This window comes from Nocardia flavorosea, assembly GCF_015477805.1.
GTDB classification, from domain to species: domain Bacteria; phylum Actinomycetota; class Actinomycetes; order Mycobacteriales; family Mycobacteriaceae; genus Nocardia; species Nocardia flavorosea_A.
On record NZ_JADLQL010000001.1, the window covers coordinates 1,609,210 to 1,666,469 of the forward strand.

At 68.3% G+C, this 57,260-nt stretch carries 56 protein-coding genes and 1 pseudogene (2 of these 57 only partly in view); 23 read left to right on the forward strand and 34 right to left on the reverse strand.

Features of this window, described 5'->3' with window-relative positions:
* Together IU448_RS07210 and dapA are read right to left on the reverse strand one after the other, a co-directional pair.
* On the reverse strand, positions 1-1,374 hold the 5' portion of the coding sequence (locus IU448_RS07210; RefSeq protein WP_228812055.1) for a ribonuclease J. It extends 636 nt beyond the left edge of the window; 1,374 of the gene's 2,010 nt are visible here — the first part of the coding sequence; it begins with the start codon at positions 1,372-1,374; its stop codon lies off the left edge, out of view.
* Complete coding sequence (gene dapA / locus IU448_RS07215; protein WP_195054640.1) at positions 1,371-2,279, reverse strand: 4-hydroxy-tetrahydrodipicolinate synthase; 909 nt, start codon at positions 2,277-2,279, stop codon at positions 1,371-1,373. Before dapA ends, IU448_RS07210 begins: the two co-directional genes overlap by 4 nt.
* Positions 2,280-2,426: 147 nt before the next feature.
* Here dapA and IU448_RS07220 point away from each other — a divergent pair, with 147 nt between their 5' ends.
* Positions 2,427-2,882, forward strand: a complete 456-nt coding sequence (locus IU448_RS07220) for a hypothetical protein (protein WP_195054641.1) — start codon at positions 2,427-2,429, stop codon at positions 2,880-2,882.
* On the opposite strand, the gene IU448_RS07225 is transcribed toward IU448_RS07220, so the two are convergent.
* The 7 genes from IU448_RS07225 to IU448_RS07255 all read right to left on the reverse strand — a co-directional run bounded on the left by IU448_RS07225 (position 2,883) and on the right by IU448_RS07255 (position 9,003).
* Complete coding sequence (locus IU448_RS07225; protein ID WP_195054642.1) at positions 2,883-3,908, reverse strand: hypothetical protein; 1,026 nt, start codon at positions 3,906-3,908, stop codon at positions 2,883-2,885.
* Positions 3,901-5,202 carry a sensor histidine kinase gene (locus tag IU448_RS07230; RefSeq protein WP_228812056.1) on the reverse strand — a complete coding sequence of 434 codons (1,302 nt, stop codon included), beginning with the start codon at positions 5,200-5,202 and terminating at the stop codon, positions 3,901-3,903. Before IU448_RS07230 ends, IU448_RS07225 begins: the two co-directional genes overlap by 8 nt.
* The gene (locus IU448_RS07235; protein WP_280456519.1) at positions 5,199-5,894 is read right to left on the reverse strand and encodes a response regulator transcription factor; all 696 of its coding nucleotides are present in this window, start codon (positions 5,892-5,894) and stop codon (positions 5,199-5,201) included. The genes IU448_RS07230 and IU448_RS07235 overlap by 4 nt, the downstream gene beginning before the upstream one ends.
* 112 nt (positions 5,895-6,006) lie before the next feature.
* Positions 6,007-6,417 (reverse strand): NAD(P)H-dependent oxidoreductase, encoded by a 411-nt coding sequence (locus IU448_RS07240; protein ID WP_228812440.1) that lies wholly within the window; start codon positions 6,415-6,417, stop codon positions 6,007-6,009.
* A gap of 108 nt (positions 6,418-6,525) precedes the next feature.
* Positions 6,526-6,978 carry a hypothetical protein gene (locus tag IU448_RS07245; RefSeq protein WP_195055092.1) on the reverse strand — a complete coding sequence of 151 codons (453 nt, stop codon included), beginning with the start codon at positions 6,976-6,978 and terminating at the stop codon, positions 6,526-6,528.
* A 62-nt stretch (positions 6,979-7,040) separates the two neighbouring features.
* Positions 7,041-7,793, reverse strand: a complete 753-nt coding sequence (gene dapB, locus IU448_RS07250; RefSeq protein WP_195054644.1) for a 4-hydroxy-tetrahydrodipicolinate reductase — start codon at positions 7,791-7,793, stop codon at positions 7,041-7,043.
* 109 nt (positions 7,794-7,902) lie between these two features.
* Positions 7,903-9,003, reverse strand: coding sequence for an alcohol dehydrogenase catalytic domain-containing protein (locus IU448_RS07255; RefSeq protein ID WP_195054645.1), 1,101 nt, complete (start codon positions 9,001-9,003; stop codon positions 7,903-7,905).
* 136 nt (positions 9,004-9,139) lie between these two features.
* Here IU448_RS07255 and IU448_RS07260 point away from each other — a divergent pair, with 136 nt between their 5' ends.
* Positions 9,140-9,535, forward strand: a complete 396-nt coding sequence (locus IU448_RS07260; protein ID WP_195054646.1) for a VOC family protein — start codon at positions 9,140-9,142, stop codon at positions 9,533-9,535.
* A 42-nt stretch (positions 9,536-9,577) separates the two neighbouring features.
* Here the strand turns inward: IU448_RS07260 and IU448_RS07265 are convergent, their stop codons facing one another.
* Entirely contained in the window at positions 9,578-10,792 is a 1,215-nt protein-coding gene (locus tag IU448_RS07265; protein WP_195054647.1) for an MFS transporter, read from the reverse strand.
* Positions 10,793-10,881: 89 nt separating this feature from the next.
* Between IU448_RS07265 and IU448_RS07270 the strand changes: the two genes are divergently transcribed.
* Entirely contained in the window at positions 10,882-11,202 is a 321-nt protein-coding gene (locus IU448_RS07270) for an ArsR/SmtB family transcription factor (protein ID WP_195054648.1), read from the forward strand.
* A gap of 323 nt (positions 11,203-11,525) precedes the next feature.
* Here the strand turns inward: IU448_RS07270 and IU448_RS07275 are convergent, their stop codons facing one another.
* The 4 genes from IU448_RS07275 to IU448_RS07290 form a co-directional block, all read right to left on the reverse strand.
* Complete coding sequence (locus IU448_RS07275; RefSeq protein WP_416382963.1) at positions 11,526-12,938, reverse strand: M16 family metallopeptidase; 1,413 nt, start codon at positions 12,936-12,938, stop codon at positions 11,526-11,528.
* A complete protein-coding gene (locus tag IU448_RS07280) occupies positions 12,913-15,222 on the reverse strand; it encodes a polyribonucleotide nucleotidyltransferase (protein WP_195054649.1) in 2,310 nt (769 codons plus the stop codon). The genes IU448_RS07275 and IU448_RS07280 overlap by 26 nt, the downstream gene beginning before the upstream one ends.
* Before the next feature lie 401 nt (positions 15,223-15,623).
* Complete coding sequence (rpsO, locus tag IU448_RS07285) at positions 15,624-15,893, reverse strand: 30S ribosomal protein S15 (RefSeq protein WP_195054650.1); 270 nt, start codon at positions 15,891-15,893, stop codon at positions 15,624-15,626.
* Between the two features lie 198 nt (positions 15,894-16,091).
* Positions 16,092-17,057 (reverse strand): bifunctional riboflavin kinase/FAD synthetase, encoded by a 966-nt coding sequence (locus tag IU448_RS07290; protein WP_195054651.1) that lies wholly within the window; start codon positions 17,055-17,057, stop codon positions 16,092-16,094.
* Between the two features lie 126 nt (positions 17,058-17,183).
* Here IU448_RS07290 and IU448_RS07295 point away from each other — a divergent pair, with 126 nt between their 5' ends.
* From IU448_RS07295 to IU448_RS07310, 4 genes are all read left to right on the forward strand, one after another.
* Positions 17,184-17,927, forward strand: a complete 744-nt coding sequence (locus tag IU448_RS07295) for a metal-dependent transcriptional regulator (protein WP_195054652.1) — start codon at positions 17,184-17,186, stop codon at positions 17,925-17,927.
* A 170-nt stretch (positions 17,928-18,097) separates the two neighbouring features.
* Complete coding sequence (locus IU448_RS07300) at positions 18,098-19,345, forward strand: aspartate aminotransferase family protein (RefSeq protein WP_195054653.1); 1,248 nt, start codon at positions 18,098-18,100, stop codon at positions 19,343-19,345.
* A 66-nt stretch (positions 19,346-19,411) separates the two neighbouring features.
* On the forward strand, positions 19,412-19,906 hold the full coding sequence (locus IU448_RS07305) for a DUF3830 family protein (protein WP_195054654.1): 495 nt from the start codon (positions 19,412-19,414) through the stop codon (positions 19,904-19,906).
* A gap of 305 nt (positions 19,907-20,211) precedes the next feature.
* Complete coding sequence (locus IU448_RS07310) at positions 20,212-20,859, forward strand: LysE family translocator (protein ID WP_195054655.1); 648 nt, start codon at positions 20,212-20,214, stop codon at positions 20,857-20,859.
* 360 nt (positions 20,860-21,219) lie between these two features.
* On the opposite strand, the gene IU448_RS07315 is transcribed toward IU448_RS07310, so the two are convergent.
* A complete protein-coding gene (locus tag IU448_RS07315) occupies positions 21,220-22,608 on the reverse strand; it encodes an amidase (RefSeq protein WP_228812446.1) in 1,389 nt (462 codons plus the stop codon).
* Between the two features lie 28 nt (positions 22,609-22,636).
* Positions 22,637-23,602, reverse strand: coding sequence for a D-2-hydroxyacid dehydrogenase (locus IU448_RS07320; RefSeq protein ID WP_195054657.1), 966 nt, complete (start codon positions 23,600-23,602; stop codon positions 22,637-22,639).
* A gap of 86 nt (positions 23,603-23,688) precedes the next feature.
* Here IU448_RS07320 and IU448_RS07325 point away from each other — a divergent pair, with 86 nt between their 5' ends.
* From IU448_RS07325 to IU448_RS07335, 3 genes are read left to right on the forward strand one after another with little or no spacing between them, the layout of a single operon-like run.
* Positions 23,689-24,429 (forward strand): Asp/Glu/hydantoin racemase, encoded by a 741-nt coding sequence (locus tag IU448_RS07325; RefSeq protein ID WP_195054658.1) that lies wholly within the window; start codon positions 23,689-23,691, stop codon positions 24,427-24,429.
* A 45-nt stretch (positions 24,430-24,474) separates the two neighbouring features.
* Positions 24,475-25,206 carry a maleate cis-trans isomerase gene (locus IU448_RS07330; RefSeq protein ID WP_195054659.1) on the forward strand — a complete coding sequence of 244 codons (732 nt, stop codon included), beginning with the start codon at positions 24,475-24,477 and terminating at the stop codon, positions 25,204-25,206.
* Positions 25,193-25,873 (forward strand): GntR family transcriptional regulator, encoded by a 681-nt coding sequence (locus IU448_RS07335; RefSeq protein WP_195054660.1) that lies wholly within the window; start codon positions 25,193-25,195, stop codon positions 25,871-25,873. Before IU448_RS07330 ends, IU448_RS07335 begins: the two co-directional genes overlap by 14 nt.
* Before the next feature lie 437 nt (positions 25,874-26,310).
* On the opposite strand, the gene truB is transcribed toward IU448_RS07335, so the two are convergent.
* From truB to rimP, 11 genes are all read right to left on the reverse strand, one after another.
* On the reverse strand, positions 26,311-27,210 hold the full coding sequence (truB, locus tag IU448_RS07340; protein ID WP_195054661.1) for a tRNA pseudouridine(55) synthase TruB: 900 nt from the start codon (positions 27,208-27,210) through the stop codon (positions 26,311-26,313).
* Positions 27,210-27,878, reverse strand: a complete 669-nt coding sequence (gene npt / locus IU448_RS07345) for a 4'-phosphopantetheinyl transferase Npt (protein WP_195054662.1) — start codon at positions 27,876-27,878, stop codon at positions 27,210-27,212. Before npt ends, truB begins: the two co-directional genes overlap by 1 nt.
* A gap of 36 nt (positions 27,879-27,914) precedes the next feature.
* A complete protein-coding gene (locus IU448_RS07350) occupies positions 27,915-28,874 on the reverse strand; it encodes a metallophosphoesterase family protein (RefSeq protein WP_195055094.1) in 960 nt (319 codons plus the stop codon).
* Between the two features lie 112 nt (positions 28,875-28,986).
* Positions 28,987-30,333, reverse strand: coding sequence for an MATE family efflux transporter (locus IU448_RS07355; RefSeq protein WP_195054663.1), 1,347 nt, complete (start codon positions 30,331-30,333; stop codon positions 28,987-28,989).
* Positions 30,334-30,875: 542 nt separating this feature from the next.
* Positions 30,876-31,883, reverse strand: coding sequence for a DHH family phosphoesterase (locus tag IU448_RS07360; protein ID WP_195054664.1), 1,008 nt, complete (start codon positions 31,881-31,883; stop codon positions 30,876-30,878).
* A 12-nt stretch (positions 31,884-31,895) separates the two neighbouring features.
* Positions 31,896-32,336, reverse strand: coding sequence for a 30S ribosome-binding factor RbfA (gene rbfA, locus IU448_RS07365; protein ID WP_195054665.1), 441 nt, complete (start codon positions 32,334-32,336; stop codon positions 31,896-31,898).
* A gap of 17 nt (positions 32,337-32,353) precedes the next feature.
* Entirely contained in the window at positions 32,354-32,644 is a 291-nt protein-coding gene (locus IU448_RS07370; RefSeq protein ID WP_195054666.1) for a DUF503 domain-containing protein, read from the reverse strand.
* Positions 32,645-32,766: 122 nt separating this feature from the next.
* The gene (gene infB, locus IU448_RS07375; RefSeq protein WP_195054667.1) at positions 32,767-35,715 is read right to left on the reverse strand and encodes a translation initiation factor IF-2; all 2,949 of its coding nucleotides are present in this window, start codon (positions 35,713-35,715) and stop codon (positions 32,767-32,769) included.
* 108 nt (positions 35,716-35,823) lie between these two features.
* Positions 35,824-36,126 (reverse strand): YlxR family protein, encoded by a 303-nt coding sequence (locus tag IU448_RS07380; RefSeq protein WP_280457997.1) that lies wholly within the window; start codon positions 36,124-36,126, stop codon positions 35,824-35,826.
* A 185-nt stretch (positions 36,127-36,311) separates the two neighbouring features.
* Positions 36,312-37,340: a transcription termination factor NusA gene (gene nusA, locus IU448_RS07385; RefSeq protein ID WP_195054668.1), complete on the reverse strand. Its 1,029-nt coding sequence runs from the start codon at positions 37,338-37,340 to the stop codon at positions 36,312-36,314.
* Positions 37,337-37,960, reverse strand: a complete 624-nt coding sequence (gene rimP / locus IU448_RS07390; protein WP_195054669.1) for a ribosome maturation factor RimP — start codon at positions 37,958-37,960, stop codon at positions 37,337-37,339. Before rimP ends, nusA begins: the two co-directional genes overlap by 4 nt.
* A 286-nt stretch (positions 37,961-38,246) precedes the next feature.
* On the opposite strand from rimP, the gene IU448_RS07395 reads away from it, so the two are divergent.
* Together IU448_RS07395 and IU448_RS07400 are read left to right on the forward strand one after the other, a co-directional pair.
* Positions 38,247-38,810 (forward strand): hypothetical protein, encoded by a 564-nt coding sequence (locus tag IU448_RS07395; RefSeq protein WP_280457995.1) that lies wholly within the window; start codon positions 38,247-38,249, stop codon positions 38,808-38,810.
* Positions 38,807-39,241: a ferritin-like domain-containing protein gene (locus tag IU448_RS07400; RefSeq protein ID WP_195054670.1), complete on the forward strand. Its 435-nt coding sequence runs from the start codon at positions 38,807-38,809 to the stop codon at positions 39,239-39,241. The genes IU448_RS07395 and IU448_RS07400 overlap by 4 nt, the downstream gene beginning before the upstream one ends.
* Positions 39,242-39,250: 9 nt before the next feature.
* Here the strand turns inward: IU448_RS07400 and IU448_RS07405 are convergent, their stop codons facing one another.
* The 4 genes and pseudogenes from IU448_RS07405 to IU448_RS07420 all read right to left on the reverse strand — a co-directional run bounded on the left by IU448_RS07405 (position 39,251) and on the right by IU448_RS07420 (position 42,294).
* Positions 39,251-41,143, reverse strand: a complete 1,893-nt coding sequence (locus IU448_RS07405; RefSeq protein ID WP_228812057.1) for a hypothetical protein — start codon at positions 41,141-41,143, stop codon at positions 39,251-39,253.
* 50 nt (positions 41,144-41,193) lie between these two features.
* Positions 41,194-41,397: a hypothetical protein gene (locus IU448_RS07410; RefSeq protein WP_195054671.1), complete on the reverse strand. Its 204-nt coding sequence runs from the start codon at positions 41,395-41,397 to the stop codon at positions 41,194-41,196.
* A 111-nt stretch (positions 41,398-41,508) separates the two neighbouring features.
* Positions 41,509-41,657 (reverse strand): annotated as a pseudogene (locus IU448_RS07415) (diacylglycerol kinase); the annotation flags it as partial.
* Positions 41,658-41,661: 4 nt separating this feature from the next.
* Positions 41,662-42,294 (reverse strand): TetR/AcrR family transcriptional regulator, encoded by a 633-nt coding sequence (locus IU448_RS07420; protein ID WP_195054672.1) that lies wholly within the window; start codon positions 42,292-42,294, stop codon positions 41,662-41,664.
* 135 nt (positions 42,295-42,429) lie between these two features.
* Here IU448_RS07420 and IU448_RS07425 point away from each other — a divergent pair, with 135 nt between their 5' ends.
* Positions 42,430-43,326 carry an SDR family NAD(P)-dependent oxidoreductase gene (locus tag IU448_RS07425; protein ID WP_195054673.1) on the forward strand — a complete coding sequence of 299 codons (897 nt, stop codon included), beginning with the start codon at positions 42,430-42,432 and terminating at the stop codon, positions 43,324-43,326.
* Positions 43,327-43,536: 210 nt separating this feature from the next.
* Positions 43,537-44,136: a TetR/AcrR family transcriptional regulator gene (locus tag IU448_RS07430; RefSeq protein WP_195054674.1), complete on the forward strand. Its 600-nt coding sequence runs from the start codon at positions 43,537-43,539 to the stop codon at positions 44,134-44,136.
* Positions 44,137-44,669: 533 nt separating this feature from the next.
* On the opposite strand, the gene IU448_RS07435 is transcribed toward IU448_RS07430, so the two are convergent.
* Positions 44,670-46,427 (reverse strand): proline--tRNA ligase, encoded by a 1,758-nt coding sequence (locus IU448_RS07435; RefSeq protein WP_195054675.1) that lies wholly within the window; start codon positions 46,425-46,427, stop codon positions 44,670-44,672.
* 359 nt (positions 46,428-46,786) lie between these two features.
* On the opposite strand from IU448_RS07435, the gene ehuB reads away from it, so the two are divergent.
* The 7 genes from ehuB to IU448_RS07470 all read left to right on the forward strand — a co-directional run bounded on the left by ehuB (position 46,787) and on the right by IU448_RS07470 (position 54,022).
* Positions 46,787-47,671 carry an ectoine/hydroxyectoine ABC transporter substrate-binding protein EhuB gene (gene ehuB / locus IU448_RS07440; RefSeq protein ID WP_195054676.1) on the forward strand — a complete coding sequence of 295 codons (885 nt, stop codon included), beginning with the start codon at positions 46,787-46,789 and terminating at the stop codon, positions 47,669-47,671.
* Between the two features lie 73 nt (positions 47,672-47,744).
* Complete coding sequence (ehuC, locus tag IU448_RS07445) at positions 47,745-48,491, forward strand: ectoine/hydroxyectoine ABC transporter permease subunit EhuC (protein ID WP_195054677.1); 747 nt, start codon at positions 47,745-47,747, stop codon at positions 48,489-48,491.
* A complete protein-coding gene (ehuD, locus tag IU448_RS07450) occupies positions 48,488-49,135 on the forward strand; it encodes an ectoine/hydroxyectoine ABC transporter permease subunit EhuD (RefSeq protein ID WP_195054678.1) in 648 nt (215 codons plus the stop codon). The genes ehuC and ehuD overlap by 4 nt, the downstream gene beginning before the upstream one ends.
* A gap of 34 nt (positions 49,136-49,169) precedes the next feature.
* Positions 49,170-49,925 (forward strand): ectoine/hydroxyectoine ABC transporter ATP-binding protein EhuA, encoded by a 756-nt coding sequence (gene ehuA, locus IU448_RS07455; protein WP_195055098.1) that lies wholly within the window; start codon positions 49,170-49,172, stop codon positions 49,923-49,925.
* Between the two features lie 36 nt (positions 49,926-49,961).
* Positions 49,962-50,705 carry a peroxide stress protein YaaA gene (gene yaaA / locus IU448_RS07460; protein ID WP_195054679.1) on the forward strand — a complete coding sequence of 248 codons (744 nt, stop codon included), beginning with the start codon at positions 49,962-49,964 and terminating at the stop codon, positions 50,703-50,705.
* Between the two features lie 557 nt (positions 50,706-51,262).
* A complete protein-coding gene (cobA, locus tag IU448_RS07465) occupies positions 51,263-52,534 on the forward strand; it encodes a uroporphyrinogen-III C-methyltransferase (protein ID WP_280457991.1) in 1,272 nt (423 codons plus the stop codon).
* A gap of 6 nt (positions 52,535-52,540) precedes the next feature.
* On the forward strand, positions 52,541-54,022 hold the full coding sequence (locus IU448_RS07470) for an MFS transporter (RefSeq protein WP_324188523.1): 1,482 nt from the start codon (positions 52,541-52,543) through the stop codon (positions 54,020-54,022).
* 102 nt (positions 54,023-54,124) lie between these two features.
* Here IU448_RS07470 and IU448_RS07475 read toward each other — a convergent pair whose 3' ends face one another.
* Both IU448_RS07475 and IU448_RS07480 read right to left on the reverse strand, forming a co-directional pair.
* Complete coding sequence (locus IU448_RS07475; RefSeq protein WP_195054681.1) at positions 54,125-54,535, reverse strand: PPOX class F420-dependent oxidoreductase; 411 nt, start codon at positions 54,533-54,535, stop codon at positions 54,125-54,127.
* Between the two features lie 39 nt (positions 54,536-54,574).
* On the reverse strand, positions 54,575-55,249 hold the full coding sequence (locus IU448_RS07480) for a DUF305 domain-containing protein (RefSeq protein ID WP_280457989.1): 675 nt from the start codon (positions 55,247-55,249) through the stop codon (positions 54,575-54,577).
* Positions 55,250-55,580: 331 nt separating this feature from the next.
* Between IU448_RS07480 and IU448_RS07485 the strand changes: the two genes are divergently transcribed.
* Entirely contained in the window at positions 55,581-56,714 is a 1,134-nt protein-coding gene (locus IU448_RS07485) for a phosphotransferase family protein (protein WP_228812058.1), read from the forward strand.
* Position 56,715: 1 nt separating this feature from the next.
* Positions 56,716-57,260 carry the 5' portion of a hypothetical protein gene (locus tag IU448_RS07490; RefSeq protein WP_195054683.1) on the forward strand. Its footprint extends 586 nt past the window's final position, so 545 of the gene's 1,131 nt are visible here — the first part of the coding sequence; its start codon is at positions 56,716-56,718; its stop codon lies beyond the right edge, outside the window.

Here is a 57,260-nt window from a genome sequence, read left to right on the forward strand (position 1 = left end):
CACCGAGTTCTCGTTACCCGGGATGAGCGAGGACGCGAGCACCACCAGATCGTCGGCACGGATATGGATCTGGCGGTGGTCGCCGCGCGCCATCCGCGACAGCGCTGACAGCGGTTCGCCCTGGGAGCCGGTGGAGATGAGGACCAGTTTGCCCGGCGGCAGGGTGGCGGCCTGGTCGAGATCGACGACCAGCCCGTCCGGCACCGTGAGAAAGCCCAGATCCTGGGCGATCTGCATATTGCGCACCATCGACCGGCCGACGAAACAGACGCGGCGGCCGTATTTCTGGGCGACGTCCACAACCTGCTGGATACGGTGTACATGGCTGGCGAAAGAGGCCACGATCACCCGGCTGCGTGCCTTACCGATCACGGTGTCCAGGACACCGCCGATCTCCCGCTCGGGTGTGACGAAACCGGGGACCTCGGCATTGGTGGAATCGACCAGGAACAGATCCACGCCCTCGTCGCCGAGGCGCGAGAAACCGGCGAGATCGGTGAGCCGGCCGTCCAGCGGAAGCTGATCGAGTTTGATGTCGCCGGTATGCAGAATGGTCCCGGCGGGTGTCCGGATCGCCACCGCGAGCGCGTCCGGGATGGAATGGTTGACCGCGAAGTACTCACAATCGAACGGCCCGTGCTCGCTACGTTCACCCTCGGTAACCTCGACGAGCCGCGGATGCAACCGGTGTTCCCGGCATTTCGCGGCGACCAGGGCTAGCGTGAACTTCGACCCCACCACCGGGATATCGGGGCGCAGGCGCAGCAGGAACGGCACGGCCCCGATATGGTCCTCGTGCCCGTGGGTGAGCACCACCGCGGCCACATCGTCCATCCGATCCTCGATCGGCCGGAAATCGGGCAGGATGAGGTCCACGCCCGGCTGCTGGTCCTCGGGGAACAGCACACCGCAGTCGACGATGAGCAGTTTGCCGCCGTATTCGAAGACCGTCATATTGCGGCCGATTTCGCCGATACCGCCGAGCGCGAATACTCGCAGTCCCTGACGCGGCAGCTTCGGCGGCAGTGGGAGCCGGTCCTGCGCGGCGATCTCCGGGGGCACCGAGGGTAGTGCGCGGCCGGAATCACCGCGGCCCCGGCCCGAGGAACGTCGGTTACCGCGCCGCGGCTTGTCCCGCGCGGAACGGGCTTCCGGTGCGGGATCGGATCCGGCGGCCGTAGTTGCCGTTTCGGTCACCGCGGGTGCCGGTTCCGGCGCGGCCACCGTCTTCGGTTCCGGTGCGGCCGGCGTCTCGGTTCCGCGCGCGGCCGGCGATGCCGCGGTCTGGTCGGGCTGCGGGGCCGGTGCGGGCTCGGCGGGGCCGGCGTCGCGGCGGGCGGTGCGCCGCGGACGGCGGGCGGCGGGGCCGGTCATTCGAGCACCCCGGCGGCGCGCAGGTCAGCGGCCAGATCCTCGAGCTGTTCCGGGCTCGGCATTATCTGTGGCAGCCGTGGTTCACCGACATCCACACCGAGCAACCGGAGACCACCCTTCGTCATCGCCACTCCGCCGAGCCGCGCCATGGCGGCATTGAGCCAGAGCAGGCTGGTGTTGATATCCCGGGCGCGCGCCACGTCACCGGCGGCGAACGCGTCCACCATCTCGCGCAGCCGTTCCGGAACCAGATGGCCGATCACACTGATGAACCCGACGGCGCCCATCGCCAGCCACGGCAGATTCAACATATCGTCGCCCGAGTAGAAAGCCAGATCGGTTTCGGCGATGAGCGCGGCGCCGGCGTTCAGATCGCCTTTGGCGTCCTTGACCGCGACGATCCGGGGATGTTCGGCAAGCCGGCGAATCGTATCCGAGGCAATCGGCACCACCGATCTGGGTGGAATGTCGTAGAGGGTCACCGGGAGGTCGGTGGCATCGGCGACGGCGGTGAAATGCGCGAACAGACCCTCCTGGGTCGGCCGCGAATAGTAGGGGGTCACGACCAGCAGGCCGTGGGCGCCCGCGCGCTGGGCATTGCGGGCGAGTTCGATGGAATGTGCGGTGTCATAGGTTCCGGCGCCGGCGATGACGGTGGCCCGGTTACCGACCGCGTCCACCACCGCCCGCAGCAGATCCGCCTTCTCCGATTCGGTGGTGGTCGGCGATTCGCCGGTGGTGCCGGAGATCGCGAGCAGGTCGACGCCCCGGTCGACCAGACGATGCGCAAGGGAGACGCCGGTGTCTATGTCGAGCTTGCCCTCGGCGCTGAAGGGGGTCACCATCGCGACACCTACCGTGCCGGACGCGCTCAACACCGGAGGCATCGATTCACCGTTCGTCATGGTCAGAAAGGCTACCCGGTCACGGGGCAGCCCTCGACACCCTCGTCTGTGTTCTGGGCCGCCGAAGCGAACCTTGACATCACGCACGCAGCGTCATGACGTCGAACCGGGGTTGTATGACATCATAAACGGCGTCACAATGATGTCATGGATCTGACCAGATACACCGCCCGGATTCGCGACGACCTGATCGCCGCGGCCGCCCTGGGCGACGAGAAAACACAGGCCACAGCCGAAGCGCTCGCCAAGGCAGTGGAGAACTCGGCCCGGCTGGCCCTGCTCGCGGCACTCACCGAACTCGCCGATACCGTCACGACCGAACTGGGTGACCGCGCCGTCCGTGTCTCGCTGCACGACGACGAGGTCGCGGTCGAGGTGGGCCGCACCCCGGCCGGCGACAACCCCAGCTTCGAGGAAATGACCGGCGATATCAGCCGGGTGACTCTGCGGCTGGTGGAACAGGTGAAATCCCGTGCCGAAGAGGCCGCCGCCCAGAGCGGGCAATCGCTGAACTCCTGGATGGCCGGTGTGGTGTCGGGCGCGTTGCGCGATCAGATGCGCGGCGGCCACGGCACCGCCAAACGCGACGACACCGCCCCCTGATCAGGTCGAAACCAGGATCTCACCGGTACTGCCGATTTCGGTACGCCGGTCCCCGCCGGGGGCGCTCGCCAGGATGGTCGCCAGGTTCCGCCGCCCGGCCGGAAGTACCCGGATGGTGACCGATCCGGCGTTGGCGGCATCCAGTTCCCGCACAGCGAGATCGAGCACCCGCGTCCGCAGTGTCGCCGCCACGCCGGTGAAACCGCCGTCGTCGAGCAGGAGCACCTCCACCCCGCGCGACCGCGCACCGCGGGCCGCGGCATTGAGCTGATCGGTGACCAGCTGCGGCGCCCGCAGACCGTCCCGTAATTCGGCCTCCAGCAGGCGGCATACCTCGCGATCGGCCGGCGTCAGGTCGGCACCGCGGGCGATACGCTCCAGCATCGGCCGGGCCAGCTCGTCCAACCGGCTCAGCTGGCGGTTCCGTTCGGAATGCTCGGCCGCCATGGTTGCCTCGGCGGCCGCCCGCATGGCGACGTCATCGTGCAGCAGGCGTAGCGAACGCTGTGTCGGCCGCAGGACCAGCGCGCACACCGTGGCCCCGGCCAGGCTGGCCAGCGCGAGGACGGATACGAACAGGGAGCCGACCGAAATATCCAGCACGATATCCACGAACCCGAGCACGGCCGCGACCGCCGCGGCACCGGCCCACGCCGCGAAGATCCGGCCGCGCACCGCCAGCACCGCCAGCACGAAGGACACGACAAGAGTCGCCAGCGGCTGACGCTGACGCACGGCATCCTCGGTGAAGTTCACATGCGTCGCCAGCACCGTGACCAGTCCCGCCGCGAGCACTACGGCGGTGGCAGGCCACGGCAGCGGTTCCCCGGGCAGCAGGAGCAGGATCGCGCCGGCACCCAGCATTGCGGCGAGCGCGACTACGAACTGCGCGATCGGGACCTCGGTGAACGATGGCGTGATGTACAGCGTGATGGTGACGGCGAGGCTCGCCTGGAACACCCAACCGGACCGGCCACGCATGCCGAGCAGTGCGCGCAGCTCGAAATCGTCATCCCGATCAGTCATCGCCGCCCTTCCCCGCGTTTCCCCACATCAGCGTCACTGTCGTCCCCCGCCCCGGTTCCGATTCGACAAATCCGGCGCCACCGGCCAGCTGACGCATCCGGCCCAGAATGCTCGCCGAAATTCCCAGCCGGTCGGCGGGCACCACCGACCGATCGAACCCCGCACCGTCGTCACGGAACACCACCAGCAGCCCGCCGGCGCCGACCGTCACGGTCACCTCACGATGCACCGGGCGACCGGGAATTCCGGCATGCCGCAGGCTGTTGCGAACCGCCTCGGCCAGCGCCGCGGCCATCGGGCCGGCCACCGACAACGGCATACGCAGTTCGGGCTCGTCGCCGCCCCGGTGCACGGTGAACTCGACACCGGTATTGACCTCGCGTACCGCGGCCCGCAGGAAACCGATGGCCGAGTTCGCGTTCAGCAGCCCCGGCTCGGCATCGGAGAACCGGGTGGCATCGAGCTGATCGAGCGCGCGTCGCGCCTGTTCCCGCAGCACCGCGGAGGTGTCGCCGGAACGGGAGGCATCCAGCAGCGTGGACAGCACCGCGTCATGGATCAGCACGGCGAACCGCGTACGTTCCCGCTCCCTGGCCGAAGTCCCCGCAACCGCCGCCGCCCGTTCACCCGCCAGCACCGATTCGCGGTCCACCCGCGCCCCGGCCGCCCGCGCATGCACCACACACCACAGGAACAGCAAGGACAGCCCAGCTTGGCGTGCGAAATTGTCGGCGACGGCCAGTACCGTCGTATCGTCGAACATCACATACAGCGCGATACCGGGGGTCGCGGTCGTGATCACCAGGTAGACCCCCGCCAGCCAGGGTGGCCAGGCCACCGCCGCCGCCAGCACGCCGATCATGATCAGCCGATGCGCCCAGATCAGCCCCGGTGCGGCCGCGACCTCGTAGTAGTAGGGCATCACCAGCGCCATCCCGGCGAGATAGCCCAGCGCGGCCGCCCCGCCGACCGCCCGCACCAACCGCGGCCCCGCGATCAGCGATACCACCGCGAGTACCGGCAGCATCCCGAACGCGACGGTCACGGAGAGCAGGGTCCAGACCAACGGAACCGGGCGATGCTGCACGATGACCTCGGGCAGTTCCAGCACCGCCGCGATCGTCCCGACCAGCCCGATCACCAGCCCGAACCGCCGGACCACCCGATCGGCGGCCAGTTCGGGACCGGCATTACGCGCGCGAACCAGCGATACCGACGCCGACCACAGGTCGCGCGGCCGCAGCGACCACAGCGCGGGGCGCCGCGACACCTCGACCGGCGTAGCCGCGTTCATGACCGGCGATGTTCGGGAACCGGCAACCAGCCGTCCTCGACCGCCCGCTTGTAGAGATCGGTCTTGGTGGGCGCGGGCCGGCCCGCATCGGCGTATTTCTGCCGGATCCGGCCCAGATAGTCGTTCACGGTCTGTTCGGAGAGACCGGTGAGTCGCGCCACTCGCGACGCCTTCTCACCGGATGCGTACAGCGTGAGCACCTCTTCCTGGCGCGGGCTCAATCCGACGCTGGACAACTGCGGATCACCGTCGATGGCCGCAGCCCAATCGGTGGTCACCACCTGCTCGCCGAACGCGGCGCGGCGTACGGCGCCGACCACGGTCATCACATCCTCGGATTTACGGACCACGCCCAGGACACCGGCGCGGGCAGCCGAACGCACCAGATACGGATTATCGGCCCCGGTGAATACCAGGACCTCGACACCGCGCTCCCGCAATGTCGCCACATTGTCCTCGGGCGTGGAATCGTCGGCCAGCCGCAAATCGAGGACCACCAGGTCCAATGCCGGGACACCGTCGACCTGGCAGGCCGGATCGTCCAGTAGTCCGGCGACTGTGCCCGCGGTCGCCACCAGTTCCAGGTCCGGCTCGGCTTCGAGCATCGCCACCAGGCCGATCGCCACCGATTCGTGGTCCTCGACCAGACCGATACGGCGTGGCCCGCTCCGATCCCCGACGCTGTCCGTCACAACACAACTCCCATCAGGCACGCCCCCGTCCAGAGCAGTATGGCGTGGTACGCGCGCCGAGGTGAGCCCCTGATTTCAGGGGAACCACCGGAGGCGTCGCGGCCGAATCGGCCTATCCCATCAACTGTGCTGCCACGGTCGCGCCGAGTTCCCAGCATGCTCGGAGATCGTCCTTGCCCGGCTTACCGGAGACCGCGACGTAGGCGGCGGCCTTCGCCCACCCCAGACCGGTCGTGATGGAGGTGACGCCGCGCTCGGCTCCTTCGGTGCCCTCGTTGCCGTGCAGGTAGAGGCCGAACGGCCGGCCCCGCGTCGAATCGAGGCAGGGGTAGTAGACGATGTCGAAGGCGTGCTTGAGAGCGCCGCTCATGTAGCCGAGATTGGCGGGGCTGCCGAGGAGATACCCATCGGCCGACAGCACATCCGCCGGCGATACGGCCAGCGCCGCCCGGCGCACCACCTCCACCCCCTCGATCTCCGGATCGGTGGCTCCCGACAGCACGGCCTCGAACATCGCCTGCATGAACGGCGACGGTGTGTGATGGATGATCAGCAACGTCGGCACACCGGCGAGCCTAGCCGCCGCGCCCGGTTCCGGCGGCGCGTACCCGCCCCGCGGGCGAGGCGGAGCTTATCGTCGGCCGGTGCCCGAATCTCGTTCGTGCCGTTCCAGTTCCACCGCGCGGCGCATGGTGCTGCGCGCCCGGGCCCGATCGCCGGCGTAATCGTAGGCGCGCGCCAGCCGGTAGGAGACCCGCCAGTTGTCGGGGTCGGCCTCCCATTCTTGTTTCACCGTGAGGAACAACTCGTCCGCGGCCGTCCGCTCGATCCGTCCGGAGGGACGGCGCGGGAGATCGTCGACATCCAGTTCCAGCCCCTCGTCGTGGATCCGCCGGGCCAGCCGCTGATGGTCCAGCGCGGACCGGATGGTGGAGACCACCATCCACACGCCGAGCAGCGGCAGAATGAGGACCCCGGTGCCCAGTCCGATGGCCGCGATATCACCGGAGGTCAGCAGTTCCACGGCGATCCGGCCGAGCCACAGGAAGTAGAAGGCCAGCGCCAGGACCAGGAAGGCCACCATGGCGACGACCTTCAGCACCGCGCGGTCCGGGGCCGGATCGCCGGTCGCGCCGCCGTTCTCGCTCACAGGTCGAGGAACGGATCGAGCCCGACGGTGAGTCCGGGCCGGCCGCCGATCTGCCGGACTCCGAGCAATACCCCCGGCGCGAACGACGAGCGGTCGATGGAATCGTGCCGGATGGTCAGTGTCTCCCCCTGGGTACCGAACAGCACCTCCTGGTGGGCGACGAGCCCGGCCAGCCGCACCGAATGCACGCGTACCCCGTCGACCTCGGCACCCCGCGCCCCGTCGAGTTCGGTGGTCGTCGCGTCCGGAACGGGTGCCGCACCGGCTTGTCTACGGGCTTCGGCGATGATCCCCGCGGTCCGGTAAGCGGTGCCGGACGGCGCGTCGGCCTTGTTCGGGTGGTGCAGTTCGATCACCTCGACCGATTCGAAGAACCGGGCCGCCTGTTCGGCGAACCGCATCGACAGCACCGCGCCGATGGCGAAATTCGGGGCGATCAGCACGCCCACTTCGGGACGGCCGGACAACCAGCCACGGACCTCGTCGAGCCGGGCGGCGTCGAATCCGGTGGTGCCGACGACGGCGTGGATACCGTTGTCCACCAGGAAACGCAGATTGCCCATCACCACGTCGGGATGGGTGAAATCGACCACCACCTGGGTGCCGGTCTCGGTGAACCGCGTCAGCAAATCATCCTTGTCCACGGCGGCGACCAGTTCGAGATCGCCGGCCGCTTCGACCGCGGCGCAGATGGCCTGGCCGACCTTGCCCTGCGCCCCCAGAACACCCACCCGAATCGGTGCCGTCACCTCACCACTCCTACCTGATAGTCGGACCCACCGAGTCTATGGCGCGCCGACCGCCGCAATACGGGCCCCCTCGACATTCCGCGGCGCGAAACCCCGCGCGATCCGGGCATCAGAAGATGATCACCTGACGCAGGGCATGCCCGGCGGCCAATTCGTCCATCGCGCGGTTGATATCGCCCAGCCCGATCCGTGCGGAGATCAGTTTCTCCACCGGCAGCCGGCCCGCGCGCCACATCCGGACGTATTCGGGGATATCGCGAGACGGGACCGCCGAACCCAGATAACTACCGACGATCGAGCGCCCCTGCGCGACCAGTCCCAGCGGGGAGATACTGGCTCTGGCTTCCGGCGCCGGGAGACCCACCGTCACCGTGGTACCGCCCGGCGCTGTCGCGGCTACCGCGCTCTCGAAGGCCCGGGCCGAACCCACCGCCTCCACCACCACCTCGGCCCGGATCTCCCGGTCGCCGACCTCCGCCGGCGAATAAGCGCCGGTGGCGCCCAGTTCCCGGGCCGACGCCAGTTTCTCCGCAACGGTATCGACGGCGATCACCTCGCGGACCCCGAGCGAGACCGCCACCAGCACCGCAGCCATCCCGACACCGCCGAGACCGACCACCATGACCCGGTCGGTACCCGCCGGTTTCGCGGAATTCAGCAGTGCCCCACCACCGGTCAGCACCGCACAGCCCAGAACGGCCGCGACATCCGGCGGTACGTCGTCGTCGACCGGTACCACCGACCGGCGGTCGACCACCGCATAGGTGGCGAATCCGGAAACGCCGAGATGGTGGTGGACTTCGGCGCCGTCGCGGCGCAGCCGGCGGCCGCCGGACAGGAGTTCGCCGGCATTGTTGGCCGCGCTGCCGGGGATGCACGGGGTCCGGCCGTTCGAGGCGCAGCCGGCGCATTCACCACAACGGGGCAGGAAGGTCATCACCACTCGCTGCCCGACGGGTAGCCCGGCACCCGGACCCGCCGCCTCGACCCGTCCGGCGGCCTCGTGGCCGAGCAGCATGGGTACCGGCCGGACCCGATTGCCGTCGACGACGGAGAGGTCCGAATGACAGATGCCGGCCGCTTCGATCCGCACCAGCAGCTCGCCGGGACCGGGGTCGGCGAGTTCCAGTTCGCCGACGGTGATCGGTGCCGATGCTGCGTACGGCCCGGGCGCGCCGATTCGTTCCAGGACTGCCCCACGAATTCTCATGGGACCACGGTAGGCCGCGGCAGGGATGTGCTCATGATCCGAGTCGTACTATGCTGATTCGCCGTGACGGTGCTCCCGTTGGCCGCCTTGTACCGAGCCCGGGGTCGGGACCGTCACGATCCGAGGAGATTTTCCTTTGACCGTTCAGTTCAACCACACCATTGTCGGCTGCCGTGACAACCGCGTATCCGCCGAATTCTGGGCCGATATCCTGGGCCTGGAGCCGGGTGCCCAATGGGGGCCGTTCATCCCCTTGCCCACCGGGAACGGAGTCACGTTCGATTTCGCGAACGTTGCGCCCCATATCACCGAGATCCAGGGCCAGCACTATGCATTCCTGGTATCGGAAACAGAATTCGACATCGCCTATGCCAAGATCCAGCGCTACGGTCTCGAGCACTGGGGCGATCCGCACCGGAACACCCCGGGCGAGATCAACCACAACGACGGTGGACGCGGCGTGTACTTCCTGGACCCCAGCGGGCACTACTTGGAGTTGATCACCGTCCCGTACGGGGGTTGGCCGCAGTAACGCGACGGGGCCGGGTGGCCATCGGCCACCCGGCCCCCGGGTTCAGCCCGCGACCGCCGCGGGCCGGCCGCGCCGTATCCCGATGACCGCCGCAACAAGGCAGGCCAGCGCCACCGCGGCGACGAACCACGGAAATACTGTGTCCAGTCCCCAGGCGGTGGCGGCCCAGCCGGCCAGCACCGTCGGCAGCGCCATGGCTGTATAGGCGAGCAGGTAGTACGCGGACATGGTTTCGCCGCGCTTGTGTTCGGGCACCACATCGGACAAGTGCCGCAGCGAGCCGCCGAAGCCGAGGCCGAAGGTGGCGCCGAGCACCAAACCGATGCCGACCACGGCCGTCCATTCATGGGTGCCCAGAGCCGGGACGGTCAGCAACAGGGCGATCGCCATTCCGATATCGCCGATGATCGCGGCCCGCCGCGCGGGCACCCGGGTCGCGAACAGTTGCACCAGCGCGGCCGCCAGGGCCGTCGAGGCGACCACGACCCCGCCGAAGACCAAGTTGTGGATACCGGTCCGCTCTGCGGCCAGCGACGGATACAGCGACAGCAGGACACCGAGAACCGACCATGCCGCCATCACGCCCAGTGCCGAGAACCAGAAATCGGCGCGGATCTCCTGCGGTACCGCCGGGCGCGCGATCCGGATTCGGCCCGCGACCCGCGCGGCGTGTGGTTCACGAAGAGCGAGGACCCCCGCGGCCACGATCAAGCAGATGACACTGATGACCACATACGGGGTGCGCAACGGATTGGGCGCGTACTGCGCAAGCAATGCCGACCCCATGATCGCTACCGCCATACCGACATTGAAAGCCACACCGCTGAGCTGGCCGGACCGGGCGCCGCGATGCGGCCGCAGGTCGAGCAGTGCCGCAGCACCCGCCACGACGGTCGCCCCGACCGCCAAACCGTGCAGCGCCCGCGCGAGAAGGAGCATCGCCACGGTGTCGGCGAGCACGAACACCACAAGGCCCGCGATCATGGCGCCGAAGGCGCCGAGCAGCACCGGCTTGCGGCCGACCACATCGGAGATACGCCCCGACACCAGCACCGCCACGAGAGCGGCCGCCGCGTACGCCGCGAACACGATGGTGGTGACCAATGGCGAAAGATGCCATTCCTGCTCGTAGATGCCGTACAGCGGGGCGGGTACACCCGATACTCCGAGCGCTACACCGGTGGCACCCAGTACCAGCGCGTAGGCCCAGGGCTGCACCGCTCGATCCACTGCCGGTGTTGCGATTGTCGCCGCCATCGAAACCCCGATCAGGTAAGTTTGAAGATTGTCGAACTTGATCGACAGTAACGTACGGTACGACGATCATCAAACCCCGAGGCGGACCATTGACCGACACCAGCACCGCGACAACCCCGGTCGCTCCGCTGCCCGCCGTACTCGGCGCGCTCCAGGATCCGGTACGACTCGAGATGGTCCGCAGGCTGAGCAACGCAGACACCGCACTGCGCTGCGCATCCCTCTACGAGGGAATCAACAAGTCGACCGCGACGCACCATTTCAAGATCCTGCGCGAAGCCGGCGTCATCGAACGACTCGTAATCGACGGCCATACCTACCAGCGGCTGCGCCGCAACGCCCTCGACGCCGCAGTACCCGGCCTCCTCGCCTCGATTGTCGCCGCGGCCAACCGCGCCCGGCCGGAATAGCCGGCCTTCCTCGAATTGCCGGCTTCGGTCCCCACCGCGCAACAACTACGACAGGGTGGGCGGGCACCCCACCCACACGAGCCCGGTACGCAAGACCGGCAGGTTATCGATCGGATGATCGAATCGCCACGGCCGACACCGTAGGCAGCAGCGGCTCGCACCGCCTGGAGACGCATTGCCGGCTACCGCCCTCCGTGCGAACCGCGCCCCAGGGCCGGCAGCACCTTCCCGATCGGTTGCGGACCGGGCCGGAGACCCAGCCCGCCACCATGATGCTTTCGGCTGCCCCTGACGTCCACGGCGCAGCGCGGACCCCCGGAACCTCAGCCGACGAGCCGGGTGACAGCCGTGGGCAGATCCCGCTTGCGGCGGTACGGTCCGGCCACCGCGGCGGCGTACGGGCGGGCCAGCAGCGATCGGGCGATCTCCCCGACCTCCTCGGTGGTCACGGCATCGATCCGCGCCAGCGTTTCGGAGACGGTGCGGTGATTGCCGTAGCTGAGTTCGCTGCGGCCGATCCGGTTCATCCGCGATGCCGAATCTTCCAGCCCGAGTACCAGCCCGCCGCGTAGCGACCCTTTCGCCCGAGCACATTCGGCATCGGTGATCCCATCGGCCGCGACCTCCTCGAGCACGCCGCGCGCCAACGCCGCCACTTCGTTGAGGTTCTCCGGCTGGCAGCCCAGATACACCGAAAAAGCACCGGTATCGGCGAAGGTGTCCACACTCGAGTACACCGAGTACGCCAGCCCGCGTTCCTCCCGGATCCGCTGGAAAAGCCGGGAGCTCAAACCGCCGCCGATCACAGTGTTCAGTACCGACAGCGGCCACCGCCGCGTACCCTCGTGCCTGCCGTAGGCGCGGACGCCGAACACCAGATGGGCCTGTTCGCTATCGCGATGGTTCCAGCTCAACGCCGGGGCGGACCTGGTCCGGAAATGCCCCTCGCGCCGCGGCGCCGGCGCCGCCGCCGGATCCAGCCGGCCGGCGACCGCCCGGTGCACCAACTCCACCGTGTGCTCGTGGTCGATATTGCCGGCCACCGCCACCACCATCCGGTCCGGTGTGTACCGGCGCTGGTGGAACGACCGCAACTGACTCGCCCGCATCCCCTCGATCGATTCGATGGACCCGATGACGGGCCGCCCGATCGGGTGATCGCCGAACAGCGCGGTGAGAAACGCGTCGCCGACCAGGTCCTCCGGGTCGTCGTCGCGCATGGCGATCTCTTCCAGTACGACCTGCCGTTCCAGGTCCACATCCACGGCCCGGCACAGCCCGTTGAGCACCACATCGCTGACCAGATCCACCGCCAGCGGCAGATCCTCGTCCACGACATGAGCGTAGTAGCAGGTCTGCTCCTTGGCGGTGAACGCATTGAGCTCGCCACCGACCGCGTCCATGGCCTCGGCGATATCGAGGGCCGAACGGGTCGGGGTGGCCTTGAACAGCAGATGTTCCAGGAAATGCGCGGCACCGGCGACGGTGGGCCCCTCGTCGCGGGAGCCGACCCCCACCCAGACCCCCACGGACGCCGAGCGGACTCCGGGGACATGCTCGGTCACCACCCGCAGACCACCCGGCAGGACGGTACGCCGCACTCCATTGTCGATTTCGACGGTTTCGCCGATCCGCCACGTCGATGACGAACCCCCCTGCCCACTCGGGCGCAGGGGGGCCGCTGTCTTCTGCTCCGTCACACGACCAGTACTACTCGGTCGCCGCGGCATCCGCATCGGCGGGCGCTTCGGCAGGCGCCTCGTCGGCGTTCTCGTCGACGGGAATCAGCGAGATTTTGCCGCGGTTGTCGATATCGGCGATCTCGACCCGCAGCTTGTCGCCGACGTTCACCACGTCCTCCACCTTGGCCACGCGCTTACCGTTGCCGAGCTTGGAGATGTGCACCAGACCGTCGCGGCCGGGCAGCAGTGAGACGAACGCGCCGAAGGCGGTGGTCTTGACCACGGTGCCCAGGAACCGCTCGCCGACCTTGGGCAGCTGCGGGTTCGCGATGGCGTTGATGGCGTCGATCGCTGCCTGCGCGGACGGGCCGTCGGTGGCGCCGACGAACACGGTGCCGTCGTCCTCGATCGAGATATTGGCACCGGTGTCGTCGGTGATCTGGTTGATCATCTTGCCCTTGGGCCCGATCACCTCGCCGATCTTGTCGACCGGGATCTTGATCGCGGTGACGCGCGGCGCGTAGGGGCTCATCTCGTCCGGGGTGGCGATGGCCTCGGCCATCACGTCCAGAATGGTGGTGCGGGCGTCGTGGGCCTGGCCCAGCGCACCGGCCAGCACCTGCGAGGGGATGCCGTCGAGCTTGGTGTCGAGCTGGAGGGCGGTGACGAAGTCCCGCGTGCCGGCGACCTTGAAGTCCATATCGCCGAAGGCGTCCTCGGCGCCGAGGATATCGGTCAGCGCGACATAGCGGACCTCCTGGGCCCCGGCATCGTTGGTGACCGTATCCGACACCAGGCCCATGGCGATACCCGCGACCGGCGCCTTCAGCGGTACACCGGCGTTGAGCAACGACAGGGTCGAGGCACAGACCGAACCCATCGAGGTGGAGCCGTTGGACCCCAGCGCCTCAGAGACCTGGCGGATCGCGTACGGGAACTCGTCCTGGCTGGGCAGCACCGGAATCAGCGCCCGCTCGGCCAGCGCACCGTGGCCGATCTCGCGCCGCTTGGGCGAGCCCACGCGACCGGTTTCACCGGTCGAGTACGGCGGGAAGTTGTAGTGGTGCATATAGCGCTTGGTGGTTTCCGGGCCGAGCGAATCGACCTGCTGCGCCATCTTGACCATATCGAGCGTGGTGACACCCATGATCTGGGTTTCCCCGCGCTCGAACAGCGCCGAACCGTGCGCCCGCGGCACCACCGCGACCTCCGCGGACAGCGCCCGGATATCGGCCAGACCGCGGCCGTCGATGCGGAACCCGTCGGTGAGGATGCGCTGGCGGACCAGCTTCTTGGTCACCGAGCGGAAGGCGGCGCCCAGTTCCTTCTCGCGACCCTCGAAGGACTCACCGAGACGGGACAGCACATCGAGCTTGATCTCGTCGATCTTCTCCTCGCGCTCCTGTTTACCGGCGATGCTCAGCGCCTCCGACAGCGGCGCCTTCGCGGCGTCCTCGACGGCGGCGTACGCATCGTCGGCGTACGGCGGGAACAGCGGGAAGTCCTCGGTGGGCTTGGCCGCCAGCTCGGCCATATCCTGCTGGGCCCGGCAGAGTCGGGCGATGAACGGTTTGGCGGCCTCGAGACCTTCGGCGACCACGGTTTCGGTCGGCGCCTGCGCACCGCCCGCGACCAGTTCGATCACCTTCTCGGTGGCTTCCGCCTCGACCATCATGATCGCGACATCGCCGTTGTCGGTGACCCGGCCGGCCACGACCATATCGAAAACGGCCTTCTCCAACTGTTCGTTGGTCGGGAAGGCCACCCACTGGCCGCCGGCCGGCGTGCCGGCCTCGGCATCGTTGATCAGCGCGACCCGCACGCCGCCGACCGGACCGGAGAACGGCAGGCCCGCGATCTGGGTGGACGCCGAGGCCGCGTTGATGGCGACCACATCGTAGAGATCCTTCGGATCCAGGCTCAGCACCGTCACCACGACCTGGATCTCGTTGCGCAGTCCGTCCACGAAGGAGGGCCGCAGCGGCCGGTCGATCAGCCGGCAGGTGAGGATCGCGTCGGTGGAGGGGCGGCCTTCGCGGCGGAAGAAGGAGCCGGGGATCCGGCCCGCCGCGTACATCCGCTCTTCGACGTCGACGGTCAGCGGGAAGAAATCGAACTGGTCCTTGGGGTGCTTACCGGCGGTGGTCGCCGACAGCAGCATGGTCTCGTCGTCCAGGTAGGCGACGACCGAACCGGCGGCCTGCTTGGCCAGGCGGCCGGTTTCGAAACGTACGGTGCGGGTGCCGAAGACGCCGTTGTCGATCAGCGCGACGGATTCGAAAACACCCGGTTCGACCTCGATGGCCGAAGTTGTCGAGCGTTCGGTGGTTTCTGGCATATCTCTGTTCTCAACCTCTCGTCTCGCCGGATACAGCGCCTGCGTGGCGCGATCCGGCTGTGTCAGCCGTACCAGGTTCGGACGCGGCGCGACGGCATAACCGCAGTGACCGTCGAGGTCAGCGGCCGCCGTTTTGCGTGCTGCGGCGCGTACACCCGGCCGGACCCCCTTGGATACGGCGACGCGGAGGCGGTCAACGATCGAAGCTCTCCGGCAAAATCAACCCCGGGCCGAAAAGCCACTACCGAAGACCGACGCCACGAGCGCGGGTGTGACGGCTGGTTCTGTCGTTCTCGTCCACGGGAGGTCCCCCGCACACGAAAGTGCCGACGAGGCGATTGTATGCGCCCCGCCGGCAGACGTGCCGCCCGGCTCGTGGAACCGGGCGTGTTCACGGAATATCAGCGCCGCAGACCCAGGCGTTCGATCAGGCTGCGGTACCGGTTGATGTCCTTGTCGGCCAGGTACTTCGACAGGCGCTTACGGCGACCGATCAGCGCCATCAGGCCGTGCCGGGTGTGGTGGTCGTGTTTGTGCACCTTGAGGTGCTCGGTGATCTCGGAGATCCGCTTGGACAGCAGCGCGATCTGGGCCTCCGGAGAACCGGTATCCGTTTCGTGCAGGCCGTACTCGGCGAGGATCGACTTCTTCTGCTCGGTGGTCAACGCCATGGGGCATCCACTCCTGTTTCTCAGTTCCGCGCGTAAGGAGCCCGGGACGGCCGGGAATCATCCACCTCTGCGGGTGAACAGCTCACCGGTCGTCGTATCCGGGGTGGGCGCCGCCGCGGACCGCAGCAGACCCGAGGAGCCAGCGTACCGGAGCACTTCCGGCGCCGGCTCGGTGGGTGTGGACTCCGCGCTCCGCGGTCAGTGCCCGGCGCCGAGAATCTTGCGGGCGGTGTCGACATCGCGACCCATGGCGGCGACGAGTTCGTCGACCGACTCGAACTTGCGCATCCCGCGCAGATGGTCCACGAAGTCCACGGCCACGTGCTGCCCGTAGAGATCGGCCGCACTGTCGAGCACATAGGCCTCGACGGTACGGGCACGACCGGAGAACGTGGGGTTGGTGCCCACCGAGACCGCCGCCATGGCGGGCTGTCCCGGAGTCACCGTGCCGATGGTGGGGCCGGGGCCGAGCACGGTGAACCAGCCCGCGTAGACGCCGTCGGCCGGAATAGCGGCGTGCATGGGCGGCGCGACATTGGCCGTGGGGAAGCCCAGGCTCTTACCGCGGCCGTCACCGCGTACCACCACCCCTTCGACCCGATGCGGCCGGCCCAGCGCATCCGCGGCGGCGGCCATATCGCCGGCGTCCACGCAGGCACGGATATAGGTGGAGGAGAAGGTGACGGCGTGCTCACCGAGCAGAGTCACCCCGTCCACCGCGAAACCGAAGCGGTCACCGAGTTCGCGCATGGTCGCGACCGTCCCCGCGGCCTTTTTGCCGAAGGTGAAATTGTCGCCGACCACCACTTCGGCCACGTGCAGGCGTTCCACGAGCAGATCGTGCACGTATTCGGCCGGGGTGAGTTTCATGAAATCGTGGGTGAACGGCATCACGCAGAAGACATCGACGCCGAGCTCCTCGGCGAGTTCGGCGCGCCGGGTGAGCGTGGTGAGTTGCGCGGGATGCGAACCCGGCCGGATCACCTCCATCGGGTGCGGATCGAAGGTCATCAAGACCGCCGGGACACCGCGCGCGGCAGCGGCCTTCACCGCCCGGCTGATCAACTGCGCGTGACCGCGATGAACACCGTCGAACACGCCGATTGTGAGCACGCACCGCCCCCAGTCCGCGGGTACGTCGTCGAGACTTCGCCACCTCTGCACAGACACCAAGCCTACGCAAACAAGCGGCCGCACCGTATTCGGGTGGGGACGCCCGCCGGGCTTCGGCTACGCAGGCGCGAACACAGGGTTTCCGTGAGGTGGCGGGATATGTGTATCGCACTGTGAATGCCTAAGCTCGTGGTTGTGCCCGGAAAACGAGATATCGCCACCCGACGGGAACTCGCCGACGCCGGGGAATCGGCCGCTCCCGGGCTCTCGTCGGTGGCTCAGGATTACCTGAAAGTCATCTGGACAGCTCAGGAGTGGTCGCAGGAACGGGTGAGCACGAAACTGCTCGCGGAGCGGATCGGCGTTTCCGCCTCGACCGTCTCGGAGGCAGTGCGGAAACTGTCGGATCAGGGTCTGGTCGAACATGCCCGGTACGGCTCGATCACGCTGACCGAAGACGGCCGGCTGGCCGCGATCGCGATGGTGCGCCGGCACCGGCTGATCGAAACGTTCTTGGTGAGCGAGCTCGGTTACGGCTGGGACGAGGTGCACGACGAGGCGGAGATCCTCGAACACGCGGTCTCGGATCTGCTGATGGCCCGCATCGACGCGAAGCTCGGTTTCCCGGACCGGGATCCGCACGGTGATCCGATTCCGTCGGTGGACGGCGCGGTACCGACACCACCTGCCCGCCGGCTGATCGATTTCGAGGCCGGGGAATCCGGCCGGGTGGCCCGTATCTCCGATTCCGACCCGGATATGCTGCGCTATTTCGATTCGGTCGGAATAGCGCTGGATACCGCGATCGTGGTGGTGGAGCGGCGGGATTTCGCCGGAACCATCGCGGTGCGCATCGGACGGGACGAGAACCTCACCGATCTGGGCAGTATCGCCGCGGAGGCCATCTGGCTGCGGGATTGACCGCAGGGTAGTTCCGCTACGGCCGCAAGGACGCGGCCTGCTCGCCGAACCATTGCCGAGGCGCCCTCGCCGTGATATTCATATTGTCAACAATCCGACAATCGTAGATTCACGATCTCGCATACTCGTCGGTCCGGTCCGCCGCACCGACCGTCCCGGGAGGCGCCATCATGGCCGAACTGTCCCCGATCCTGAAGCAGGCAACCCCGGTCACCGTCGACCACGGTGAGGGCTGCTACCTCTACGACACCGACGGTCGCCGATACCTCGATTTCACCGCCGGCATCGGGGTCACCAGTACCGGCCACTGCCATCCGCGGGTGGTGGCCGCGGCCCAAGCCCAGGTCGCGAAACTGATCCACGGCCAGTACACGACGGTGATGCACCGGCCGCTGCTGGAACTCACCGAACGCCTCGGCACAGTGCTGCCCGCAGGACTGGACTCGGTGTTCTACGCGAATTCGGGCAGTGAAGCGATCGAAGCGGCCCTGCGGCTGGCCCGCCAGGCCACGGGGCGGCCCAATGTGATCGTCTTCCACGGCGGATTCCACGGCCGCACCGTGGCCGCCGCGACCATGACCACCTCGGGCACCCGGTTCTCCGCCGGTTTCAGCCCGCTCATGTCCGGTGTGCACGTCGCGCCCTTCCCCACCGCCTACCGCTACGGCTGGAGCGAAGAGGAGGCCACCTCCTTCGCGCTGCGCGAGCTCGATTATGTGTTCGCCACCCTCACCTCCCCCGCCGAAACCGCGGCCTTCGTCGTCGAACCGGTTCTCGGCGAAGGCGGCTACATCCCCGGAAACCGGGTGTTCTTCGAGGGTTTGCGCGAACGCGCCGACCGGCACGGCATCCTGCTGATCTTCGATGAGATCCAGACCGGTTTCGGCCGGACCGGAAAGTTCTTCGGCCACGATCATTTCGGGGTCCGGCCGGATGTCATCACCATGGCCAAGGGATTGGCCAGCGGCTTCCCCATCTCGGGAATCGCCGCCTCGGCCGAACTGATGAGCGCCGCCTGGCCCGGGTCGCAGGGTGGCACCTACGGCGGTAACGCGGTGGCTTGCGCCGCCGCCCTCGCCACCCTCGAGGTGATCGAATCGGAGAATCTGGTGGACAACGCCCGGGTCCGCGGCGAACAGCTGCTGGCCGGAGTGCGGGCGGCCGAATCGAAGGCCATCGGCGACACCCGCGGGCTGGGCCTGCTGGTCGGCGCGGAGTTCACCACCGCAGACGGCGCGCCGGACCGGGAAACCGCCACCGCCGCCCAGCAACTCGCGGCCACCAAGGGTCTGCTGCTGCTGACCTGCGGGGCGCATATGAACGTGGTCCGGATGATCCCGCCGCTCATCGTCGCCGAAACCCAGATCGCCGACGCGCTGGACATCTGGTCCGAGGTGCTCGCCGAACTCGAGCGCTGACCCACTCCGCGAAAGGGAGACCGGCCGCGCGGCCGGTCTCCCTGCACGACCATCAGGACGAAATACATGGCGCGCTATCTGACGATCACCCTCACCAAGGCCGGAATCACCTGCCGCGCCCGGTTGCTCGACGACCAGGCGCCGCGCACCTGCGCCGCGGTATGGGCTGCCCTGCCCCAGGAAGGCGACGCCTTCCACGCCAAATACGCCCGCAACGAGGTCTACACCCTCGTACCCCGCATCCCGGACGCCCCGCACCGCGAAAACCCCACTGTCACCCCCATCCCCGGAGATGTCTGCCTGTTCGATTTCGAACCCTGGGAGATCGGCAACCCGGCCTACGGTTACGAACCGGGATCGGCCGCCCACCAGGCCCAGGGCGCCACCGATCTCGCACTGTTCTACGGCCGCAACAACCTGCTCATCAACGGCGATCTCGGCTGGGTCCCCGGCAATGTCTTCGCCACCATCGAGGACGGCTTGGACGACCTGGCGGCCGCCTGCAACACGCTGTGGCTACACGGCGTCGCCGGCGAAACCCTCGCCTTCACCCGCTCCTGATCCGCGTCCCGGGGCATGTCGGCAGGGGTTCTTCGGAGCAGCTCGCCAGTGCCCGCTCCGACCCCACGGACCACCACCGCGAGTCCCCCGATCCGCCGAGGCGCCCCGGCCCCGCCGCCGCGCTGAAGGACGGCGGTATTCGATCGCCCGCACACTCCGCTGGCCGTGCACAGGCCGTATCCGCCCGGAGTCGGAGCGACCGAGGGGCCGTTGCGAACCTGCGGCGGGCGCCGTATCGGGAACACTCGGGTAGGGCGGGCCGATGCGGCTCGCCGCGACTTTCGCCGGGTGATCAGGAGCCGCTGATGTCCGCTGTAGGGCAGTACGCCGCGTTCGCGGTGGTGATGTTGTTCATCGCCGTTTCACCGGGACCCGATATGGCGGTGATCGTCGGCCGGGCGTTGCACGGCTGGGCGGCCGGAGCGGCGGCCACCCTCGGCGTGGCTGTCGGCATGTTCGTCTGGGTGCTGGCCGCCGTGACCGGAATCGCCGCGCTGCTGGCGGCTTCCGCGCAGGCGTTCACGATCGTGAAGATCACGGGCGCGCTGTACCTCGTCCACCTCGGAGTCCGAGCGTTGCTCGCCGCGCAGCGACCCGGCGATATCCCGGGTCCCGAGGCACCGGTCCGGCCGGGCACCCCACTCGACAACGCCGTCCGTGGATTCCTGTCGAATATCCTCAACGCCAAGGCCGCGGTGCTGTTCGTGGCACTCATCCCGCAGTTTGTACCCCCCGGCGGGGTCGGCCTCGCGGACGCAATAGCGTTTCCACTGGTCGCCGCGGTGGTGGTGGCGGCCTGGTATCTCACGCTGACCGCCACGGTCGCCGCCCTGCACCGGAAATTCGCCGATTCGAACGTATGGCGGCAAATCGATACGGTGGTCGGCGCGGCGCTCATCGCAGTCGGTGTAGGAGTGCTGTTCGGGGATCCCCCCGAACCGGCCACCGGCTGAGCGAACGGACCGCTGCCGGCAGCGGTATCCTCCACGCCGATACGACGCACGCAGGACCAACGACGTGTCCGCTCCGGCGCACCGGTCAACACTCTCTCGGCACCGGAAACTCCGCCGCCGTCGCAACTCGGAATCCCGCACCCGAGTGCAAGCCCGCCTCTCGACGGCATGCCGCATTCGACCGGCCGATCTCGCATCGACCGTAGCGTGGATCGCGCCGGTCAGAGTCGAAGCCGGCACCGGCCCCAGTTCGCCCACCGCAGCGTGGGCCAGCCGGGGATCGAGGCCCGAAAATCGCGGGGCGAGACCGCGCGCGTTGTTCGGACTCGGCTGCGGGCGGTGGCCGCCCCGGGATGCCGGTCAAGAGCCCGCGAGTACCGCCTCCGCCAATCTACCGACCGCCAGCACGAGATCGTCGGAATGCCGGGGGCCGATGATCTGCAGGCCCACCGGCAGTCCTTCGCTCGTCCGCCCCGCCGGGATACTCAACGCGGGCTGCTGGGTGAGGTTGAACGGGTAGGTGTAGGGCGTCCAATCGGGCCAGTCCGTCATCCCGCTGGCCGGTGGGACATCGTGCCCCGCCGCGAACGCCGGGATCGGCACCGTGGGCGTGATGAGCAGGTCGTAGACGGTGTGGAAGGTGCCCATGGTGATCGCCACCTGGGCGGCGGCCGCGCGGGCGTCGAGATAATCGGTCGCGGAGAGCGTTTCGCCGTGCTCCCAGACCCGGCGCAGGCCGGGATCGGCGTTCTCCCGCGCGCCCGGCGGGAAATTCGCCAGCATGGCCGCGGCACCCGCCGCCCACATCACGTCGAAGGCTTCGCGGGGATCGGAGAAACCCGGATCGGCGGCCGAAACGCGCAGCCCGGCGGCTTCCAGAGCGGTGACCGCCCCGGAGACGATCGCCTCGACCTCCGGATCGGGCCGCACATAGCCCAGCGTCGGCGAATAGGCGGCGGTTACCCCGCGGACATCACGCTGGATCTGGCCGCGGAACGTGGTGAGAGTGGGCGCCAGCGCGGTGGGGTCGCGTGGGTCCGGTAACGCGAGAATATCGAGCAGCAGCGCCGCGTCCTCGACCGTGCGGGTCAGCGGCCCGGCATGCGCGAGTGGGCCGAACGGGCTGGCCGGGTACAGCGGGATGCGGCCGTGCGTGGGTTTGAAGCCCACGATGCCGCAGAACGCGGCGGGAATCCGGACACTGCCACCGCCGTCGGTCCCCACCGAGACCGGGCCCATCCCGGCGGCGACCGCCGCGGCGCTACCACCGGAGGAACCGCCGGCGGTCCGAGCCGGATCGACGGGGTTGCGGGTGATACCGGTCAGCGGGCTGTCGGTGACGCCCTTCCAGGCGATCTCGGGTGTGGTGGTCTTACCCACCATCACCATCCCGTCCTCACGCACCCGCGCGGCGACAGGGCTGTCCACCGGCCAGGGACCGTCCGGGCCGATACTCAGCGAGCCGCGGCGGGTGGGCCAGTCCTCGGTGAGGAATATGTCTTTGATCGAGATCGGTACCCCGTCGAGCAGCCCGCGGACGTGGCCGGACTGCCAGCGCGCCTCGGAATCCTTGGCCTGCACCAATGCCCGGTCGGGATCGACGAGGCAGTAGGCGTTGATACCGGTATCCCGCGCTGTGATGGCGGCGAGCACGGCCTCGGTCGCCTCCACCGGGGACAACGTCCCGGCGGCGTAGGCGGAGACCAGTTCGACCGCGGTCATCTCGACGGGATCGGTCGGCCGGGGCAACTCGGGCTGGTTCATCTGCGGCACTCCTTCAGCCGGGCACATACCCCAGCGTCTTGTCGACCACATTGTCCAGCGGACGGCCGGCCAGCCAGTGGTCGAAATTGGTGGTGAACGCGGTGACGATCTCGGTGCGCCAGCCGGCGAAATCCCCGGAATTGTGCGGCGTGATGTGCGCGTTGGGCGACTGCCACAGGGGGTGGCCCGGTGGCAGCGGCTCCGGGTCCACCACATCCAGCGCCGCGCCGGCTATCGCGCCCGTCTCCAGGGCGGCGACCAGATCGTCGGTGACCACCAGTTCACCGCGCCCTACATTGACGAAACGGGCATGTGGTTTCATCGCGGCGAAGGCGCGGGCGTCGAACATATGCCGGGTGCGCTCGGTCAACGGGGCGATGGCGACGACGTAGTCGGCGGCGGGGAGTTCGGCGATCAGATCGGTGGTGACGGTGCCGAAATCGGGGTCGCCGGTGCGGGCGCGGCGGCCCACCGCGCGGACCCGCATTCCCGCGGCCCGCAGCAGTGCGGCGACGGCACGCCCGATCGATCCGGTACCGACGACGAGCGCAGTGGATCCGGCGATCCGCTCGGATTCGCGGTGCTGCCAGATCTCCTGCCGCTGCAGCCGTTTCGACCCGGACAGGTCTTTCGCGAAATCGAGAATCTGGCCGAGAACGTACTCGGCGATCGCGGTGTCGAAGACCCCGCGGGTGTTGGTGACCACCACATCGCTGTCGCGCAGTTCGTCGAACATCACGGTATCGACGCCGGTGGCGCCGATATGCAGCCATGTCAGCCGGTCCGCCGCCGGCCAAGCCTCCGGCAGTGCGCGGGTCTGGAAGTCGTAGACGAACAGCACATCGGCACCGGGCAGCGCGGCGGCCAGCCCGGCCGAATCCGTATAGCGCACTGTGGCCCGGGCACTGACCGGCGCCATCAACGCCGGATCGGGCTGCTGGTCACTGTGCACAATCGTGACGATGGGGCCCGATTTCATATTGACACAGTATGGTCACATCGTATGATTGTCAACAATCCGATCGTTCTCGGAGGTCTACCCGGCTGAGCGCGAGAGGGGCCGCAGTGGAGTTCGATTTCCCCGATATCGAGGGTCCCGTCGCACAACGAGGCATCGGTGTCATCGCGCCGTTCGACCTCGCCCTGGAGCGTGAACTCTGGCGCTGGGCTCCGCTGGAGGTGAGCCTGCACCTGGCCCGCACCCCTTACGAACCGGTCCCGGTTTCGCTGGCCATGGCCGAACTGGTCTCCGACGCTACCCATCTGACCGCCGCAACCCGCAACGTACTGCATGTGGAACCCGAAGTCGTGGCCTACCTGTGCACCTCCGGCAGTTTCATCAAGGGCATCGGATACGAACGGTCGCTGCGGGAAACGATCTGCCGGGCCGGCGCCGCCAACGCAGTCACCACTTCCGGCGCGCTCCTCGAGGCGATCGGCCATCTCGGCATCACCAGCCTGTCGATCATGACCCCCTACGACGAGACCCTCACCGGCAAACTACGTGACTTCCTCGACGAAGCGGGCTGCGCGGTGGTTCGCTCCGAACACCTCGGCCTGGGCGGCGGCATCTGGAAGGTCAACTACCGCACCATCGCCGAACGCATCCTCGGCGCCGACGATCCGCGCGCCGAGGCGATCTTCGTCAGCTGTACCAACCTGCCCACCTACGACATCATCGAACCGCTGGAGAAAGTTGTGGGCAAACCGATTCTCACGGCCAACCAGCTCACCATGTGGGCCTGCCTCGGGCGGATGAAACTGCCGATGATGGGCCCGGGCCGCTGGCTGCTGGAGGTGTTCTGAAAGATGATGTCCGCGAACGGAACCCAGCTCGGAAACGGAGGGCTCATGCCGACGCCGACCATCGGATTCATCTACCCCGATCACGCCGCCGAGGACGACTATCCCCGCGCGGAGGCACTGCTGGACGCCCACCTGCCGGTGGCCCATATCTACGGCACCGATCTGCACGCCGTGCCCGAACTGCTGGACCTGGGCAGCCCGGGCAAACTCCGCGACGGCGCCGCCCGGCTCGCCGTGCACCGGCCGGACGCAATCGTCTGGGCCTGCACCTCGGGAAGTTTCGTCTACGGCCCGGACGGGGCCCGGGAACAGGTCCGGGCGCTGTCCGAGGTCGCGGGCGTACCCGCCGCGAGCACCAGTTTCGCCTTCGTGAGGGCAGCGCAGGCGCTGAACCTACGGCGGGTGGCGGTCGCGGCGAGCTACCCGGCGGACGTGGCCGGGCTGTTCGCCGATTTCCTGGCCGATGCCGGGATCACCGTGGTCGGTTTCGCGAGCGCGGGTATCGAAACCGCCGCCGAGGTGGGCACCCTCGACGCCGGACAGGTCCTGGCACTGGCCCGGGCCAACGACCATCCGGAGGCGGAGGCACTGCTGATCCCCGATACCGCCATGCATACCCTCGAGGTGCTTCCCCGGCTGGAGGCCACGTTGGGTAAACCGGTACTCACGGCGAACCAGGTCACCATCTGGGAGGGTTTGCGTCTCGCCGGCGTCACCCGGATCGTCCCGTCGCTGGGCGCACTGTTCGCGGAAAGGCCCGCATATGTCGGTCATTGATTTCGAACCCGTCAACCAGCGCTCTACCGCGGAGATGATCGCCGACAGCCTGCGCGAGGCGATCATGCGCGGCGCACTGGAACCGGGAGCGCAGCTGGGCGAAACCGATCTCGCGGCGCAGTTCGGGGTTTCGCGCGGACCGGTCCGGGAAGCGATGCAACGACTGGTGTCGGAAGGTCTGCTGCGCAGTATCCGCAACCGCGGCATCTTCGTCATCGAACTCACCCTCACCGACGTCGTCGACATCTACCGAGCGCGCACTGCGATCGAAGGAGGTGCGCTGGACCTGATCCTCGACGACCGCCGCAAGACCGCCTACGAGGCACTCGCCCCGAGTGTGCAGGCCATGCTCGAACGGGCGGCGGCGGGCGACGCCGCCGGGGTCTCCGACGCCGACCAGCAATTCCACGAGACATTGGTCGCGGCGGCGGGCAGCACACGACTGGTGCGAGCGGCCCGTACCCTGCTGATCGAAACCCGGATGTGCCTGGGCAAATTGCAGACCACCTACCCCGATCTCCGCGAGCAGGCCGACGAGCACGTGGCGTTGCGGGAGGCGATCGGCACCGCGTCCCCGGCCCGGGCCCACCGTCTGCTCCGCGATCATATGGACGACGCCGTCCAGCGCCTGCGCGGCCAGTACGCCGCAGAACCTGTCCAGCGGTGAGCCTCCGGCCCGCCCGTACCCGCATCCACACTTGTGCCGGCGTCGCAGGTCGCCGGTAACGCTCCCAAGGTCGACCGCGTACCCGAGCCCTTACCGGGCAGGCCCGAACCGGATGTGGTGCCGGCACCGTACCCAGCCGTCACGACATCGGCGAAACCGGCAGCCCGCCGCCCGACCATACGGTGGTGCCGGGGTATTCGGTGTTCGTCCGACACGAAGCCGCACGCCGCCGATCTTCTGCCGTTGGGCGAGCCGGAAGTGCCGGTCCCAGATATGGACCGCCCGGTCACGGTCGCCGAGGAGTTCGCCGGTCACCGGACGATGCACCCGATGCGGCTGCGCCTGCTCTGGCGATTCGCCCAGCGCAGGCACTGTTGCACACGACCCGCCGGGCGCGCCTCCGAGCGACCGCCCCCGGCCCTCGGCCGGCCCGGTTTTCAGTCGACGAGCCCGCGCGGACGCACCACGAAAACAGGTGCGGCGCGCTTACCTTTCTCCTGGAGTAGTGCGATCGCCCGCCCGTCCTCGGTGAGCGCGGCGTGGACACCGGCGGCACCGATCGGATCGAGCCAGCGGCCGTCCCGTAGTTTCTCGGCATCATCGGCGCCGATCACGCGGTGCGGGAACGACAACCGCACGGCAGCATCGATATCGAGGCTCGGCACCGGGCTCTCGGCCAGCTGTTCGAGCGTGCGTGCGTGTTCGAGCGTGAACGGGCCGACTCGGGTCCGGCGTAACGCGGTCAGGTGACCGCCCACACCCAGCGCGGCGCCCAGATCGCGGGCCAGCGCCCGGATATAAGTGCCCGACGAGCATTCGACGACCACATCGAGATCCACCACCTCGGGCTCGGCGATATCGCGGCGGGCCAGTACGTCGAAGCGAGAGACCGTCACCGGCCGAGCGGCGAGCGTCACCTCTTCGCCGGCGCGGTGCCGGGCATAGGCGCGTTCCCCGCCGACCTTGATGGCGCTCACGGTGGCGGGCACCTGCTGGATGTCACCGGTGAGCACGGCGATCTCCGCGGCGATATCGGTATCGGTGAGATGCCCGGCGGCCGCGGTGGTCAGCACGTCGCCCTCGGCGTCGTCGGTGGTCGTGGCGCAACCCAGCCGGATCGTCGCGGTGTACGCCTTGGTGGTGAGGGTGAGCAGCCCGAGCAGTTTCGTGGCGCGTTCCACACCGAGTACCAGCACCCCCGTGGCCATCGGGTCGAGTGTGCCGGCATGCCCGACCTTCTTGGTGTGCAGCAGCTTCCGGGCCCGGGCCACGATATCGTGACTGGTCGGCCCGGCGGGTTTGTCGACGATCAGCAGACCGCCCAGGAGATCGGCCATCAGCTGTGCGCGATCGCGGTCAGGATGAATCCACCGGTGATCAGCCAGCGACCGTCGAGCGAGGTGAGGGGTGCGCCGCCGTCGACGGTCTGCCCGGGCACCAGCAGCTCCGACCGGAACGTGCCGCCTCCGGTACCGGCCCCCTGCTGCTCGATCGTGAAGGTGATGTGCGCGTCCTCGAAACCCAGCCAGCGGGTGGTGAGCGGGAACCACGCCTTGTACGTGGCCTCTTTCGCACAGAACAGCAGCCGATCCAGGTGCAGCCCGGAATCGGTGATCCGCAACCAGTGCCGTTCCGCGGGCAGGCTCACCGAATCCAGTACGCCCTCGGGCAGGGATTCGTGCGGTTCGGCGTCGATCCCGATCGAGCGGTACCGCATTTTGTGGGCCAGCGCCGCGCCCCGGAAACCGTCACAGTGGGTGAGGCTGCCCACGATCCCCCGCGGCCATACCGGCGCACCGCGTTCCCCCTTGCCGATCGCCACGGGCGGCTCTCCCAACTGCGCGAGAGCCTGGCGGGCGCAATGCCGGGCGCCGATGAAATCACGGCGCCGTTTCTCCACCGATTTCGCGATCAGCGGTTCCTCGGCGGGGTGCGCTGCCAGATCCTCCGGGTAATCCAGCAACTCGGCGGAGGCGATATCGGCGGGCAGGATTGTCTCGATCATCGTCGGTGAGCCTACTGGGTGCCGTCGGCCGCGGGATCAGGTGAGCCCGCGACGGCGCTGCGCCTTGTCCCGCATCTCGGCGGCCGCGGCGGCCATTTCCGGCGTCACCTCGAAGTGGCCGCCCCAGTCGTTCAGGTCGCCGGGCCCGTATTCGGGGTCGGGCAGGATCTGGCGGAGTAGTTTCTCGGGCTTACCGCGCTTCTGCCATTCCCGTGGATAGCCGAGCGAGACCTCTTCGAACCGAACACCGTCGTAGTAGGTGGTGCGCGGGATATGCAGGTGTCCGTAGACGGCGCAGACCACGTTGTAGTGGGTGTGCCAGTCCGCGGTATGCTCGGTACCGCACCACAGGGCGAACTCGGGATACCAGAGCATATCGGTGGGTTCGCGGACCAGCGGGAAATGATTGATCAGCACCAGCGGGGTGCCGTCGGGCAGATTGTCCAGTTTGCGGCGGGTGGTGCGGACCCTGGCCTCGCACCAGGCGTCGCGGGTGAGATACGGGTCCGGGGTGAGCAGGAATTCGTCGGTGGCCACCACGTTGCGGTCCCGGGCGATCGCCAGCCCCTCGGCCTTGGTGCGCGCGCCTTCGGGCCGGAAACTGTAGTCGTACAGCAGGAAAAGCGGGGCCAGTGTCACCGCGCCGCCGTAGGCTTCCGCGCCGGCCCCGGTCCACACGGGGAACGGGTCCTCGGGGGTGAGCACATCGAGATCCCGGCACATGGCCACCAGATAGTCGTAACGAGCCGCCCCGTGCATCTGCACCGGGTCCTTGGCGGTCGTCCACAGTTCGTGATTACCGGGTACCCAGATCACCTTCGCGAAGCGTTCGCGCAGCAGTTTCAGGGCCCAGCGGATATCGTCGCTGCGTTCGGCGACATCGCCGGCGACGATCAGCCAATCCTCCGGGGAATCGGGACGAATCTCCTCGACCACCGGTTTGTTGCCCTGGTGACCGACATGGATATCGCTCACCGCCATCAACTTGGGTATCACCACACCTACCTTCGCATACCACCGGCGAGTTCCGGGGGCCGGCCGCGATCACGCCGTGTCCACGGGCACGAGCGAGAGCCGTACCTGGTGACGCACCGCGCGCCCGGCTTGCTCATGCCCGGATCTCGGCTCCGACCCGGACCCATCGGCCCGACAGCCACCGCGTACTCACCGCGGCCAGCCGTAACAGCATGAACGCGATCAGGCCACACCAGATTCCGCCGATCCCCCAGTCGAACACCAGCGACAGCCAGATCGCCGGCAGGAAACCCAGCAGCGCAGCCCCCAGCGTGGTGGTCCGCAGGTAAGCTGCGTCGCCGGCGCCGAGCAGCACCCCGTCCAACGCGAACACCACACCGGCCACCGGGATCATCACCACGAAGAACCACCACACCACACCGGTGCGGTCCAGCACCGCGGCATCGGCGGTGAACAGCGGCGGTATCCAGGCCGCGCACGCGGCGAACACCGCGGCCAGCCCCAGCGCGAACACCGTCGACCACGCGGTGACCCGGCGGGCCACCGACCGCGCGCCCGCCGCATTGCGTGCGCCCAGCGCCGACCCGACCAGTGTCTGCGCCGCGATGGCCAGGGAATCGAGCGTGAGTGCGAGGAAATTCCACAGCTGCAGCACCAGCTGATGCGCCGCCACCGAGGGCGCCCCGAACCGCGACGCCACCGCCGCGGCGGAGACGAAACACGCCTGGAACGCCAGGCTGCGCGCAATGAGGTCGCGCCCCAGGACGAGCTGCGCCTTCATCACCGGCAACCGCGGCGCGAGCGGTACCCGCGCCCGGACGAGCGCACCAACGAAAAACATGGCCGTGACCAGCTGACCGATGACGTTGGCCACCGCCGAACCGGGCAAGCCCAGCCGCGGCAGACCGGCGAGTCCGTGCACCAGCAGCGGGCAGAGCACCGCGGACAGCGCCAGCCCGGCCACCACATAGGTGAGCGGGCGGCGAGTTTGCTGAACCCCGCGCATCCACCCGTTCCCGGCCATGGACAGCAGGATCAGCGGCACCCCGAACAGCGCGATCCGCATCCAGGCCAGCGCCTCCGCCGCAATCTCGGCATCACCGGCGATCACCCCCGCGACGGGGACGGCCGCGATCTGCACCACCAGCAGGATCAGCACTCCGATCCCGCCCGCCAGCCAGCTGGCCTGCACCCCCTCCGCGACGGCACCGGGTTCGTCGCCGGCACCGTGCCGGCGCGCCGAACGCGCGGTCGTACCGTAGGCGAGGAAGGTCAGCTGAGAACTCACCTGTGTGAGAATCAGGCCACCGACGGCGAGCCCGGCCAGCGCCAACGCACCGAGCCGGCCCACCACCGCGAGATCGAACAGCAGATAGATCGGTTCGGCCACGAGAACGCCGAGAGTCGGCAGCGCCAGCCCCAGTATCCGCCTCGGCCCCGCGGATGCATCCGTGGGTGAAGCGGTCACCTCCGTCTGCATAACCACTCCCTGTCCATCCTCGCTTGCCCGCAGAAGACCTACCAGACCCCACGCGCATACGCCTCCGACCTCCGTGCACGCTAGCGGAACGCTCCGACACCTGGCTGCCGCCCGGTCCGCTCCGCCCACGCGGAACCTGCCCGCGGACGCCGCCCCACACCCGACGAACCCCGCCACGCACCCGATGAACCACGCAGCCGACGAACCACGCTGCCACCGTTCGGTAGAACGGCCTATAGCTGCGTTCCCGCGGACCCGTGGTAGCTCCGACAAGGCCGCTTCCGAGTGGGAGAGCCGACGGCCGCCGCGCGTGCCGGCCGGACCGAGCCGGCGCACCGGCACCGGCACACCGGCCACACAACCGAGTACCGTGCAGCACACCAGGGCCGGTCCCGTGCTTTCGCCTGCCATCTCCGCCACTCGGCGCCGGGGGTCGCGTAGACCTGCAACAATCGTTCGGCGTGCCTGCGGCGCGCGGCAGTCCCGGCGCGCCGGACAGACGGCTCCGCGCTCGGGGGCACGGTCGAGCGATCGCCGGGCCCTCAGGCCAGTGCGGTGCGCAGCTGAGCCAGGATTTCGCCGGGCTCCCCGTAGGTCGTGTACCCGGCCGCATAACGGTGCCCACCGCCGCCGAGCCTCGTGGCGATCGCCGCGACATCGGCGCCGTCGTCGGTTCCGGGACCGCTGTCCTTGGAGCGCAGCGATACCGTCCAGCGCCGCCGCTCGTCGATCGGCCGGGCTTCTTTGAACACCGCGGCGATACCGGCCTCGGCGGTCGCCCGGACGATGTCCACAACGCTTTCGGCCTCTTCCTGGCGGACCCCGTCGAGGTCGCTGGCCAGTACGAACGCGGCTACCAGCCCGGTTCCGCCATGGGCCTCGGGTTCGAGCCGCGCGGAGGCGAGCACAGTGGACAGCATCTGCAGCCACGCGAACGGATGGGTGTCCATCAAGGTCCGGGTGATGGCGCCACCGTCTATCCCGGTGGCCAGCAACCGTTCGGCGAGGGCATGCGTTCCGGGCGTCACCCAGCGGAACGATCCGCTGTCGGTGGCCAGCCCCGCGAACAGGCAGTGGGCGATATCGGCGTCGATCGGTTCCTGCCACCGGTCCAGTAACGCGGTGAGCACACTCGCGGTGGACACTGCATCCGGGTCGATCAGGTTGACCGCCCCGAACCGGGTGTTCGATCGGTGATGGTCGATCACCAGCGTGGTCCCGGCACCCGCCAGCCGGTCGGCCAGCGCCCCCAGCCGCCCCGCGCTGCCGCAGTCGACCGTCACCAGCACATCCACCTCGGCCGGTACCTCCGCCGGTGGCACCAGGAACCGCGAGCCGGGCAGCGTGCGCAGCGCGAACGGCAGTTCGCCGGGTTCGGCAAACGACACCCGCACCGGGACACCCCGGCGGTCCAGGACCTGGGCGAGCGCCAGCCCGCTACCGAGGGTGTCGGCATCGGGCTGAATATGGCAGAGGACAGTGACCGAACGCGCGGTATCGAGCACCCGAACGGCCGCCGAATAGTCCACGGCGGCACCGGTTGTGGTCATAGCGGCCGCGGCTCAGTCGTCGTCGCGCGGTATTTTGTACGGGTCGGCCTCGCCGGCGGGTTTCGCCTCGGCCGCCACGCGGGCGACCGCGTCGTCAGCAGCCCGCGCCCGGGCCAGCAAATCCTCCATCTGCCGGGCCGCGTCGGGCACGGTGTCGAGGACGAACGCCAAGGTCGGGGTGAATTTCACCCCGGTACCGGCGCCCACTTTCGACCGCAGCACACCCTTGGCCTTCTCCAGTCCGGCCGCGGCTGCAGTGTAGTCGGGTTCGGCATCGACGGTTTCGCCCATGACGGTGTAATAGATGGTCGCCTCGCGCAGATCGCCGGTGACTTTGGCGTCGGTGACGGTGACGAAACGCAACCGCGGATCCTTGATCTCGTATTCGATGGCGGTGGCCACGATCGCGGAGATCCGTTTGGCGAGCCGGCGTGCCCTGGCTTGATCCACCATGGCCGCTCCTTTCCCTTTCAGTCCTCGGGCCCGAAGACGCGGCGGCGTACTGCCAGCAACTCTATCTCCGGACGAGCCGCGACATGGCGTTCACATTTGTCGAGCACGGCCGTCAGATGATCCATCCCGGCCGACACCATCGCCACGGCGAGCAGTGTGCGCCGGTAGCGGTCGTGCTCCCCGGCCTCGGCGGTGCTGACCCCGAAACGCTGGAGCTCGGCCAGAATCGGCCGCACCACCGAACGCTTCTCCTTCAGAGAGTGCACATCACCCAGCAGGATGTCGAATTCGAGTGCACCGAGGTACACGCAACCTCCCAGTTATAGCGACGACGCGGCTCCGGGGCCCGCCGGTGCGCGGCGAGCCCCGGAGCTGTCGTGCCGATATCGATGACCGGGCCCGGACAGCGGAGTCCGGGCCCGTATCACAATCAGTCGCGCGGCTTCTCGCGCAACTCGTAGGCCTCGATGACGTCGCCCTCCTTGATATCGGAGTACGTCAGCGTCATACCGCATTCGAAGCCTTCGCGGACCTCCATGGCGTCGTCCTTCTCGCGGCGCAGCGAGTTGATCGTCGTGGATTCGGCGATCACCACGTTGTCGCGGAGCAGACGGGCCTTGGCGTTGCGCTTGACGACGCCCGAAGTGACCATGCAGCCGGCGATGAGGCCGATCTTCGACGACCGGAAGATCGCCCGGATCTCGGCGCGGCCCAGTTCGACCTCTTCGTAGATCGGCTTGAGCATGCCCTTGAGCGCGCTCTCGATCTCGTCGATGGCCTGGTAGATCACCGAGTAGTACCGGATGTCCACGCCTTCGCGGTTGGCCAGTTCGGTGGCTTTGCCCTCGGCCCGAACGTTGAACCCGATGATGATCGCGTTCGATGCCGACGCCAGGTTGACGTTGGTTTCGGTGACACCGCCGACACCGCGGTCGATGACCCGCAGCCGCACCTCGTCGTCGATCTCGATCCCGAGCAGGGCCTCTTCCAGCGCCTCGACGGTACCGGAGTTGTCGCCCTTGAGGATCAGGTTCAGCTCGCTGGTCTCCTTCAACGCGGCATCCAGATCCTCGAGGCTGATCCGCTTACGGCTACGCGCGGCCAGCGCGTTGCGCTTACGCGCATTGCGCCGGTCGGCGATCTGCCGGGCGATCCGGTCCTCGTCGACGACGAGCAGGTTGTCGCCCGCGCCGGGTACCGAGGTGAAGCCGACGACCTGGACCGGCCGCGACGGCAGCGCCGCCTCGACATCGGCCCCATGCTCGTCGACCATGCGCCGGACGCGGCCGTAGGCGTCGCCCGCCACGATCGAATCGCCGACCCGCAGCGTGCCGCGCTGGATGAGCACCGTGGCGACCGGGCCGCGACCGCGGTCCAGATGCGCTTCGATGGCCACACCCTGGGCGTCCTGCTCCGGATTGGCCCGCAGGTCCAGGGCGGCGTCCGCGGTGAGCAGTACGGCCTCGAGCAGGGCGTCGATATTGGTGCCCTGTTTAGCGGAGATATCGACGAACATGGTGTCGCCGCCGTACTCCTCGGCCACCAGGTTGTACTCGGTCAGCTGCTGCCGGATCTTCTCCGGGTTCGCGCCTTCCTTGTCGATCTTGTTCACCGCCACCACGATCGGCACATCGGCCGCCTGCGCGTGGTTGATCGCCTCCACCGTCTGCGGCATCACACCGTCGTCGGCGGCGACCACCAGGATCGCGATATCGGTGGCCTTCGCACCGCGGGCACGCATGGCGGTGAACGCCTCGTGACCCGGCGTGTCGATGAAGGTGATCAACCGGTCTTCCTCGCCCAGATGGGTCATCACCTGGTAGGCGCCGATGTGCTGGGTGATACCGCCGGCCTCCGCCTCACGGACGTTGGCCTTACGGATGGTGTCCAGCAAGCGGGTCTTACCGTGATCGACGTGGCCCATGACGGTGACCACCGGCGGCCGCTGTTCGAGATCTTCCTCGCCGCCTTCGTCCTCGCCGTAGGTGAGATCGAAGGATTCCAGCAGCTCGCGGTCCTCGTCCTCGGGGCTGACCACGTGCACGACGTAGTTCATCTCGCCGCCGAGCAGCTCCAAGGTCTCGTCGTTCACCGACTGGGTCGCGGTGACCATCTCACCCAGGTTGAACAGCGCCTGGACCAAGGCCGCCGGATTGGCGTCGATCTTCTCCGCGAAATCGGACAGCGACGCGCCGCGGGCGAGGCGGATCACCTCGCCGTTACCGCGCGGCAGCCGCACACCGCCGACCGACGGAGCCTGCATCGAATCGTATTCCTGGCGCTTCTGCCGCTTCGACTTACGACCACGCCGAGGCGCGCCACCGGGACGGCCGAAGGCACCGGCCGCACCACCGCGGCCGCCGGGCCCGCCCGGACGGCCACCGCCGCCCGGACGACCGCGGAAACCGCCACCACCGGCAGGTGCACCGGTACCGGCGGGGGCGCCGCCGCCACCGCGGTAACCGCCGCCCCCACCGGGACGGCCACCACCACCGGCACCCGGGCGCCCGGGACGGCCACCGGCCGCGGGACCGGGACGCGCCGAACGCTGGGGCATGGCGCCGGGGGTCGGACGGGGCGGCATGGAGGCCGGGCTCGGCCGCGGGCCACCGGGACGCGGACCGCCCTGAGCAGCCGCGGGCCGCTGACCGCCGGGGCCGGGCCGCGGAGCGTTCTGACCGGGACGGGGACCGCCCTGGCCCGGACGCGGACCGCCCTGAGCGGGACCCGGACGCGGACCGCCCTGGCCCGGGGTCGGCCGGGGGCCGGGCTGGGGCCGCGGCGTCGGACGCTCACGTTCGGGCGCCGAAGAGTATGGGTTGTTACCCACCCGAGGCGGTTTCGGACCGGGTTTCGGCCCGGGCCGGGCCGGGCTCTGCCCGGGCGCGGCCGGACGCTGCTGGGCACCCGGACGGGCGGCGGGACCGGCCGGTTTGGCCGTCGGCGCCTGCGCCGCTTCCCGAGTGGGCGTGGGCCCCGGTTTCACCGCCGGGCCGGGCCGCGGAGCCGCGGCCGGTTTCGCCCCACCGTCGACAGCCGGGGCCGGTTTGCTCTCGGCGACCGGCGCGGATTCGGCAGGACCCGGTTTCGCCGCGGGGGCCGGGGTCCGCGGGCCGGGGCGCGGCCCGGGAGCCGCGGGTTTCGCGCCGGTCGCGGGACCGGGGCGGGCCGGCGACGGTTTGGTCCCGTTCGGCCTATCGGATTTCGCCGGCGCGGATTTCGCCGCGAACGACTCGCGCAGCCGACGCGCGACGGGTGCCTCCACCGTCGACGATGCCGACTTCACGAACTCGCCTTGCTCCTTGAGCTTCGCGAGTAGTTCTTTGCTCGTGACACCGAGTTCTTTTGCCAACTCGTGCACGCGGGCCTTGCCTGCCACTGCTCTCCTCACTGAGAGGTCGAGCAGCGCCGCCCGCCTGTTGGCGGGGCCCCGCACGACCTCGGGTTAACTCCGATGGACGTTCATCGTTGGTACTTCACGGTGTGCTCATGAGTGCTCGTGCCTGTTCTCGAGGTGTTGCTCCAGGGCTGAGATATCCAGATTTCCGGACACTCGTAGTGCTCTGCCGATCGCTCGGCGCCGGACCGCAGTGCGCAGACAAGACGAAAAGGGGTGCAGCCAGGCACCCCGTCCGGGAAGTCCGCGCTGCGGGTCGGGAACGATTACCACGGTCTCCGCACCGTTGCCGGTGCCGAGCCCACGCGCCACGATCCGCAGCAGTTCGGCAGCCGGTTCGCGTTTCCGGCACCCGACACACGTTCGCAGTGGATACGCCGGGCGCCTGGGCACCGCGGATTCACCACGATCATGGGCAGGAACCGAAGACTCGGACCGAACCTGACACCACTCTACCGCTGACCGGTCGGCACTCTTCAACCCCGCCCCCGGCGACGGCGCCGTGGGCGGGTCGGCAGGGCTTGTCCGCCGGTCCGATGAACCAGTGGGCGCGGGACGTGCCGAATGCGGGACAGGGGTCAACGGCGCTGGGCCTCCGTCCGCACCGAACCACCGGAATCCGGTGCGGCATCACTGCGGATATCGATACGCCAGCCGGTGAGCCGGGCGGCGAGCCGCGCGTTCTGCCCCTCCTTGCCGATGGCGAGGGACAGTTGGAAATCGGGCACGATCACCCGCGCCGCGCGGGCATCGGGATCGACAACTGTGACCGAAACCACTTTCGACGGGGACAATGCGTTGCCCACGAAAGTCGCCGGATCGTCGGCGTAATCGATGATGTCGATCTTCTCTCCGGCCAGTTCGCTCATCACATTGCGTACCCGCTGCCCCATCGGACCGATACAGGCGCCCTTGGCGTTCACGCCGGCGACCGTGGACCGCACGGCGATCTTGGACCGGTGCCCGGCCTCGCGGGCGACCGCGACGATCTCCACCGACCCGTCCGCGATCTCGGGCACCTCGAGTGCGAACAGGCGCCGGACCAGATTGGGGTGGGTCCGCGAGAGAGTGATCTGCGGACCACGCGGCCCCCGGGACACCCCGACCACATAACACTTGATCCGGTCGCCGTGTTCGTAGCTCTCCCCCGGGACCTGCTCCGCCGACGGGATCAGCCCCTCGGTGCCGTGCAGTTCGCTGCCGATCCGCACCACCACGGTGCCGCGGGCATTGGCACGCGCATCGCGCTGCACGACGCCACCGACGATATCGCCCTCATGGGTCGAGAATTCGCCGAAGGATTTCTCGTTCTCCGCATCGCGCAAACGCTGCAGCACCACCTGACGGGCGGTGGTGGCGGCGATACGGCCGAAACCTTCGGGAGTGTCGTCCCATTCGGAGATCACCTGCCCCTCGGCATCGAGTTCGGTGGCCAGCACCCGGACCAGGCCGGTGCGCTGATCGATCTCGACGCGGGCGTTGGACTGATGCCCCTCGGTGTGCTTGTAGGCGGTCAGCAATGCGGACTCGATCGCGGAGATCACGGTTTCGATCGAGATCCCTTTGTCCGCGACGATGGCGCGCAGGGCTTCGATTTCGATATTCATTCCATGGTCCCTTCGGTCGAATCGGACGCGTCGACGGTGGTGGCGGTGTGCTCCGCGGCGTCCGCTCCCGCGGGTGGGCGACCGGAGGCTACACCTCCGGTGAGTTCCAGTTCACGTGCGCTCGGCGGGGCGAACTCGACCTCCACCACAGCGCGTTCGATATCCCCCAGTACGACGGTGACCAGGCGCGGTGCGCGTTTACCCCCGAGCACGAGCGCTATGCGGTCACCGTCGAGAGCACCGGCTCTGGCCTCGAACGAGGCAGGCAGCCCGGGTTCCGGTGGCGTCGCTCCCGGCCGCAGCCGGATCCGGACCTTACGTCCCCGCGCCCGGCGCCAGTGCCGGTCGGCGGTGAGCGGGCGATCCACGCCCGGGGTCGTCACCTCGAGCAGGTATCGGACCGCACCGAATTCCTCGTCTGCTTCGTCCAGCCGCGCCGAAACCGCGGAGCTGAGTTCGGCAATACTGTCCAGGTCCGCGGTTTCGTCGCTGTCCACGATCACCCGCACCCGGGCCTGCCCCGCCGCGGTGGAAACCTCGACTCCCTCGAGATCGAATCCTCGACCGGCGACGAGTCCGGCGACGAGCCGGCTCACCCTTTCCTCGGTCGGCATCGGCATATGGGCAGCTCCTGGTTCAGTTGTTACGCGGACGGAAAGTTCTGTGCCGGTGACCTAGCGTAACGCGCCGCCAGAGGGTAACCGACCAGCGGTCGGCGGTAAGTCCGCCGCCGGACACCGGACACCACCGCGCCCGTCCGATCCGCAGCCCGCGCACGCCCCGGCAGGGCGCCTCGAGACGCCGCCGAGCGCACCGACGGACCGGCCACCGGCTGCCCGGGCGGCCGGAATGCAGGCGGAGGCCGGTCCATTCGGAGGCGCGGCGCTCATCTGGCACGATGGTCCGGTGACCGAGCGTGTTACCGACCGGCCCGCGACCGGGTTTCCCCGCGGACCTGCGAATATCAACAGCCTCAGCGCTTCCCGTATCAGTCGCCGGTCGGCATTGCGGATTGCCGGCAGCGGCACGGCCGGTCTGCTGATGGCGCCCGCGCTCGTTTCCTGCGCCGAGGACCCGATCACCGAGCCGGACGTGCTCGTCGCCCCGGAGTTCTCGGCCCGCACCGACGCGGCCGCCGCCACCGCCGCGATTGCGGTCGATCCCGCCCGCTCGGCCGCCCTGACCACCATCGCGGCCGAACGCACCGCGCACGCCGATGCGCTGCGTGCCGAGATCGACCGGGCCATAGGGGTGTACGGCGACGGAACCACCCCGGCCGTACAGACCCCCGCCCCGACGACCACGCCCGCGCCGGCGACACCGCCGAGTATCGATGCGTTGCGCACCCAGCTCGGCTCGTCCCAGCGTGCGGCCGCCGATCTGGCGGTCACCCAGTCCGGATACCGCGCGGGACTGCTGGCCTCGATCAGTGCCGCCTGCGCTGTGCAGGTGGGAGTCCTGCTGGTATGAGCGGTACCGAACAGCAGGCGCTGGCCGATGCGCTCGATGCCGAGTACGCCGCGGTCTATGCCTACGGAATCGTCGCGACCCACGCGGGCGCCGACCGGAACCGTACGGTCGCGCAGTACACCGCCGCGCACCGCGCCCGCAGGGACGCGACAGTCGATCTCCTGACGGACCGGCAGGGTCCGGTGCCGTCACCCGAGGCGGCCTACACGGTGCCGCTCGCGGTATCCGATCCGGATACGGCGGCGCAGCTCGCGATCATCGTCGAAACCGATACCGCGGTGGCCTGGCGTGCAGTGGTCGAGCGTGCCGAAACCGACTCCACCCGCCGAATCGCGATCGAGGCACTCACCGACAGCGCCGGTCGCCGTGCGGTCTGGCAATCCATTCGAGGCGTGTCTCCGGCCACCACCGCCTTCCCGGGACGGCCCTGAACGACCTGATCAGGTGTAGGACGCCACCCCGACCGGTCCGGTACCGAGGCAGAGCACCAGGCCCGGGGTCCGGCCCTGCACCAGCAGCGCAGACCCTTGGCCGACGATGCGCGCGTACACGGTGTGCATTCCCGCCCGCACCGGGACTTCGACCTTCTTCCCGGCCTCGAAACCCACCGTGATCATCGCGTCCCGGTCGGCGAAGTAGTTGAGCTGGGCGGTCCATTCATGGGCGATCATCGGGCCGTCCAGGGGCACCCGTACCGGCAGGCGACCGTCGATCCGGTGGCCACACCCGGGCACGGGACCGGGGACGACAGCGCGGTTCCACCAGACTCGCGCATCGGCGAACTCGCCGGTGTCGGTGATCATGCGGAGGCGTTCGGTGGCGTCGGCGAAGGCACCGGGCGCAGCGATCGGCGACAGCACCCGGCTCGCCTCGTTCTGTGGATAGGCGGTCGGGTTCAAGACGTTCCAGGGGACCTCCTGCTCCAGCAGCGGCACGCCGTCCCAGTGCGCGAATTCCGATTTCACGTTCGTCACGTATGTTTTCGTCGGCCCCTCCGACCAGCTCCGGCCGAACGTGTACGTCGACCACAGGCTGCTCACCGTGAACAGCACGACCGCCGCAGTCGCGAGGATCGTGGCTCCCCGGCGAGCACGGCGCCGGTCACCGTTCGCCGCGACGGCTCGTTGCGGGGTGTGGGCAAAGGCCCGCAGCAGCAGCGCACCTGCGATCGTGAGCACTGCGGCAGCGTCGGCCAGGTAACGCAGCGACATCATGAGTTCGTCGACGGTATTGGGTCCGGCCCGCATCAGCACGACGGGTATCTGCACCGCGGGGAGATACACCACCACGGCCAGCCAGACCGGCCGGACTGCCGGCCGGGCCCGGATCGTGGCGATCACCGCAACCGCCAGCAGACCCCACGCCGCCCACACCGCCCAGTCGGGCGCCACTGCCCACGGCGCGGACGGCACCCAGCGCTCCCAGGCCCAGGGCCCGCCGAGCAGGGCGGTCACGACGCCGGCCCACGCGGCCCGCGGCAGCAGCTGGGACATATCGGCGGATCCGGCAGTTCCGGCCGATGTTCCCGCCACGGCGAAGTAGACCAGGGCCCAGACCAGCAGAACCGTCGCGGAACCGGACCACAGGGCTGCGCCCCGGCGCAAGACCGCACGGAAGGCGAAGCCCCGCCCGTCGACATACCGGCACAGAACCACCACGGCGAAAGCGACGAACGAGACCACGACCGCTTTCTCGAAGAACAACAGCGCTACGGCCACCGTCACCACCCCGGATATCGCGTACCGGCGGCGACCGGTGCGGTCCAGCAGGAGCGCGTCGGCGGCGACCCAGGCGAGCGCGAACTGCAACGGCAAGGCATTGAGCGCGGCCGACCACCAGGCGAACGCGGGCAGTGTGAGCGGCCCGAACAGATAGAAGGCCAGCGGTATCAGCAGCGCCGGACGCCGCCCGAGCAGTATCAGCAGCAGCCGCAGGACAGCGCCCGCGGCGGCCAGTTGCCCCACCAGGGACACCGCGGCCGCGGCCGGCCAGTTCAACGGGGCCAGTACGGTCACCAGCCACGAAACGGCGAAGGCCAGCGGCATGAAATGGCCGTCGTGATCGTGCAGCAACAGCTGCCCCGACCACAGTGGGTAGGTGCCCGCCCGGCCGGTGAGGATGAGATCGTCCCAGTAGAAGTAGCCGTTCGCGAGGACCCAGGTGCGGACGATGAGCTGAAGCCCGATCAGGCAGAACGCCGCAGCGAGCAGCACCCGTCCGGATGAGGACGTCCAACGCTGCAACCGGTCGCGTATCCGGCCCAATGGCGCGGACGACGGACCGGGACCCGATGCGGAGGGTCGCTGCGGTACGACGGCCGGAGCGCTTCCCATGGCCCCCCACCCTACAAGCGACCCGCCCCGCCGGCGGGCCGGTCCGCGGGCTACCGCTCGGTGCCCGTGTCCTCGGCGGTTTCCACCCCGAGGTCCTCCACGTCGATCTCGTATTCGCTCAGGTCGACGGCGTCGGTGCGTTCGTCCCCGATATCGAGCAACTGTGCGACGGCGTCGGAATCACCGTGCGCGGCGCGCTCCCGCAGTTCGGACAGGTTCGGCTCGCGCGGTCCGGACCGGTCGGGCTCATACATTCAGCGCAACCTTCCTGGTGTCGGCGGCGAGCCACCGGCTCGCCCGCTCAGAAGTCCGAGCTTAGGCGCGTCAGTGGATCGGCGCCGAATCCATCGGTCGGGCGTACCCCGTCAGACGGGCGTCGTGAGACCGGGCCCGGTGGACATCGGCAGGTCACCGGTGGTCCGGATACCCGGTTCGGCCGCGACGACGGCAGGTATGGCGTTGACCACCCGGCCCCGCCGGCCAGGATCGCGGCGTAGTTGTGATCGCCCCGGCGGCGCTCACGGACCGAAAACCGCCAGGAATGTCGTCGCCGCCGCCGCGGCGACGGTATCCGCTTCGCTTTCCGGTAGCGGCTCGACACCGAACTGGTAGCGCGCCGGAAGCGCGCCGGTGAGCAGTGCCGCCCACTGTGCGGCGGTCAGGTCCGGATCGTTCAGCCGTAGCTTGCCGTCCAGCGCCAGGCGGGCGAATCGATCGGCCAGCGCACGGCGGACCTGGCCGGAGACCTCGTCGACGATATCGGTCAGGTCCGGGAACTCCCCGGCCTCTGCGCACACCAGACGCCGCAGCGCACGCGACTCGAGACTGCAGTAACACCGCACCAAGTCGCCTCCCACGGCATGGAGGGTGGCCGGAAGGTCCGCACCCGGTTCGGCCAGCCGCTCGACGACCGCCAGATTCGCCTGGCGGGCCGCGTCCGACAGTGCACGCACCGCGTGCCGGAACACCTGCTCCTTGTCACCGAAGTGGCTGTACACGGTCGCTTTGGCAACACCGGCTTCGGCGGCGATCTGATCCATCCGGGTTTGTGTGTAACCGGTGCGTGCGAAGACTGTGAACGCCGCGGCGAGGATCGCCTGCTGTTTGTCCACGCGACCACGGGGGCGCGCAGGTGTTCCGGCCGAAGTCATATTTCGATACTAGTCCCAACCGATTCGGTTTCCAGACCCACGGGTGCAGATTTGGCGACCATCGCCTAGACTCATGAGTACAGAAAACAAGCCTGGTTCGTATATCAAGCATCAGTACCACCCAAGGGAGCTCGTATGAAGACCGTGGTGATCACCGGCGGAACGGACGGAATCGGCAGGTCTCTCGCCTACACCTATCTCGAGCGCGGCGACCGCGTCGTCATCATCGGCCGCAGCGCGGACAAAGCGCGCACGATCATCGACACGGCAGCCCGGCTCGACGCCGCCGACCGTCTCGAATTCCTCCGCGCCGACCTCGCCCTGACCACCGAAAACCACCGCGTACTCGAGCGATTGCGCACCACCTATCCGGCCGTCGACATACTCGTGCTCGGCGCCCGCTACTATCGATCGACCCGGAGCGTGACGGCGGAAGGTTTCGAAGCCTCGTTCGCGCTGTTCTATCTGAGCCGCCACCTACTGACCTACGGCTTGGCCGACAGCCTGGAACGGGCGGCAACGCCGATGATCCTCGACTTGTCCGGACCGGGTGGTGAGCTTTCCCGGATCCGCTGGGACGACCTGCAATTCACCGAGTCCTACGACCCCGATGCGGTGATGCATCAGTGCGGGAAACTGAGCGACCTACTCGCCGTGGGGTTCACCGACGATCATCCACACAGCCACATCCGCTATCTACTCCTACATCCCGGCCTCACCAGCACCGGATTCACCGGCGAGTACTCCACGACCGACCGGACCGTAGTGGAGGACATGCGCCGCCGGGGCCAGCCTGTCGAGGCCGCGGTCGCCCGTATCATGCGCCGCCTGGACAACCCGCCGGCGCCCCGACTGTCGGCATATATGCAGGAAAACGCGGTCGACACCACAAGCGCGGCCTTCGACCTCGGAGCCGCCCGGCGACTACGGGATCACACCCGGGAACTGCTTGCCACGGCCGGGCCGGCGAACGGCCGGTCGAACACCGGCCCGATCGACTCCCCCGGATCCGCTGCCGATCGGCCGGTTTGATCCGGCCAGGCGCGGCGTCCCGACGCTTCGGCGCTCTGCGGCACTCCGTGCCGGATCCCGTTGGCGAGATGGATTCCGAGGGCGAACTCCCGCAACGTGCGGACCGCCGTCCGTGCCGCTTGCCTCATACCTACCTCCACTACACAGGTCTGTGAAGTCCTTGTCGGTATAGACTAAGTTCACAGACCTGTGAGTGCAAGGGATCCGGATATGTCCACAACCGCGCACGACGCGACGACGACGCTGACACCGGCGGCGCAGCGGATACTCGACACCGCCGCCGAACTCTTCTACAACCGCGGTATCCACGCGGTCGGGGTCGACACCATCGCCGCCGAATCGGGCGTGACCAAACGAACGCTCTACGACCGCTTCGGTTCGAAAGACGGACTGCTGGTCACCTACCTCGAACAGCGCGACCGCCGCTGGCGCACGCTGATCGAGACCCGCCTGGCCGACCGCACCGACCCGGTCGAGCGTGTCCTGACACCGTTCGACGTTCTGCCCGAATGGCTCCCGGACAACACCAGGGGCTGCAGTTTCATCAATGCCTTCGCCGAACTTCCCGAAGCCGACCATCCGGGCCGGCAGGTGATAGTCGCCGAGAAGACATGGCTCTACGAGCTGTTCGACCAATTGCTCACCGACGCCGGAGCGGCCGATCATGAAACCGTCGCGGTGCAATTACTGAGCCTGCACGAGGGCGCGATCATCAGCTATGCCATCACCGAGCAACGCAATGCGGCGGCGGCCGTCCGCACCGCCGGCGAACAGCTGGTGAAAGCGGCGACCGGGCACACGGGCGACTGAAGCCCGAAACACCGGTATGACCGCTCCCCGTGAGGTTCCTTCAGTAGGGCCGCTGCGCTGAGCCCCCGGGAGCCATCGGCAGTGGGCCCTGATGAGTCCCGCCTGCGAACGGCGTCCCGTGCACACTGCCATCTGTACATATTGGCCGTACTGCAGGTTGAACACGATGTCGGCCAGACCGTGGCCACATCAGGGCCGTAACCAAGTGCCCGACAACTATCGTCGGAACGGTTCCCCAGGACGAATAGCGCGATCCCCGCACGAAAATGTCGGAAAGGACGAAAGCGAACTCGCCCACACCGACTACCGTAAGCATAATGGCCAGTCCGGCTGCGGCTTTCGCCGTAACGCCGCTGGGCGGCCCACAAGCCTCCGGGGCGGTGTAGGCGACACCTTCCCGGGGTGGAACGGAGCCCGGACCGTACGCCGCATGCACAGACCGCAGCGTCCATCCGGAAGATCCCGGAACCATCGGCGCGCCTCGGCCTGGGCGGGGTGCGCCGGCTACGCGGCGAGCGCACCCCGGCCGGCGGTCAGCTCCGGATTCGGTCGAGGACAGCCGAAACCGCGGAACCTGCTGCGATGTCCAGGGTTTCGCCGGTGAACCGGTCACGCAGTTCCACCTTGCCCTCGGCCCAGCCGCGGCCGATGACCAGGACATAGGGCATACCGAGCAGTTCGGCGTCCTTGAACTTCACACCGGGCGACGCGGTGCGATCGTCGAAGAGAACGTCCACACCCTGGGTGTTCAGGTCCGCGACCACCTGTTCGGCGCCCGCCCGGGCGGCCTCGTCCTTGTTGGCGATCACCACGTGCACGTCGTAGGGCGCGACCTCGCTCGGCCAGCGCAGGCCCTTGTCGTCGTGCTGCTGTTCGGCGATGACCGCCACCAGTCGCGAGACGCCGACACCGTAGGAGCCCATGACGAGCCGTACCGGTTTACCGTTCTCGCCGAGGACGTCGACCTCGAAGGCGTCGGTGTATTTGTAGCCGAGCTGGAAGATGTGGCCGATCTCGATACCGCGGGCGGAGACCAGTGTGCCGCGACCGTCGGGGGAAGGGTCGCCGTCGCGTACCTGCGCCGCCTCGATGGTCCCGTCCGGTGTGAAATCGCGGCCGGCGACCAGGCCGACCACATGCTTACCGGGGGCGTCCGCACCAGTGATCCACGATGTTCCGGTGACCACCCGGGGATCGACCAGGTAGCGGACTCCGTTGGCCTGCAGCGCCTCGGGGCCGATATAGCCCTTGACCAGGAAAGGATTGGCGGCGAAATCGGCGTCGGTGAGCAGTTCGACCTCAGCTGGTTCCACCGAGGCGCCGAGCCGTTTGTCGTCGACCTCCCGATCGCCGGGAACCCCGATTCCGACTATCTCGGTTTTGCCGTCCGGATGCCGCAGTTTCACCATCACGTTCTTGAGGGTGTCGGCGGCCGTGACCGGCCGGCCGAATCGCTCGCCGATACCGGCGGCATTGGCCCAGTCGACGAGCGCGGCGATAGTGGGAGTGTCCGGGGTGTCGTGGACGACCGCCGCCGGCTGTCCCTCGAGCGGCAGCGGCTCGGGGGCGGCGGTGACCACGGCCTCGACGTTCGCCGCGTAACCCGATTCCCTGCAGACGACGTAGGTGTCCTCGCCGACGGGGCTGTCGGCGAGGAATTCCTCGGAGGCACTGCCGCCCATCGCGCCCGAGGTCGCGGCGACGATCACGTACTTCACCCCGAGTCGTTCGAAGATCCGCTGGTAGGCCTCGCGGTGAGCGTTGTAGCTGGCTTTCAGGCCGGCCTCGTCGAGGTCGAAGGAATAGGAATCCTTCATGATGAATTCGCGGCCGCGCAGAATACCGGCGCGGGGACGCTCCTCGTCGCGATACTTCGCCTGGATCTGGTACAGGGTGACAGGCAGGTCCTTGTACGAGTTGTACTCGCCCTTCACCGTGAGGGTGAACAGTTCCTCGTGGGTGGGGCCGAGCAACATATCGGCCCCCTTGCGATCCCGGAGCCGGAACAGACTGTCACCGTATTCGGTCCAGCGGTTGGTGGCCTCGTAGGGATCACGCGGCAGCAGCGCGGGTAGTGAGATCTCCTGCGCCCCGATCGCGTTCATCTCCTCGCGCACCACCTCCTCCACCTTGTGCAGTACCCGCAGGCCCAGCGGCAGCCACGAGTACACACCCGGCGCGACCCGGCGCACGTAGCCGGCGCGCACCAGCAGCTTGTGGCTGGGCACCTCGGCGTCGGCGGGGTCGTCGCGCAACGTACGGAGGAAAAGTCGGGAGAGGCGGGTGATCACGGTTGCACAGCGTAGACCCTGCCCGATCCCGGCCGACACCCTATTCCCCACTGACCTGTTACCGGCTCGGTTGTGCAGGTCCGTGCCGGTCGGGGCGGGTTTCCGGCCGGCATCGCAAGCGCGTGCAAATAACGGCAGGAACACTTTCGAATAACTTTCCAATATACATATTTTGAACTTTTCTTTGCAGGTTCATTGCGACACCGAGAGTCGGAACCGGACGCCGCTAGGGTTCGATCCACCGGGACCCGGTGAAATCGTCCCGAACAAACTGAAAAATGGTCGCTGACCTGTGTGCCCCAGCGCCCACATCGACACCGGAGAGCCTGCGTCAGCGCCCCGTGGAAAGGTCGGCCGTGATGGGAACCAAGAAATCAAGGGCGCGCGCAATCGCACTGGTCGCGGGGGCGGTGCTGACGGCGGCGACGCTGTCGGGTTGCACCAAAACCGATACGACGGCCGGAGGCGACCTCCTGCAGTCCTTGAAGGACAAGGGCACCGTCACCGTCGGGTTCGCCGGCGAGGCGCCGTATTCGTTCGAGCAGAACGGTCAGCTCACCGGGGCGACGGTCGCCCTGCACCGCGAGATCTTCCGCAATCTCGGAATCGAGACGGTCGATGGTGTGCAAACCGATTTCGGCGCGTTGATCCCGGGTTTACAGGCGCAGCGTTTCGACGCGGTGAGCGCGGGGATGTCGATCCTGCCGGAGCGATGCGAACAGGCCGCGTTCAGTGAGCCCGAGTTCATGTACACCACGGCGCTGATGGTGAAGAAGGGCAATCCGCTCGGGCTCACCGATATGCAATCGATCAAGGACAAGGGCGCGAAGATGGCGGTCATGACGGGCGCCATCGAATCCGATTACGCCACCTCCCTGGGTATCGACGCCACGCAGGTCGGGAGCCCGCAGGACGGTATGGACGCGGTGACCTCGGGCCGCTCCGATGTCTTCGCGCTCACCGCGATTTCGCTGAACTGGCTGGCCGACCACAATCCGGACGCGCAGGTGGAGGTCACCGAATCGTTCGTCGCCGAAATCGACGGGAAACCGCAGATCGGCGCCGGCGGGACGGTTTTCCGGACCGGCGACGAGGATCTGCTGGACGCCTACAACGCGGAGCTGCGCAAGATCACCTCGGACAAGGACAAATACCTGTCGATCGTCGGCGAGTTCGGATTCACCGAGGCCGAACTGCCCGATCCCGAACTGACCACCGCCAAGCTGTGCGCGGGCGATATCTGACCGTGCCGGCCGACAACCACACAGCGGCGCGTCCCTCGTCCGGCCCGCCTGCCCCGGAAGAGGGAGGTGACCGGTGAGCAATCTCGACGCCCTCACCGAGGCACTGCCCCGCATCGGTGAGGGAATCCTGATCACCCTCGAACTGACTGCGGGCGGGGCGGTACTCGCCTTCGTCCTGGCGCTCACCCTGGGCACGACGGCCCGGGTGCGCAACCTCGCGATCCGCGGGCCCGCCCGGATACTGATCGAATTCTTCCGGGGCACCTCGCTGCTGGTGCAGATCTTCTGGCTGTTCTATGTGCTGCCGCTGCTGGGGTACCAGCTCGACCCCGTGTTCTGCGGGATCCTCGCGCTCGGCCTGAACTACGGCGCGTACGGCGCGGAAGTGGTGCGCGGAGCATTGAACTCGGTACCCAAGGCCCAGACCGAGGCGGCCGTCGCGCTCGGATTCGGCCCGTGGCAGCGGCTTCGCCGGGTCCTGTTCCCGCAGGCGTGGGCGCTGATGATCCCGCCGCTGGCCAACCTGCTGGTGCACCTGCTGAAGGGCACTGCGGTGGCCTCCTACATCACCCTGCAGGACCTGACCTTCGAGATCGAGAAACTGCGGGACAGCACCGGCGATACGTTGTTCGCTTTCGGAATCGGGCTGCTCATCTACTTCGTGATCGCCTATCTGCTCAGCCTCGGAATGAACCTGCTGGAGGCACGCGCCAAACACAAGCTCGGTCGCGGCCCCTCGCTGCGTGAGGTGCTGCGACTGGCCCCCGATACCTCATTGGACGCGGTCGCCGGGTCCGCACGGCGGAAGGTGGCGCCATGAGTGTGGAATGGAGCTGGGAACGCGCTGCCGACGCGCTGCCCGTGCTGTGGGACGGGTTCGAGATCACCCTGCTGGCCACGGTGCTCGGGTTCCTGATCGCCGCGGCGCTCGGGCTGCTCATCGCGATCATCCGGCGTTCGCTGCCCCGCTGGATCGCGCTGCCGGTGCATGCGGTGAGCGAATTCGTCCGGTTCACCCCGCTGGTGGTGCAACTGCTGTTCGCCTACACCCTGCTACCGCAGTTCTCGGCCCTGCAGATCGGGGTTGTGGTACTCGGCATCCACTACGCCGGGTATCTGGCGGAGGTGTACCGGGCCGGGATCGAATCGGTGCCGCCCGGCCAGTGGGAGGCGGCGCGCGCGCTGTCGCTGCCCCCGATACGCACCTGGCGGGCCGTGATCCTGCCGCAGGCCATCCGGGCCAGTGTGCCCGCCCTCGGCACCAACGCGGTGTCGATGTTCAAGGACACCCCGTTCCTGTTCGCCATCACCGTTGTCGAACTGGTGACCGCGGCGCAGCAGTTCGGGGCCCGTCACTACGCATACCTCGAGGCGATGACCCTGGCCGGGGTGTTCTTCCTGGTGGCCAGTTACCCGACCTCGGTGCTGATCAGACGACTGGAGAAGCGACTTGCCTACTACTGAACCGGTCTCCGGCACCCCGGCCGCAACACAGCCGATGATCGAATTCGACGGCGTGGTCAAACGCTTCGGCGACCTGGTGGTCCTCGACCAGCTCGATTTCACCGTCCAGCGTGGGGAGAAGGTGACGCTGATCGGGCCTTCGGGTTCCGGGAAGACCACCATCCTGCGGCTGCTCATGACGCTGGAGGCGGTGAGCAGTGGGACCATCCGGGTCGACGGGGACATGCTGACCCACGAACAGCGCGGCGGCAAACTGGTACCCGCCCGGGAGAAACATCTGCGCGAAGTGCGCAAAAAAGTCGGGATGGTGTTCCAGCAGTTCAACCTGTTCCCCAATATGAGCGTGCTGGAGAACATCACCGAGGCGCCGATCCATGTCCTGGGCAAGTCCCGGGACGAGGCCCGCAAACGGGCCCTCGATCTGCTCGAGCTGGTCGGGCTGTCGGACAAGGCGCACGCGCACCCCTCCCAGTTGTCCGGTGGGCAACAGCAGCGGGTGGCGATCGCGCGCTGCTGCGCCATGGACCCGAAGATCATGCTGCTGGACGAGGTGACCTCCGCGCTCGATCCCGAATTGGTCGGCGGGGTTCTCGATGTGCTGCGCGAGCTGGCGGAGAGCACCGATATCACCATGCTTATCGTCACCCACGAAATGGGGTTCGCCCGCGACGTGTCCGATCGGGTGCTGATGTTCGACCACGGGCGGATCATCGAAGAAGGAACACCTGAGCAGATCTTCAACGCACCCGACAACGAGCGCACCCGGGAATTCCTCAAGGCCGTGCGCTGATCCCCGGCGCCCGACCGCCCGGTACCGTAACGGCTCGTGCTGGTGCTGTTACCTCCCTCCGAGACCAAATCCGACGGCGGTACCGGCGGTCCACTCGACCTGGGCGCGCTGGCCTTCGACACGCTGACCGAGGTCCGCGACGGGCTGATCGACGAGCTCACGAAACTGGCCGGTGATCCGGCAGCCGCCCGGGTCGCGCTCGGGCTGGGCAAGAACGCCGAGACCGAACTCGCCCGCAATATCGCGCTGCGCAGCTCACCCACGCGGCCGGCACTGGATCGCTACACCGGTGTCCTCTACGACGCCTTGGACGCGGCGTCGTTCACCCGGACACAACGGGCCAAGGCCCACGCGCGGCTCGCGATCGGTTCGGCGTTGTTCGGCGCGGTCCGCGCGGGTGACCCGATCCCGGCCTACCGGCTCTCGGGTGGTTCCAAACTGCCCGGACGCCCCACCCTGTCGGCGGTCTGGCGCGACCACCTCGGGCCCGCGCTGCGCGCGGCGACAGCCGATGAGTTGGTGGTCGACCTGCGGTCGGGCACCTACCAGCAACTCGGCCGGGTGCCGGATGCCGTCACCGCCACGGTGCTCACCGAACACGAGGACGGGTCACGCACGGTGGTCAGTCATTTCAACAAACACCACAAGGGTCTGCTGGCCCGCGCGCTGGTCCTGACCCGGGCCGAACCGGCCGATGTCCATGCACTGGCCCGGGTCGCCCGGAAGGCCGGCCTACGCGTGGAAGTCGCCGCGGACACCGAACTGGTCGTCCTCACCTGACACGGGCTTCGACGAGCACCCCCGGACAGCTTCGGTTTGCCGGCGCGAAAGCGACGCCGGACCTCCGCGCAACCGCAACCAGGACCGGGGCCGCGGAACGCAGAGCTGTCCACGAGACGCGGCGACGGTCGGCAGCGGTCTGTTCGAACAGTCGGCTCGGAGGAGACCGGTGAGGTCCGTGCGACGCCGGCCGGTCGGGCATGCATTCCGTTCTCGGACGGCGCTGCACGTCAGAGGGTCCGATCCGGGCCTTCGCCATCGGCCGCGCAACGCGTGCACACGGCGGGTTCGCACGAATGCAGCCCTTCGGTACGACCGCGACCATTCCGGCCCGGCCACGGTGTCCGACCGTATACAGGCGACGCGATGACGCGTTTACCTCGGCGAGTTCCATCGTGCTGGACGCCGGACCATATGGCTGCATGCGATCCACTTCCGTCCGCCTCGCCCACCGAAGCGCGGGCCCCCGTGCACGGCGTCGCGAATCGCAGCGGGCGGCGCGTCGATTCGCAGGCGGCTGCGGCGGGCCGGGTACCCGGAAAGTAGGCTCGCACCTTGTGCCGAATACGTCAGCCGATACCGACCACCTTGCCTCCGGGGATTCGAACTACCTGGTGGGACTCGATCTGAGCGGACGGCGAGTTGTCGTCGTCGGCGGCGGCTCCGTGGCACAGCGCCGGCTGGGGCTGCTCATCGCCTCGGGTGCCGTGGTGGAAGTGATCTCGCGGGAGGCCACGCCGGCGGTGGAGGGGATGGCGACCGGCGGCCGGATCACACTCACGCTGCGCGATTACACCGACGGTGACCTCGACGGCGCCTGGTACGCGATTGCCTGTACCGACGATCCGGAGACCAACGCCGCGGTCGTCGCGGAGGCGACGCGACGGCGGATCTTCTGTGTGCGCGCCGACCACGCCCAATCCGGTACGGCGGTCACCCCCGCCACCGCCCGCTACGACGGGATGACCTTGGGGGTTCTCGCCGGCGGCCGGCACCGGCGTTCGGCTGCCGTGCGTACCGCCCTGCTGGAGGCGCTGCAGTCGGGTGTGGTGACCGACGATGCGACCCCGATGACGCCGGGGGTCGCGCTGGTCGGCGGCGGGCCCGGCGATCCGGACCTGATCACCGTCCGGGGCCGGCGGCTGCTGGCACGTGCCGATCTGGTGGTCGCCGACCGGCTCGCACCGCCCGAACTGCTCGCCGAGCTCGGGCCGGATGTGGAAGTCGTGGACGCCGCCAAGATCCCGTACGGACGGGCGATGGCCCAGGATGCGATCAACGCGGCGCTCGTGGAGGGGGCGCGGGCGGGGAAGTTCGTGGTCCGGCTCAAGGGCGGCGACCCCTACGTGTTCGGACGCGGTTACGAAGAACTCGAAGCGTGCGTCGACGCCGGGGTCCCGGTGACCGTGGTTCCCGGCGTGACCAGTCCCATCTCGGTGCCGGCCGCGGCCGGGATCCCGGTCACCCATCGGGGCGTCACACACGAGTTCGTGGTGGTGAGCGGCCATATCCCGCCGGATCACCCCGATTCCCTGGTGGACTGGCCCGCGCTGGCCCGCCTGCGCGGCACGCTCGTCCTGATGATGGCGGTGGAACGGATCGAGCAGTTCGCCACGGTTCTGCGGGCCGGCGGCCGCCCGGCCGATACTCCCGCCACCGTGATCCAGGAGGGCACGCTGCGTGGTCAGCGGGTGCTGCGCGCGACCCTCGCGGATGTCGCCGAACAGGTCCGGTCGGCGGGGATCCGGCCGCCGGCGATCATTGTGATCGGGCCCACCGCCGGGTTCACCGCCGCCCCGATCACCGACGCTACCGGTCGGTTACAGTGACCCACTGTGCTCGATAACCCCCCAGCCGCGAAGTACCCGGTGACGAAGCGGGCCTTCGGTCTCGCCATCCTCGTCCTGAGCGGTTTGCAGCTGATGGTGGTGCTGGACGGCACGGTGGTGATCCTGGCCCTGCCGCGGCTTCAGGAGGAGATGGGCCTGTCCAGTTCCGGCAGCGCCTGGACCATCACGGCCTACGGCCTGCCGTTCGCGGGTCTGATGCTGCTCGGCGGGCGAATCGGTGATTCGTTCGGACGCCGGCGCATGTTCATCGCCGGTGTCGGCCTGTTCACGCTCGCCTCGCTGCTGTGCGGGCTGGCGCAGGACGAATTGATGCTGATCATCGCGCGCGCCGTCCAGGGCACCGGCGCCGCACTGGCCGCGCCGACCGCATTCGCCCTGGTAGCCAGCACTTTCGCTCCGGGCAAGGTACGGAACCAGGCGTTCGCGATCTTCGGGTCGATGGTGGCGCTGGGGTCGGTCGGCGGGCTGGTGATCGGTGGTGCGCTCACCGAGGCCAGCTGGCGCTGGATCTTCCTCATCAATGTGCCGATCGGCGCACTGATCGTGATCGGCGCGCTGGCCGCGCTACGCGATACCGGCCATCAGCGGCTGACCCTCGATGTGCGGGGCGCTTTCCTGGGCACACTGGCCTGTGCCCTGATCGTCTTCGGCGCCACCGAAGGGCCGGAACTCGGCTGGGACAGCCCCTATGTCTACGGCGCGCTGATCGCCGGGGCGGTCCTGCTCCCGGTATTCGTGTTCGCGGAACGGTATGTCGACAACCCGCTGCTGCCGTGGTCGCTGTTCGACAGCCGTGACCGGGTCGCCACCTTCGTGGTCATCCTGCTGGCCAGCGGCGTGCTCGGCGCCACCACCTATTTCGCCGGGCTGTTCGTGCAGAACGTGGTGGGTTACAGCCCGCTGGTGGCAGGTGTCTCGTTCATTCCGTTCACCCTCGGTGTCGGCGTCGGCAGCGCGATCGCCACCAAGCTGGCAATGCATATCGCACCGCGGTGGCTGCTGGTGGGAGCCGCCGTGGTGCTGGTGGCCGGGCTGGGCTACGGCTCGACGCTGGACGGCGGCGTCGGCTACTGGACCACGCTGCTGCCGCTGTTCCTGGTGATCGGCTTCGGCATCGGTATCGCCATGGTGCTGATTCCGCTGTGCGTCCTGGTCGGGGTGCCGCCGGACGAGATCGGGCCGCTGTCGGCGATCGGCCAGATGTTCCTCAATCTCGGTACGCCCATCGCCATCGGAGTACTGACCCCGCTCGCTGCCTCCCGGACCCTCTCCGAAGGCGGCACCACCGGCAAACCCGCCCAGATGACTCCCGCGGAGATCACCGCGCTCGGCGACGGGTACACACTGGCCATGTTCGTGGCCGCCTGCGGTGCGCTGCTCGTCGGCCTGATCGCGCTGACCCTGCGCTACACCGCCGCGGAAGTGGCCCGCGCCCAGCACGCCCAGGACGAAGCCCAGGCCGCCTGATCGCGGGTATCCGGCACCGCCGGGCCGGGTACTGATCCCGTCGTCCGGCACGGGTGTCCGGCCGGGCGAATCGGGACCGGCGCGAACCCGGCGGTTTCCGTCCTACAGACGTCCGGTGATCTTGTTCGGCGTAATGCGTACGACCACCCGGGGACCGTCGTTCACGGCATCGGGATTGAAATCGGCATAGTCCTTGCCGGTGTATTTCCGGGAGATCCGGTTTCCGACGAGCAGTTCGGGATCGGGCGTCAGGGTGGCGGTGCCTTTGACCTCGGCGTACAGGTACGGATTGTCCGGCGCGGTGATCAGCACCGAGATCCGCGGATCGCGAGCGAGATTCTTGCCCTGTACGCGATCGGTGGTGGTGGAGTACAGCAGGTCGTCGCCGTCGCGGATCAGCCAGGTGACGGTGAGGTGCGGATGCCCGTCCCGGCCCACGGTGGCCACGGTGACGAACAAACGGTTCTCGTCGATATGCTTCTTCAGGGTATCCGGCAGCGAAAGTGTGCTCATAGCCACGAGTAACCGGTTTCGCCCGGTGATCATTCCGGATCAGCCGGGCGGGGCGGCCGCCAGCCGTGCGAGCAGCACCGCGATCAGCCCGGACTCCTGGGTTTGGCCGCTGATCATCTCCCGGGCAACCTGTTTCACCACGCCGCCGGTGAGCATTGCGTCGGCGACCCGGGCCATGGCGATACCGCCGTCGTGGTGGGCCTGCATGAGTTCCAGGAACAGCATCGAGGCGGCGCGACCGCGCGCCGCGGACAGCGCGTCGAGCTGGTCCTGGGTGGCCATACCGGGCATGGTCGTCGCCTGCCCGGTATGGCGGTCGTGCGCACTGTTGCCGTCATATGCGCTGTGGCTATCGGGTCCACTGTGGCCGTGGTGCGCTGCCGCGGGCATCCAGCCCATCGGATCGGAGTTGGCCGCCGGTGCACCGGCCATCCGCAGCCAGCCCAGCAACGTGCCGATTTCGGCCCGCTGGGTGTCGTCGATCTGCTGGGCCAGGCCCAGGACGGCGGGGTCGGCGCCGGGGTCGAGCCGTTGCACCATGATCAGTGCCTGATGGTGATGCGCGGCCATATCCTGTACGAAGCCCAGTTCGATGTCGGAAAGTATTTCCCGAGGCGCGGGGTCGTCTACGAACAGTGGTCGTATCGCCGCGCCGAGCACCAGGAGTACTACGGCCGCGACAGAATATGCGGCGGCCTCGTGCAGACGTTTCACCACCGGCACCCGCTCTGCTCGCCGGTGTCCGAGGGCACCGGGTCCGGCACTGCCGGAAACCCGCGACGGATCGGCACGACCATCACCACCTCCTGCACAGTCCCGGCCGGCGGAGTTTCCGGGGCCGCTGCGGCGATTATCGTCGGCGCATGCCGCCCATGAGGCCGATACCGGTGATCGGGCGGCTCGGCGATCGGCACGATTCATCTCCGCGCCCGACTGAAACGCGTTACAGTCTGCGGCACGCGGGCGGCCGGACTCCCCGAGACCACCAGCGCTCGAGCCGATCCGAGCCGATCCGCGCACCGTGGCCCACGGCGTCAGGAGGACGATGATGCCCGATGAGATAGACCCCACCGAGCATCTGCAGCTCACCACCAGCGAACGCGATCTGGACACCCTCGCCACCCAGCTCACCGGCTGGTTACAGGCACGGGTGGCCGCCGACGAGCCGCCGGTGATCGAATCCCTGAGCCGGCCCCTGTCCGGTGGGCTGTCCAGCGCCTCGGTCCTGTTCGACGCGAGATGGGAATCCGCGGGTGAACCGCGGTCGGGATCCTACGTCGCCAGGATGGTGCCGGAAGCCGGGGCGTTCCCCGTGTTCCGAGACTACGACCTGCCGCTGCAGTACCGGATCATCGGCGAGATCGCCGCCCACACCGATGTGCCGGTCCCGCCGCTGCGCTGGCTGGAAACCGACGAAACGATCTGCGGTACACCGTTCTTCGTCATGGATCGGGTCGCGGGTCGCATCCCCGGCGACAATCCCCCGTATGTGTTCGCCGGCTGGCTCTACGATTCGACACCCGCCCATCGGGCCGAGCTGACCCGCAACACCCTCGACGTATTGGCCCGGATCCACGCGATCACCGAACCGGCCCGGCGTTTTCCGGAGCTCGACGGCCCCGGCCCGGCGCTGCGCCGCCACCTCGCCGCCCAGCGCGATTGGTACCGGTGGGCGCTGGCGGACGACGGATTCGAGATTCCGTTGATCGAGCGGGCCTTCGACCGGCTCGAACACAATTTTCCGGACGATCCGGGCCCGGATGTCCTGAGCTGGGGCGACGCCCGGCCCGGCAACATCATCTACGACGGTTGCACACCGATCGCGGTGCTGGACTGGGAAATGGCGGCGCTGGGCCCGCGGGAACTGGACCTGGCCTGGATGATCTTCCTGCACAGGTTCTTCCAGGACATCGCCACGGGTTTCGATATGCCCGGGTTGCCCGATTTCCTGCGCCGCGACGACGTGGTCGCACAGTACGAACAGCTGACCGGCCATACCGTACGTGACCTGGACTTCCACCTCACCTACGCCGCGCTGCGGCACGCGATCGTGATGGCCCGCATCAAACGCCGGATGATCCATATGGGTGAAGACACCGCACCCGCCGACCGGGACGACTACATCATGCATCGGGCCACCCTGGAGGCCATGCTCGACGGCACCTACGGATGGGATTGAAATGAGCGAAACCACCGCCCACACACCCGCTTCGACCCCGGGGCCGCTGGACGAATATCCGATCCACCAGACTCCGCTGCCCATCGCGCGCGCCGCCACCAGCGACCGCAACTTCTACGACCGCAGCTATTTCAACGCGCACAACGGGGACGGCGCCCTCATGCTGGTCACCGGTTTCGGCGTATATCCCAATCTGGGTGTCGTCGACGCCTACGCGGCGTTGCGCCGCGGTGACGAGATCACCTCCGTACGTTTCTCCGACGCCCGGACCGACCGCAGTCTGGACCTGGCGGTGGGCGGATACCGGATCGAGGTGGTCGAGCCGCTGCACAAGATCCGGGTGTGCTGCGACCACGACGAACTCGGCCTGGACCTCACCTGGACGGGCTCGTTCCCCGCCGTCCAGGAACAGCCCCATGTGATGCTCGCCGGCAACCGTCCGACACTGGACGCCTCTCGTTTCGCGCAGGTCGGCTCGTGGTCCGGCACGATTTCACTGGCCGGCGAGGATATCGCGGTCGACCCGGACGTGTGGATGGGCACCCG

What these genes read in the sequence shown, in the direction of transcription:
- ehuA (WP_195055098.1), top strand. Translation starts at nt 49,170, where the DNA reads ATGATCGAATTCGACGGCGTGGTCAAACGCTTCGGCGACCTGGTGGTC.
- IU448_RS07305 (WP_195054654.1), top strand. Translation starts at nt 19,412, where the DNA reads ATGGCGCGCTATCTGACGATCACCCTCACCAAGGCCGGAATCACCTGC.
- IU448_RS07275 (WP_416382963.1), bottom strand. Translation starts at nt 12,938, where the DNA reads ATGCGGATGCCGCGGCGACCGAGTAGTACTGGTCGTGTGACGGAGCAG.
- rpsO (WP_195054650.1), bottom strand. Translation starts at nt 15,893, where the DNA reads ATGGCGTTGACCACCGAGCAGAAGAAGTCGATCCTCGCCGAGTACGGC.
- IU448_RS07485 (WP_228812058.1), top strand. Translation starts at nt 55,581, where the DNA reads ATGATGCCCGATGAGATAGACCCCACCGAGCATCTGCAGCTCACCACC.
- IU448_RS07355 (WP_195054663.1), bottom strand. Translation starts at nt 30,333, where the DNA reads ATGCAGACGGAGGTGACCGCTTCACCCACGGATGCATCCGCGGGGCCG.
- IU448_RS07230 (WP_228812056.1), bottom strand. Translation starts at nt 5,202, where the DNA reads ATGAACGCGGCTACGCCGGTCGAGGTGTCGCGGCGCCCCGCGCTGTGG.
- IU448_RS07430 (WP_195054674.1), top strand. Translation starts at nt 43,537, where the DNA reads ATGTCCACAACCGCGCACGACGCGACGACGACGCTGACACCGGCGGCG.
- IU448_RS07475 (WP_195054681.1), bottom strand. Translation starts at nt 54,535, where the DNA reads ATGAGCACACTTTCGCTGCCGGATACCCTGAAGAAGCATATCGACGAG.
- IU448_RS07245 (WP_195055092.1), bottom strand. Translation starts at nt 6,978, where the DNA reads ATGGTGGCCTTCCTGGTCCTGGCGCTGGCCTTCTACTTCCTGTGGCTC.
- IU448_RS07300 (WP_195054653.1), top strand. Translation starts at nt 18,098, where the DNA reads ATGGCCGAACTGTCCCCGATCCTGAAGCAGGCAACCCCGGTCACCGTC.
- IU448_RS07225 (WP_195054642.1), bottom strand. Translation starts at nt 3,908, where the DNA reads ATGACTGATCGGGATGACGATTTCGAGCTGCGCGCACTGCTCGGCATG.
- IU448_RS07420 (WP_195054672.1), bottom strand. Translation starts at nt 42,294, where the DNA reads ATGACTTCGGCCGGAACACCTGCGCGCCCCCGTGGTCGCGTGGACAAA.
- IU448_RS07255 (WP_195054645.1), bottom strand. Translation starts at nt 9,003, where the DNA reads ATGAGAATTCGTGGGGCAGTCCTGGAACGAATCGGCGCGCCCGGGCCG.
- IU448_RS07405 (WP_228812057.1), bottom strand. Translation starts at nt 41,143, where the DNA reads ATGGGAAGCGCTCCGGCCGTCGTACCGCAGCGACCCTCCGCATCGGGT.
- IU448_RS07310 (WP_195054655.1), top strand. Translation starts at nt 20,212, where the DNA reads ATGTCCGCTGTAGGGCAGTACGCCGCGTTCGCGGTGGTGATGTTGTTC.
- IU448_RS07295 (WP_195054652.1), top strand. Translation starts at nt 17,184, where the DNA reads ATGCCTAAGCTCGTGGTTGTGCCCGGAAAACGAGATATCGCCACCCGA.
- rbfA (WP_195054665.1), bottom strand. Translation starts at nt 32,336, where the DNA reads ATGGTGGATCAAGCCAGGGCACGCCGGCTCGCCAAACGGATCTCCGCG.
- IU448_RS07220 (WP_195054641.1), top strand. Translation starts at nt 2,427, where the DNA reads ATGGATCTGACCAGATACACCGCCCGGATTCGCGACGACCTGATCGCC.
- dapA (WP_195054640.1), bottom strand. Translation starts at nt 2,279, where the DNA reads ATGACGAACGGTGAATCGATGCCTCCGGTGTTGAGCGCGTCCGGCACG.
- IU448_RS07280 (WP_195054649.1), bottom strand. Translation starts at nt 15,222, where the DNA reads ATGCCAGAAACCACCGAACGCTCGACAACTTCGGCCATCGAGGTCGAA.
- IU448_RS07360 (WP_195054664.1), bottom strand. Translation starts at nt 31,883, where the DNA reads ATGACCACAACCGGTGCCGCCGTGGACTATTCGGCGGCCGTTCGGGTG.
- truB (WP_195054661.1), bottom strand. Translation starts at nt 27,210, where the DNA reads ATGGCCGATCTCCTGGGCGGTCTGCTGATCGTCGACAAACCCGCCGGG.
- IU448_RS07400 (WP_195054670.1), top strand. Translation starts at nt 38,807, where the DNA reads ATGAGCGGTACCGAACAGCAGGCGCTGGCCGATGCGCTCGATGCCGAG.
- rimP (WP_195054669.1), bottom strand. Translation starts at nt 37,960, where the DNA reads ATGCCGATGCCGACCGAGGAAAGGGTGAGCCGGCTCGTCGCCGGACTC.
- nusA (WP_195054668.1), bottom strand. Translation starts at nt 37,340, where the DNA reads ATGAATATCGAAATCGAAGCCCTGCGCGCCATCGTCGCGGACAAAGGG.
- IU448_RS07240 (WP_228812440.1), bottom strand. Translation starts at nt 6,417, where the DNA reads ATGCAGGCGATGTTCGAGGCCGTGCTGTCGGGAGCCACCGATCCGGAG.
- IU448_RS07425 (WP_195054673.1), top strand. Translation starts at nt 42,430, where the DNA reads ATGAAGACCGTGGTGATCACCGGCGGAACGGACGGAATCGGCAGGTCT.
- IU448_RS07410 (WP_195054671.1), bottom strand. Translation starts at nt 41,397, where the DNA reads ATGTATGAGCCCGACCGGTCCGGACCGCGCGAGCCGAACCTGTCCGAA.
- ehuD (WP_195054678.1), top strand. Translation starts at nt 48,488, where the DNA reads ATGAGTGTGGAATGGAGCTGGGAACGCGCTGCCGACGCGCTGCCCGTG.
- IU448_RS07320 (WP_195054657.1), bottom strand. Translation starts at nt 23,602, where the DNA reads ATGAAATCGGGCCCCATCGTCACGATTGTGCACAGTGACCAGCAGCCC.
- IU448_RS07335 (WP_195054660.1), top strand. Translation starts at nt 25,193, where the DNA reads ATGTCGGTCATTGATTTCGAACCCGTCAACCAGCGCTCTACCGCGGAG.
- IU448_RS07265 (WP_195054647.1), bottom strand. Translation starts at nt 10,792, where the DNA reads ATGGCGGCGACAATCGCAACACCGGCAGTGGATCGAGCGGTGCAGCCC.
- IU448_RS07330 (WP_195054659.1), top strand. Translation starts at nt 24,475, where the DNA reads ATGCCGACGCCGACCATCGGATTCATCTACCCCGATCACGCCGCCGAG.
- npt (WP_195054662.1), bottom strand. Translation starts at nt 27,878, where the DNA reads ATGATCGAGACAATCCTGCCCGCCGATATCGCCTCCGCCGAGTTGCTG.
- ehuB (WP_195054676.1), top strand. Translation starts at nt 46,787, where the DNA reads ATGGGAACCAAGAAATCAAGGGCGCGCGCAATCGCACTGGTCGCGGGG.